General features: G+C 69.9%; 48 protein-coding genes and 1 pseudogene. 31 read left to right on the forward strand and 18 right to left on the reverse strand.

Going from position 1 to position 57,671, the window contains the following annotated elements; genetic code table 11:
- Nucleotides 1-118: 118 nt before the first annotated feature.
- A complete protein-coding gene (locus CHB84_RS04000; RefSeq protein WP_089300130.1) occupies nucleotides 119-931 on the reverse strand; it encodes a dienelactone hydrolase family protein in 813 nt (270 codons plus the stop codon).
- 317 nt (nucleotides 932-1,248) lie between these two features.
- On the opposite strand from CHB84_RS04000, the gene CHB84_RS04005 reads away from it, so the two are divergent.
- The 6 genes from CHB84_RS04005 (at nucleotide 1,249) to tsaE (ending at nucleotide 9,505) form a co-directional block, all read left to right on the forward strand.
- Nucleotides 1,249-3,312: a calcineurin-like phosphoesterase C-terminal domain-containing protein gene (locus CHB84_RS04005; protein WP_089300131.1), complete on the forward strand. Its 2,064-nt coding sequence runs from the start codon at nucleotides 1,249-1,251 to the stop codon at nucleotides 3,310-3,312.
- An 87-nt stretch (nucleotides 3,313-3,399) separates the two neighbouring features.
- A complete protein-coding gene (gene glmS / locus CHB84_RS04010; protein WP_089300308.1) occupies nucleotides 3,400-5,262 on the forward strand; it encodes a glutamine--fructose-6-phosphate transaminase (isomerizing) in 1,863 nt (620 codons plus the stop codon).
- A 9-nt stretch (nucleotides 5,263-5,271) separates the two neighbouring features.
- Complete coding sequence (locus tag CHB84_RS04015; protein ID WP_089300132.1) at nucleotides 5,272-6,732, forward strand: NAD(P)H-hydrate dehydratase; 1,461 nt, start codon at nucleotides 5,272-5,274, stop codon at nucleotides 6,730-6,732.
- Nucleotides 6,733-6,762: 30 nt separating this feature from the next.
- On the forward strand, nucleotides 6,763-7,884 hold the full coding sequence (alr, locus tag CHB84_RS04020) for an alanine racemase (RefSeq protein WP_089300133.1): 1,122 nt from the start codon (nucleotides 6,763-6,765) through the stop codon (nucleotides 7,882-7,884).
- Nucleotides 7,881-9,044, forward strand: a complete 1,164-nt coding sequence (locus CHB84_RS04025; RefSeq protein WP_245818543.1) for an alpha/beta fold hydrolase — start codon at nucleotides 7,881-7,883, stop codon at nucleotides 9,042-9,044. Before alr ends, CHB84_RS04025 begins: the two co-directional genes overlap by 4 nt.
- Nucleotides 9,029-9,505 (forward strand): tRNA (adenosine(37)-N6)-threonylcarbamoyltransferase complex ATPase subunit type 1 TsaE, encoded by a 477-nt coding sequence (gene tsaE, locus CHB84_RS04030; protein WP_089300134.1) that lies wholly within the window; start codon nucleotides 9,029-9,031, stop codon nucleotides 9,503-9,505. The genes CHB84_RS04025 and tsaE overlap by 16 nt, the downstream gene beginning before the upstream one ends.
- Before the next feature lie 84 nt (nucleotides 9,506-9,589).
- Here tsaE and CHB84_RS04035 read toward each other — a convergent pair whose 3' ends face one another.
- Nucleotides 9,590-11,104: an aldehyde dehydrogenase family protein gene (locus tag CHB84_RS04035; protein ID WP_089300135.1), complete on the reverse strand. Its 1,515-nt coding sequence runs from the start codon at nucleotides 11,102-11,104 to the stop codon at nucleotides 9,590-9,592.
- Entirely contained in the window at nucleotides 11,101-11,988 is an 888-nt protein-coding gene (locus tag CHB84_RS04040) for an SDR family oxidoreductase (protein ID WP_089300136.1), read from the reverse strand. The genes CHB84_RS04035 and CHB84_RS04040 overlap by 4 nt, the downstream gene beginning before the upstream one ends.
- Before the next feature lie 169 nt (nucleotides 11,989-12,157).
- Between CHB84_RS04040 and CHB84_RS04045 the strand changes: the two genes are divergently transcribed.
- Nucleotides 12,158-13,429, forward strand: coding sequence for a PucR family transcriptional regulator (locus tag CHB84_RS04045; RefSeq protein WP_176439771.1), 1,272 nt, complete (start codon nucleotides 12,158-12,160; stop codon nucleotides 13,427-13,429).
- A 49-nt stretch (nucleotides 13,430-13,478) separates the two neighbouring features.
- Here CHB84_RS04045 and CHB84_RS04050 read toward each other — a convergent pair whose 3' ends face one another.
- Nucleotides 13,479-14,927 (reverse strand): acyl-CoA synthetase, encoded by a 1,449-nt coding sequence (locus CHB84_RS04050; protein ID WP_089300138.1) that lies wholly within the window; start codon nucleotides 14,925-14,927, stop codon nucleotides 13,479-13,481.
- An 86-nt stretch (nucleotides 14,928-15,013) separates the two neighbouring features.
- On the opposite strand from CHB84_RS04050, the gene tsaB reads away from it, so the two are divergent.
- From tsaB to tsaD, 3 genes are read left to right on the forward strand one after another with little or no spacing between them, the layout of a single operon-like run.
- Complete coding sequence (gene tsaB / locus CHB84_RS04055; protein ID WP_089300139.1) at nucleotides 15,014-15,682, forward strand: tRNA (adenosine(37)-N6)-threonylcarbamoyltransferase complex dimerization subunit type 1 TsaB; 669 nt, start codon at nucleotides 15,014-15,016, stop codon at nucleotides 15,680-15,682.
- A complete protein-coding gene (gene rimI, locus CHB84_RS04060; RefSeq protein ID WP_089300140.1) occupies nucleotides 15,679-16,209 on the forward strand; it encodes a ribosomal protein S18-alanine N-acetyltransferase in 531 nt (176 codons plus the stop codon). The genes tsaB and rimI overlap by 4 nt, the downstream gene beginning before the upstream one ends.
- Entirely contained in the window at nucleotides 16,209-17,255 is a 1,047-nt protein-coding gene (tsaD, locus tag CHB84_RS04065; protein WP_089300141.1) for a tRNA (adenosine(37)-N6)-threonylcarbamoyltransferase complex transferase subunit TsaD, read from the forward strand. Before rimI ends, tsaD begins: the two co-directional genes overlap by 1 nt.
- 142 nt (nucleotides 17,256-17,397) lie before the next feature.
- On the opposite strand, the gene CHB84_RS04070 is transcribed toward tsaD, so the two are convergent.
- From CHB84_RS04070 to CHB84_RS24160, 3 genes and pseudogenes are all read right to left on the reverse strand, one after another.
- Complete coding sequence (locus CHB84_RS04070; RefSeq protein ID WP_089300142.1) at nucleotides 17,398-17,964, reverse strand: M23 family metallopeptidase; 567 nt, start codon at nucleotides 17,962-17,964, stop codon at nucleotides 17,398-17,400.
- 100 nt (nucleotides 17,965-18,064) lie between these two features.
- Entirely contained in the window at nucleotides 18,065-18,448 is a 384-nt protein-coding gene (locus tag CHB84_RS24155; RefSeq protein WP_141134570.1) for a DUF3048 C-terminal domain-containing protein, read from the reverse strand.
- A 104-nt stretch (nucleotides 18,449-18,552) separates the two neighbouring features.
- Nucleotides 18,553-19,104: pseudogene (locus CHB84_RS24160) on the reverse strand (DUF3048 domain-containing protein); the annotation flags it as partial.
- 462 nt (nucleotides 19,105-19,566) lie between these two features.
- Here CHB84_RS24160 and groES point away from each other — a divergent pair.
- The gene (groES, locus tag CHB84_RS04080) at nucleotides 19,567-19,860 is read left to right on the forward strand and encodes a co-chaperone GroES (protein ID WP_089300310.1); all 294 of its coding nucleotides are present in this window, start codon (nucleotides 19,567-19,569) and stop codon (nucleotides 19,858-19,860) included.
- A gap of 193 nt (nucleotides 19,861-20,053) precedes the next feature.
- Entirely contained in the window at nucleotides 20,054-21,658 is a 1,605-nt protein-coding gene (gene groL / locus CHB84_RS04085; RefSeq protein WP_089300144.1) for a chaperonin GroEL, read from the forward strand.
- A 108-nt stretch (nucleotides 21,659-21,766) separates the two neighbouring features.
- On the opposite strand, the gene CHB84_RS04090 is transcribed toward groL, so the two are convergent.
- Nucleotides 21,767-22,078, reverse strand: coding sequence for a WhiB family transcriptional regulator (locus CHB84_RS04090; RefSeq protein WP_089300311.1), 312 nt, complete (start codon nucleotides 22,076-22,078; stop codon nucleotides 21,767-21,769).
- 252 nt (nucleotides 22,079-22,330) lie between these two features.
- On the opposite strand from CHB84_RS04090, the gene CHB84_RS04095 reads away from it, so the two are divergent.
- The 5 genes from CHB84_RS04095 to CHB84_RS04115 all read left to right on the forward strand — a co-directional run bounded on the left by CHB84_RS04095 (nucleotide 22,331) and on the right by CHB84_RS04115 (nucleotide 27,098).
- The gene (locus tag CHB84_RS04095; protein ID WP_089300145.1) at nucleotides 22,331-23,428 is read left to right on the forward strand and encodes a MerR family transcriptional regulator; all 1,098 of its coding nucleotides are present in this window, start codon (nucleotides 22,331-22,333) and stop codon (nucleotides 23,426-23,428) included.
- A gap of 7 nt (nucleotides 23,429-23,435) precedes the next feature.
- Nucleotides 23,436-24,425: a hypothetical protein gene (locus CHB84_RS04100; RefSeq protein ID WP_245818544.1), complete on the forward strand. Its 990-nt coding sequence runs from the start codon at nucleotides 23,436-23,438 to the stop codon at nucleotides 24,423-24,425.
- Between the two features lie 395 nt (nucleotides 24,426-24,820).
- Complete coding sequence (locus tag CHB84_RS04105; protein WP_089300146.1) at nucleotides 24,821-25,417, forward strand: response regulator transcription factor; 597 nt, start codon at nucleotides 24,821-24,823, stop codon at nucleotides 25,415-25,417.
- Nucleotides 25,418-25,622: 205 nt separating this feature from the next.
- Nucleotides 25,623-26,195, forward strand: a complete 573-nt coding sequence (locus CHB84_RS04110) for a sigma-70 family RNA polymerase sigma factor (RefSeq protein WP_089300147.1) — start codon at nucleotides 25,623-25,625, stop codon at nucleotides 26,193-26,195.
- Nucleotides 26,196-27,098: an anti-sigma-D factor RsdA gene (locus CHB84_RS04115; RefSeq protein WP_089300148.1), complete on the forward strand. Its 903-nt coding sequence runs from the start codon at nucleotides 26,196-26,198 to the stop codon at nucleotides 27,096-27,098.
- 86 nt (nucleotides 27,099-27,184) lie between these two features.
- On the opposite strand, the gene CHB84_RS04120 is transcribed toward CHB84_RS04115, so the two are convergent.
- Nucleotides 27,185-27,562, reverse strand: coding sequence for a DUF5319 domain-containing protein (locus CHB84_RS04120; protein ID WP_245818545.1), 378 nt, complete (start codon nucleotides 27,560-27,562; stop codon nucleotides 27,185-27,187).
- Nucleotides 27,563-27,885: 323 nt separating this feature from the next.
- On the opposite strand from CHB84_RS04120, the gene guaB reads away from it, so the two are divergent.
- The 3 genes from guaB to CHB84_RS04135 all read left to right on the forward strand — a co-directional run bounded on the left by guaB (nucleotide 27,886) and on the right by CHB84_RS04135 (nucleotide 32,515).
- Nucleotides 27,886-29,403: an IMP dehydrogenase gene (gene guaB, locus CHB84_RS04125; protein ID WP_089300314.1), complete on the forward strand. Its 1,518-nt coding sequence runs from the start codon at nucleotides 27,886-27,888 to the stop codon at nucleotides 29,401-29,403.
- A gap of 104 nt (nucleotides 29,404-29,507) precedes the next feature.
- Nucleotides 29,508-30,644, forward strand: a complete 1,137-nt coding sequence (locus tag CHB84_RS04130) for a GuaB3 family IMP dehydrogenase-related protein (RefSeq protein WP_089300149.1) — start codon at nucleotides 29,508-29,510, stop codon at nucleotides 30,642-30,644.
- Nucleotides 30,645-30,793: 149 nt separating this feature from the next.
- Nucleotides 30,794-32,515 carry a GMC family oxidoreductase N-terminal domain-containing protein gene (locus CHB84_RS04135; RefSeq protein ID WP_245818546.1) on the forward strand — a complete coding sequence of 574 codons (1,722 nt, stop codon included), beginning with the start codon at nucleotides 30,794-30,796 and terminating at the stop codon, nucleotides 32,513-32,515.
- Between the two features lie 14 nt (nucleotides 32,516-32,529).
- On the opposite strand, the gene CHB84_RS04140 is transcribed toward CHB84_RS04135, so the two are convergent.
- Nucleotides 32,530-33,981 carry an aldehyde dehydrogenase family protein gene (locus tag CHB84_RS04140; RefSeq protein ID WP_089300315.1) on the reverse strand — a complete coding sequence of 484 codons (1,452 nt, stop codon included), beginning with the start codon at nucleotides 33,979-33,981 and terminating at the stop codon, nucleotides 32,530-32,532.
- Between the two features lie 129 nt (nucleotides 33,982-34,110).
- Here CHB84_RS04140 and guaA point away from each other — a divergent pair, with 129 nt between their 5' ends.
- Nucleotides 34,111-35,682: a glutamine-hydrolyzing GMP synthase gene (gene guaA, locus CHB84_RS04145; protein ID WP_089300151.1), complete on the forward strand. Its 1,572-nt coding sequence runs from the start codon at nucleotides 34,111-34,113 to the stop codon at nucleotides 35,680-35,682.
- 91 nt (nucleotides 35,683-35,773) lie between these two features.
- On the opposite strand, the gene CHB84_RS04150 is transcribed toward guaA, so the two are convergent.
- Both CHB84_RS04150 and CHB84_RS04155 read right to left on the reverse strand, forming a co-directional pair.
- A complete protein-coding gene (locus tag CHB84_RS04150; protein WP_089300152.1) occupies nucleotides 35,774-35,986 on the reverse strand; it encodes a hypothetical protein in 213 nt (70 codons plus the stop codon).
- Nucleotides 35,979-37,271, reverse strand: a complete 1,293-nt coding sequence (locus tag CHB84_RS04155) for a PspC domain-containing protein (RefSeq protein WP_089300153.1) — start codon at nucleotides 37,269-37,271, stop codon at nucleotides 35,979-35,981. Before CHB84_RS04155 ends, CHB84_RS04150 begins: the two co-directional genes overlap by 8 nt.
- 103 nt (nucleotides 37,272-37,374) lie before the next feature.
- On the opposite strand from CHB84_RS04155, the gene CHB84_RS04160 reads away from it, so the two are divergent.
- The 4 genes from CHB84_RS04160 to CHB84_RS04175 all read left to right on the forward strand — a co-directional run bounded on the left by CHB84_RS04160 (nucleotide 37,375) and on the right by CHB84_RS04175 (nucleotide 41,873).
- Complete coding sequence (locus tag CHB84_RS04160) at nucleotides 37,375-38,763, forward strand: ATP-binding protein (RefSeq protein ID WP_089300154.1); 1,389 nt, start codon at nucleotides 37,375-37,377, stop codon at nucleotides 38,761-38,763.
- Nucleotides 38,764-38,825: 62 nt separating this feature from the next.
- Complete coding sequence (locus tag CHB84_RS04165) at nucleotides 38,826-39,470, forward strand: response regulator (RefSeq protein ID WP_245818565.1); 645 nt, start codon at nucleotides 38,826-38,828, stop codon at nucleotides 39,468-39,470.
- 313 nt (nucleotides 39,471-39,783) lie between these two features.
- Nucleotides 39,784-41,058 carry a DUF445 domain-containing protein gene (locus tag CHB84_RS04170; RefSeq protein ID WP_089300156.1) on the forward strand — a complete coding sequence of 425 codons (1,275 nt, stop codon included), beginning with the start codon at nucleotides 39,784-39,786 and terminating at the stop codon, nucleotides 41,056-41,058.
- Nucleotides 41,055-41,873 (forward strand): Abi-alpha family protein, encoded by an 819-nt coding sequence (locus CHB84_RS04175; RefSeq protein WP_217898463.1) that lies wholly within the window; start codon nucleotides 41,055-41,057, stop codon nucleotides 41,871-41,873. The genes CHB84_RS04170 and CHB84_RS04175 overlap by 4 nt, the downstream gene beginning before the upstream one ends.
- A gap of 86 nt (nucleotides 41,874-41,959) precedes the next feature.
- Here CHB84_RS04175 and CHB84_RS04180 read toward each other — a convergent pair whose 3' ends face one another.
- The 5 genes from CHB84_RS04180 to CHB84_RS04200 form a co-directional block, all read right to left on the reverse strand.
- Entirely contained in the window at nucleotides 41,960-42,994 is a 1,035-nt protein-coding gene (locus CHB84_RS04180; RefSeq protein ID WP_176439772.1) for a serine/threonine-protein kinase, read from the reverse strand.
- On the reverse strand, nucleotides 42,960-44,609 hold the full coding sequence (locus CHB84_RS22735; RefSeq protein ID WP_245818547.1) for a serine/threonine-protein kinase: 1,650 nt from the start codon (nucleotides 44,607-44,609) through the stop codon (nucleotides 42,960-42,962). The genes CHB84_RS04180 and CHB84_RS22735 overlap by 35 nt, the downstream gene beginning before the upstream one ends.
- 151 nt (nucleotides 44,610-44,760) lie before the next feature.
- Entirely contained in the window at nucleotides 44,761-45,612 is an 852-nt protein-coding gene (locus CHB84_RS04190) for a hypothetical protein (protein WP_089300159.1), read from the reverse strand.
- A 260-nt stretch (nucleotides 45,613-45,872) separates the two neighbouring features.
- Nucleotides 45,873-47,225 (reverse strand): hypothetical protein, encoded by a 1,353-nt coding sequence (locus CHB84_RS04195; RefSeq protein ID WP_089300160.1) that lies wholly within the window; start codon nucleotides 47,223-47,225, stop codon nucleotides 45,873-45,875.
- A 434-nt stretch (nucleotides 47,226-47,659) separates the two neighbouring features.
- Nucleotides 47,660-47,971, reverse strand: coding sequence for a chorismate mutase (locus CHB84_RS04200; RefSeq protein ID WP_089300161.1), 312 nt, complete (start codon nucleotides 47,969-47,971; stop codon nucleotides 47,660-47,662).
- A gap of 317 nt (nucleotides 47,972-48,288) precedes the next feature.
- Between CHB84_RS04200 and pcrA the strand changes: the two genes are divergently transcribed.
- Entirely contained in the window at nucleotides 48,289-50,694 is a 2,406-nt protein-coding gene (gene pcrA, locus CHB84_RS04205; RefSeq protein ID WP_089300162.1) for a DNA helicase PcrA, read from the forward strand.
- 115 nt (nucleotides 50,695-50,809) lie between these two features.
- Nucleotides 50,810-51,088 (forward strand): hypothetical protein, encoded by a 279-nt coding sequence (locus tag CHB84_RS04210; RefSeq protein ID WP_089300163.1) that lies wholly within the window; start codon nucleotides 50,810-50,812, stop codon nucleotides 51,086-51,088.
- A 124-nt stretch (nucleotides 51,089-51,212) separates the two neighbouring features.
- Here CHB84_RS04210 and CHB84_RS04215 read toward each other — a convergent pair whose 3' ends face one another.
- Nucleotides 51,213-51,914, reverse strand: a complete 702-nt coding sequence (locus CHB84_RS04215) for a M23 family metallopeptidase (protein ID WP_089300164.1) — start codon at nucleotides 51,912-51,914, stop codon at nucleotides 51,213-51,215.
- 765 nt (nucleotides 51,915-52,679) lie between these two features.
- Here CHB84_RS04215 and sucC point away from each other — a divergent pair.
- The 4 genes from sucC (at nucleotide 52,680) to CHB84_RS04235 (ending at nucleotide 57,607) form a co-directional block, all read left to right on the forward strand.
- A complete protein-coding gene (gene sucC, locus CHB84_RS04220) occupies nucleotides 52,680-53,858 on the forward strand; it encodes an ADP-forming succinate--CoA ligase subunit beta (RefSeq protein WP_089300165.1) in 1,179 nt (392 codons plus the stop codon).
- Nucleotides 53,859-53,861: 3 nt separating this feature from the next.
- Complete coding sequence (sucD, locus tag CHB84_RS04225) at nucleotides 53,862-54,749, forward strand: succinate--CoA ligase subunit alpha (RefSeq protein ID WP_089300316.1); 888 nt, start codon at nucleotides 53,862-53,864, stop codon at nucleotides 54,747-54,749.
- A gap of 278 nt (nucleotides 54,750-55,027) precedes the next feature.
- Nucleotides 55,028-55,840: a DUF5336 domain-containing protein gene (locus CHB84_RS04230; protein WP_245818548.1), complete on the forward strand. Its 813-nt coding sequence runs from the start codon at nucleotides 55,028-55,030 to the stop codon at nucleotides 55,838-55,840.
- A gap of 177 nt (nucleotides 55,841-56,017) precedes the next feature.
- A complete protein-coding gene (locus tag CHB84_RS04235; RefSeq protein ID WP_089300166.1) occupies nucleotides 56,018-57,607 on the forward strand; it encodes a cell division protein PerM in 1,590 nt (529 codons plus the stop codon).
- Nucleotides 57,608-57,671: the final 64 nt, after the last annotated feature.

The raw sequence follows: 57,671 nt of genomic DNA on the forward strand, positions 1-57,671 counted from the left end.
ACGCCACCCGGCCACTCTACGACCCCATTTAGTGCGCAAATCAGCCCAGCAACCGAAACAAACCAGCAGGTCAACAGGTCGCACTCGTCAAGACCTGCCGAACGTGGCAAAAGTCAGGTCAGCGTGCCGCTGCGGTGCGCTCGAAGTCGATCTCGGCGTGCTTGACGTCCTCGTCGATCAACGGGAAGTACTCCTTCTCGCCGGTGAGGTGATAGCGGAAGAAGGCAGTGAACAGCCCGCGTACGGTGCGCTGCGTGCGGTGGTGAGGTTTACCGTGAAGCAGCAACCGGCTCCAGTGGAACCCTTCGGTCAAGCCCAGGTGTGTCGACTTGGACAGGGTGCGCATCTGCACGGGACCGCCCCATGCTGTGGCGATGGCTCTGGCGTGTGCCGGGGCCGGAGCGACGAGGTCTTCTTCTGCCGCGAGGTGCAGCCCCGGTATGCGCAACGTTCTCGCCGCCTCGGCGGCCGAGGGCAGGACCTCCGCGGGCGCGAAGGTGGCCACGGCACTGATGGCCGGGTCCCTTTCGGTCGCCGCGAGTACCGCCGCCCCGCCCCCGGTCGAATGACCGGCCACTCCGAGCTTCTGCGGATCGACACTGACGCCGTCGGCGCCCAGCCGAACCGACGTGACGACGTCGAGCGTGGTGCGCAGGTCCGTGGCGAACAACCGGTGCGAGGGTAGCGGCCCGCGCTGTGTCGCCGGAGCCGCGGCCACGATTCCCCAGGACGCGAGGTGCCGGAGCAGACCACGGTACAGCTCGGGCGGCTGCAGCCAGCCATGTCCGAATGCGACGGCGGGAAGGCCGAGACCCTCTCGCGGGGTGTACACGACACCGGGGAGGCCGACGAGGGCCAGGTCACCGCGCAGAACCTCGTAAGGCCCCGGCATCACCAGCCGCTCGAGTAGCGCCTTGGGCTTGCTTGCCATGGTTCCCGAGGGTAGCCGGGGCACGGTTAGCCCGCGAAACGTGACCCGGCGCGTCGGGGCGGGGACGGTTAGCCCGCGAAACGTGCGACCGCGGTTCTGGGGAGGGTAGGCGGGGCGTCACTCGGGGTTGGTTGGGGGATGGGGGCGAATTGTCGCCGTGGCCAGGTCGTGGCTACTCGTGTGCAAGGTCGTGGTCACGCGGGTCGGTTTCACTCGGGTGCGCGGTGCCGAGCGGGGTGGCGTGAGGTGACTGCCCCGGAGGTGCCGGGCGAATTCCGACGTCGACAGGGGAGGGCTGCACGATTAGGCCGCGAAACGTGAAACGGAACCTGGTGCCGCTGTGTCTGGCGCTCGCCGTGGCGGTCGTGGCGGCCGGGGTGATCGTCGGTGAGGACGTCCCCGCGCGGGCGGAGACCAGCGATCTGCCGACCGACCCTCAGCGTCCGGACGAGAGCACGCTCGAGGCCGGTCCGGATCCGGGCTACCGGGCCGAAGTCGAGGTCGTCGAAGGTGCACGCCAGGATCCGGACAGGGACACCATCACCGGCACCGTATTTCACGACACCGGGCGCGACGGGACCTACGAACCGGACACCGACTCCGGGGTCGAAGGCGTGACCGTGTCCAACGGGCGCGACGTCGATGTGACCGGCTCCGACGGCCGGTACGAGCTGCCGGCCCGCGAGGACATGACCGTGTCCGTCACCAAACCCGCCAACTACGCGGTGCCGTTCGACGAGGACCTCATCCCCCAGATGTCGTACAACCACAAACCGGAGGGGTCACCGCAGCTGCGTTTCGGCGGTCTCGAACCGACCGGGCCGGTGCCTAAGGAGGTGAACTTCCCCATGGTGCCGACTCGCGTGAGCGAGGACTTCCAGTGCGCCGTGCTCGGCGATACGCAGCCGTACTCCAACAACGAGGTCGGCTACCTCCGGGACAGCGTGCTCGACGAGCTGCTCGCGCGCGACCTGTTGAGTGCCGAGTGCATGCTGGTCCTCGGCGACGTGCTGGGGGACGACTTGGGCCTGTTCCCCCGTTTCACGGACATGATGAGCGCGGCCGGACTCCCGCAGTACTACGTGCCCGGCAATCACGACATCGACTTCGACGCCACCGACGAGGAGGACTCCAGGGACACGTGGCGCCGCGAGTACGGGCCGGACCACTACTCCTTCGACATCGGCGAGGTGCACTTCGTGGTGCTCGACAACGTGGTCTACCCGTGTGGTGAGCAGGACGTCGAACGTGGCGACCGGGAGTTCTGCGGCGAGGACGCGCCACCGACGTACAACGGCCGTATCGACGACGCGCAGATGGAGTGGCTCGCAGCCGACCTGGCCACGGTTGACGAGGACCGGCTTGTCGTCGTCAACCATCACATCCCGCTGGTGTCGTTCATCGACAACGCCTCGACGCAGCATCAGACGGACAACGCCGCGGAGCTGTACGACCTGCTCGGGGACCGCGAGGTGCTGTCGCTGTCCGGGCATACCCACACGATCGAGCAGCTCGAGCCCGGCGAGTCCTACCAGGGGTGGTCCGGGGCAGTCGGCGTGGACGAGGTGCCGTTCCACCACATCGTCGCCGGAGCGGCCTCCGGCGCGTGGTTCGGCGGCGACCTCGACATCGACGGTGTGCCGATGTCGATCTCCCGGCTCGGTGAGCCACGCGGGTACTATATGATGAGCTTCGCCGGAACGGATTACACGGAACGCTTCCACGCCACGGGCCAACCGGCGGATCGGCAGATGTGGCTGTCGTTCAACACCCCGCAGTTCCGGGACTGGTTCGAACGGCTGCGTAGCTGGACCGGGGCGAACCCGCCGACCGCGGAGCAGGCGCCGCCGGTCAACGTCGGTGACCTTGACGACATGAAGCTGGTCACCCCGCAGGATCTGGATGACGGGGTGTACCTGACGGCGAACGTGTGGAACGGCAGCCGGGACAGCTCGGTCACGGCCACCGTCGGCGGCGGCGAACCGTTCGCGCTGGAGCGTACGCAGGAGGGTGCGGGCGAGGACGTCCGGTACGGCGTGGACTTCGCCGATCCGTTCGCCACGGTGCGCCAGCTGCAGGTGGCGCGTTACGCCTTCGAGAGCACCTCGGGTAACGAGCGCGCCCAGGGATGGGAGCAGTTCCGGGGCGCGCGGCGCGGCCCAGCACCCCCGCAAGGCCTGAGCCCGAACCACATCGCCGAGAAGTCCAGTCACCTGTGGCGGGCCCGGCTGCCGAGTGACCTGCCGCTCGGTACGCACGTGGTAGAGGTGACGTTCGTCGACCGGTACGGCGTCGAGTTCACCGACCGGATCACGGTCGAGGTGCGCGAGGAGCGGCCCGACCGGTTCTGGCGTGACGAGCCCTGGGCAGGCGACGGTTGATTAGCCGAATCGGCGCAGATGCCCCGGAAGGGGACGGTCGAACCGCCCTTCCGGGGGTTGCCGGGCGCACCCGATACCCTGGCAGCCGTGTGCGGAATCGTGGGATACGTCGGACATCGGCAAGCGCTCGACGTCGTGCTGAACGGGCTGCATCGCCTGGAGTACCGCGGGTACGACTCGGCGGGCGTCGCCGTGCTGGACGGGCTGGGCGAGCTGCACGTCGCGCGCAAGGCCGGCAGGATCGCCAACCTGGAGGCGAGCCTGGACAGCACGGGTAGGGACGCTTTCGACGGTACGGCGGCCGTCGGGCATACCAGGTGGGCCACGCACGGGCCGCCTGCCGACCGCAACTCCCACCCGCATACGGATACGTCCGGCCGGGTGGCTGTGGTGCACAACGGCATCATCGAGAACTTCGCGGAGCTGCGTGCGGAGCTGGAGTCCGAGGGCGTCGAGCTGGCCAGCGACACCGACACCGAGTCGGTGGCGCACCTTGTGGCGCGCGCCTACGCGAACGGTGCGACGGCTGGGGACCTCGCTGCCAGTGTGCGCGCGGTGTGCCGCAGGCTGGAAGGCGCGTTCACGCTGGTCGTGACGCACGCCGACGTGCCGGACGAGATCGTCGCGGCGCGGCGTTCGTCACCGTTGGTCGTCGGTGTCGGCGACGGCGAGCACTTCGTCGCCTCGGACGTGGCCGCGTTCATCGACCACACCAGGCAGGCCGTCGAGCTCGGCCAGGACCAGCTCGTCGTCATCGGGCGGGACGGCTACGAGGTCACGGACTTCGCCGGGGAGCAGGCTACGGCGCGCCCCTTCACCGTCGACTGGGACCTCTCGGCCGCCGAGAAGGGCGGCCACGAGTACTTCATGCTCAAGGAGATCGACGAGCAGCCGGAGGCGCTGGCCAACACGCTGCGCGGGCACTTCGCCTCCGGCCGGATCAGCCTGGACGAGCAGCGCATGTCGGATCAGGATCTGCGCGACGTCGACAAGGTGTTCGTGGTGGCATGCGGCTCGGCCTACCACTCGGGACTGGTGGCCAAGTACGCCATCGAGCACTGGTGCAGGCTGCCGGTCGAGGTGGAGCTGGCCAGCGAGTTCCGCTACCGCGATCCGGTGTTGGACAGGGACACGCTCGTCGTGGCCGTATCGCAGTCCGGGGAGACGGCGGACACGCTGGAGGCGGTGCGGCACGCGCGCGGCCAGAAGGCCCGGGTACTCGCGGTGTGCAACACCAACGGGGCGCAGATCCCCCGGGAGTCCGACGCGGTGCTGTACACCCATGCCGGCCCGGAGATCGGTGTGGCCTCGACGAAGGCGTTCCTCGCGCAGGTCGCCGCCAACTACCTCGTCGGTCTGGCGCTGGCCCAGGCACGCGGCACCAAGTACCCGGACGAGGTCGCGCGGGAGTTCGGCGAGCTGGAGAACGCCCCGTCCGCGGTGCAGAAGGTGCTGGCAACGACCGAGCAGGTGATGGACCTGGGACAGCGGATCGCGGACTCCAAGGCGGTGCTGTTCCTCGGCAGGCACGTCGGGTTCCCGGTCGCCCTGGAGGGCGCGCTCAAGCTCAAGGAGCTCGCGTACATGCATGCGGAGGGTTTCGCGGCAGGGGAGCTCAAGCACGGCCCCATCGCGTTGATCGAGGAGGGGCTGCCGGTGGTGGTCGTGATGCCCTCGCCGAAGGGCCGGCCGATGCTGCACTCGAAGCTGGTGTCGAACATCAGCGAGATCCAGGCCCGTGGCGCGCGCACCATCGTGATCGCCGAGGAGGGTGACGAGGTGGTGCGCCCGTATGCCGACGAGCTGATCGAGATCCCGGCCGTTCCGACGTTGCTGCAGCCCATCGTGGCCACCGTCCCGCTGCAGGTGCTGGCGGCGGAGATCGCGCGTAGCCGCGGCTACGACATCGACAAGCCCCGCAACCTCGCCAAGTCCGTCACGGTCGAGTAGGAGGCGCTCATGCGCGGCGTGTGGACGACCGAGCGGGTGCGCGCCGCCGAGGAACGGCTGATGCTGCGCACCAGGCCGGGCGCGCTGATGCAGAGGGCGGCGTTCGGGGTGTCTGTGCAGGCCGCCCGGATGCTGAGCGAGCACGCCGGTCGTGTCGCCGCGAGCAGGGTCGTGCTACTGGTCGGTGGCGGCAACAACGGTGGGGATGCGCTGTGGGCCGGGGCCTACCTGCGCAGGCGGGGTGTGCGGGTGACCGCTGTGCTCCTGGCGCCGGACCGGACCCACGAGGAGGGCCTCGCCGCGCTGCGAAGGGCCGGTGGTCACATCGTGTCCGTCGAGGCGGGCCCGGAGGTGCTGGCCGAGGCCGACCTGGTCGTCGACGGGATCGTGGGACTGTCGGCCCGCGGCGGGCTGCGCGCCGAAGCCGCCGAGCTGGCCGACGTCGTCGACGCGCCGGTGCTGGCTGTGGACCTGCCCAGCGGGACCGACCCGGACACCGGCCAGGTGCACGGTGCTGCCGTACGCGCCGACGTCACGGTCACATTCGGCGCGCACAAGCCCGTGCATGTGCTCAATCCCGCGCGGTGCGGGCATGTGCGCTTCGTCGATATCGGGCTGGCCGGGGAGCTCGGTGAACCCGACCTGCGGGTCGTCGAGGCCGCTGATGCCGCGGCGGTATGGCCGATCCCCGCAGCGCACGACGACAAGTACACCCAAGGCGTGACGGGAGTCGCTGCCGGGTCGAGCGCCTACGCGGGAGCGGCGGTGCTGACCACTGGGGCTGCCGTGCGCTCGACGGCAGGCATGGTGCGGTTCGCGGGGTCGGCGGCGGAGGCGGTCCGCGCGCGGTGGCCCGAAGTGATCGCGACCGGGACGGTGACCGATGTCGGCCGCGTGCAGTCCTGGGTCGTGGGGCCGGGACTCGGGACCGGAACGGATGGCCGCGAGACGGTGCGGGCGGTGCTGTCGGCCGGTGTGCCGGTGTGTGTCGACGCCGACGCCGTCAACCTGCTGGCGGGCACGCCGGAGCTGCTCGACGCGCGGGACCCGGACACTCCGCTGGTGCTGACCCCGCATGCCAGGGAGTTCGAGCGCCTTGTCGGTGCGGAACCGGGCGATGACCGTGTCGCGGCGGCGCGCGCCGCGGCGCGCAGGTTCTCTGCGGTGGTCCTGCTCAAGGGGCACAATACGGTCGTCGCCGATCCGGACGGCCGGGTCCTGGTCACGGTGCCGCGCGGGTCGTGGCTGGCCACGGCCGGTTCGGGTGATGTGCTTTCCGGCATGATCGGCGCGTTGCTCGCCGCGGGGACGCCACCGTGGACGGCGGCCGGTGTCGGCGCGTACGTGCATGCCGAAGCGGCGGCGCTGGCCGCCAGGGGCGCGCCGATCTCGTCATCCGAGGTGCTCGATGCGATTCCCGATGCCGTGCGGTCGGTTCGTGCGATGTCCCCGGCCGGAGAGCGCGTGTAACCGGCGACTGTCCGAGTGCGAGGTTGAAGCGTGTACCCACCCCGTGCCGAGGTCGAGATCGACCTGAGCGCGATCAGCCACAACGTCACGGTGCTCGCGGACGCGGCATCGCGGTCGGGCGCGGCCACGATGGCCGTGGTCAAGGCCGACGGTTACGGGCATGGCGCGGTTCCGGTGGCACGCGCCGCCGTGCGTGGCGGCGCGACCTGGCTTGGCGTGTGCTCGGTCGAGGAGGCTCTCGAGCTGCGCGAGTCCGGTATCAGCACACCCGTGCTGAGCTGGTTGAACAGCATGGACGCGGACTTCGCGGGCGCGCTGCGCGCGGGCGTGGACCTGTCGGTGAGCTCGGCTGCGGAGCTGGGCCGGATCGTCGAGGCCGCAGCCCGTACCGGCATCCGTGCGCGGGTGCACCTCAAGTGCGACACGGGCCTGTGCCGTAACGGGTGCCCGGAGGCGGAGTGGCCCGCGCTGGTGAAGGCGGCAGCGGCGACTCGCGAGGTGGAGGTCGTCGCGGTCTGGTCGCATTTCGCCTGCGCCGACGAACCCGGCCACCCCTCGATCGATGCGCAGGAAGCGCGTTTCGATGCCGCCTACCGGCACGTGCGCCGGGCCGGGCTGGCTCCGTCACGCCATCTGGCGAACTCGGCGGCCACGTTGACCCGGCCGGCGTCCCATTTCGACCTGGTGCGGCCCGGTATCGCGATCTACGGGCTCAACCCGGTTCCCACCGGTGACGACCTGCGTCCTGCGATGACGTTCCGGTCGCACGTCGTCCTTGTCAAGCGCCTGGCTGCGGGGGAGTCGGTGTCCTACGGCCATACCTGGACTGCGCCGAGGGACACGACGGTGGCACTGGTACCGGCCGGTTACGGGGATGGTGTTCCGCGCAGCTTGTCGGGCCGGATGAGCGTGTGGCTGGACGGGGCGCGCCGCCCCGTGGTCGGCAGGGTGTGCATGGATCAGATCGTGGTCGAGTGCGGGGAATGGGAGCCATCTCTCGGTGCGGAGGTCGTGCTTTTCGGGCAGGGTGATGCTGGGGAGCCGACCGCGCGAGAGTGGGCGGATCGGCTGGGGACCATCGACTACGAGATCGTCACCGGTATGTTCCGGCCGCGGGTACGGCGGCGTTACGTGGGCACAGAGGGGTTGTGAGTGTTGTGAATCGACGCCTGCTCGGCGTTGTCGGCGGGCTCGGTGCGGTCGCTACCGGTGCCGCGGCCACCGCGCTCGCGGTTGGCAGCCGCAGGGGGACGCACGGGGACCCGTATGCCGATGAGGCGCTCGGTCGGCTGGCGCCCGACCGCACCACGACCGTTGCCGCCGATGACGGCACGCCGTTGCACGTCGAGGAGATCGAACCACTGGATGGCGGGAAGCCGGACGTCACGCTGATCGGTGTGCACGGCTTCGCGCTGTCCGTTCCGAGCTGGCATTTCCAGCGGCGCGACCTCGCTTCGCTCACCCTCCCGCGGGTGCGCCAGGTGTACTACGACCATCGCAGTCACGGCAGCTCGGGGCGTGCCGATGCCGACACGAGCACGATCGAGCAGCTGGCCAGCGATGTCCATGCGGTACTGCGAGCGGTCGCCCCCAACGGGCCGGTCGTGCTCGCGGGGCACTCGCTCGGCGGCATGACCATCATGGAGCTGGCCCAGCAGCAGCCCGAGCTGTTCGGCGTCGGTGGGGAGCAGGTGAACGGGAGCAAGGCGGGTAAGCACGGCCGGGTGCGTGGTGTGTCGCTGATCGCGACAGCCGCGGGGGAGGTCGCCTCCACGGGGGTGTCGCGCCCGTTGCTGTCCCGGTACAACCCGCTGACACGCGGGGTGAGCGGCCTCGCGGACTGGCAACCCGGTCTGGTGGAGTTCGTCCGTGCGGCGGGCGGACAGCTCACCCGGCAGGCGGTGCGCAGGCTGGCATTCGGATCCGCGGATGTGAGCCCGAGCTTGGTGGACTTCATGTTGCGGATGCTCGGCGAGACGCCGGTGCGCGACCTGGTCAGCTTCATCGGCGCGTTCGGCGAGCACCACCGTTACACTGCGCTCGCCGCCCTGAGCCACACTCGAGTGCAGGTCATCGGGGGCGACGCGGATATGCTCACGCCGTTCTCGCACAGTGAGCGTATCGCCGAGGAAGTGGGAAACGCCGAGTTGATCCGGGTGCACGGCGCGGGCCACATGGTGCATCTGGAGTATCCGGAGGAGGTCAACAGCAGTTTGATCGATCTGCTGCAGCGAAGTTGCGAGGTCGGCAGCGACGAGACCGGCACGGGACGGTCGGTGCGGGAACGGGTGACGGGATGGTTCGGCAGGTGATCGAGCTACTCACGCCGGAGGACACACGGGCGCTCGGCCGGTCGCTGGGTGCCGGGTTGCGGGCGGGCGACCTCGTCCTGCTGTCCGGCCGGCTCGGTGCAGGCAAGACCGTACTGACCCAGGGCATTGCCGAGGGACTCGACGTGTCGGGGCGGGTGAGTTCACCGACGTTCGTGATCGCCCGCTCACATCCGGCGGGCCGGCGGGGTGTGCCGCTCGTGCACGTCGACGCCTACCGCCTCGGTGGTGACCTCGCCCAGCTCGACGACCTGGATCTCGACACGGATCTGGAGGGCGCGGCCCTGGTCGTGGAGTGGGGCGAGGGCGTGGCGGAGATGCTCGCCGACGACTACCTGATGGTCCGTCTCGAGCGGCGCGACGACGAGACGCGTCTGGCCTCCTTCGAACCCCATGGCGCCTGGGACCGGCGTGCCCTGCCGGTGGCAGGCGAGGGCGCCTGACCGGCCGGAATCACGGTCAGCCCGCGAAACGTGACCGCCCGGGTTCCGCCCGGAGATGGCGAGCTCGCGCTCCGCCCCGCGGGATCATGACCGCGGGCGCAACCGCCTGCGCAGGTCACGGGCAGTGAGCAGGCGCGTGAGCCGTCGGACGATCCTGCCCTTGAGCGGCGAGTAGGGGTACCACTGCGGCTCCGCGCGCGGTGCCACACGTGCCGTGACGACAGCCTGGCTGCGCGTGTACTTGCGGATGCCCTGCGCGCCACCCAGCCGGGCGCCGATGCCGGACTGCTTCCAACCCGCCTGGGGCAGGGGGAGGGTGAACAGATTGGCGAACACATCGTTGATGTTGACCGCGCCGGCCTCCAGCCGTTCGGCCACGCGCCTGCCACGCTCGGTGTCGCGGGTCCACACACTGGCGGACAGGCCGTAGGCCGTGTCGTTGGCCAGGCGGACGGCCTCATCGGCGCCGGTGACACGCATGATCGGGATGGTCGGCCCGAAGGTCTCCTCCCGCATGCACGCCATGTCGTGGTCGACGTCGACCAGCACGGTCGGCTCGAAGAACGTGCCAGACCCCACGCGGTTGCCGCCGGTCAGCACGCTCGCCCCGCGTTCGACCGCGTCGGTGACGTGGCGAGTGACGATGTCGAGCTGGTCGGCGTTGGCGAGCGCACCCACATCGGCGCGGTAACTCTGGTCGTCCTCACCGACGCGCAGCTCGCCGACCGCGTCCACCACGCGGCGCACGAACTCGTCGTGCACCTCGGCGTCGACGTAGACGCGCTCCACGGATGTGCACATCTGCCCGGCGTTGCACAGGCCGCCCCAGGCGACGCCGCGTGCCGCCCGGTCGAGGTCGGCGTCGGCGAGCACGATCATGGCGTCCTTGCCACCCAGCTCGAGGCTGTAGGGGATGAGGCGTTCGGCCGCGCGCTTTCCGATGGCTCGCCCGGTGCGGGTCGAGCCGGTGAACTGCACGTAGTCCACGGCATCGACCACGGCGGCTCCTGCCTCGCCCGCCCCGGTCACACAGGTGAACACATCCGGTGCGCCGATCTCGGACCAGCCGGAGGCGACCTCGCTGGTCACCAATGGGGTGTACTCCGAGGGTTTGACCACAACCGCCGCTCCTGCCAGCAGCGCGGGTATCGCGTCGACGAGCGCGAGTGCGAGCGGGAAGTTCCACGGGGTGATCACCCCGACCACGGGGTAGGGCCTGCGGACGAGCCGCTGTCTCTTGGTCAGCGTGAGCGGGCCGTGCGCCGGAGGTGTCTCGGGTGCCAGGAACGACTCGGCGTGCGCGCAGTAGTAGTTGATCAGGTCGGCGACGTACGGTAGCTCGATCGTCGCTTCCGCCCAGGGCTTTCCGGTCTCGGACTGCAGGACCCGCGCGAGCCGGTCCTCGTTGTCGAGTAGCCAGTCGCGGTAGCGCTCGAGCCAGGCCACCCTTCCGGCCACGCCGAGTGCTTCCCAGCTGTGCTGCCGCTCGCGCAGCTCGCCGGCGACGGTGCCGACGTCCTCGGCCGAGCGTTCCGGTACGCGCCCGACAACGCTCCCGTTCGCGGGTGAGTGCACGTCGATGGATGGGGTGGTTGTCATGCGGAACCTCCGGTCAACCGCTGGTGATACCGATCGCGCGCGGTGGGTTCGGCCTGCAGGAACGCGCTGTCCAGCCTGGTCGCCTTCTCGGCGGCGCGCTTGGCGCGCTCGGGTAGCGCGTTGACGGCGCCGAGTACGGCACCGAGCCGGGCGGGAACGGTGACCTTCGGCTTGCCCGTGCCGACCGCGCGCACCACCGCCTCGGCGACGTCCTCCGGGTCGACCGTGGTCAGCCATTCCAGCCAGGACGGGAACCCCGTACCCTCGGACAGCTCGGTCCGCACGACGCCGGGCAGTACCGCGCCGACGTGTACGCCTGCGTCCCGGAACTCGCGGTGCAGTGCCTCGCTGAACCCGACGACGGCGTGCTTGGTCGCGCAGTAGGTAGCCACGCCGGGGACGCCGAGCACCCCCGCCAGGGATGCGATATTGATGATCGAACCATGCCCGCGGGTGGTGAACCTGGCACCCGCCACGCGGCTACCGTCGATCACTCCGCGCAGGTTGATCGACAGCATCCGCTCGGTCATGGACTCGGACTCCTCCAGGAACGCCCCTGTCGGCATGATCCCGGCGTTGTTCACCAGCACATCGACCGTGCCGAGGTCGTGCTCGACCCTGTCCAGGAACGTCGCGACGGAGGTTCGGTCGGTGACATCCAGCGACCAGCTCCGGACCTCGGCACCCTGCATGCCGGCCAGCTCTCGCGCGGTGGTGCCTGCCAGCTCGGCGTCGATGTCGCCGATGGCTACCCGGGCCCCACGCGCCAGGAACGCCTCGGCCGTGGCGCGGCCGATACCGCGGGCGCCCCCGGTGATCGCGACGACAGCGCCCCGGACGTTGTGGTGTGCGGGGCGGTTCGGCGACGAGGATGGTGTCTGCACGGGCGGCGCTCCTTGCTCCTTGATTGTTCTCACTGGCCAGCATGGTCCATGTCTCCGGCGGACGGCTTGGGGTATGTGGCCGAGTTGCACACGAGATGTTGTACTGTGCGGCCAATATCGAGCGCTGCGCAGTACGAGGCACGACGAGAGCAGCAGCCGAGGAGGGACCGTGCAGCAGGCACATCGCGACCGGCACGCCGAGGCGCAGGCGTGGGTGCGGGAGTACGCCTCGGGGATGCTCACGGATCAGACCGTGGACGCGCTCGTGACCAGGTTGAACGATCAGCTCACCGGCGAGCTGCCCGAGCTCGCCGCGGATGCCGGGGTGCGGCGCGATCTCGACGCCAGCACGCGGGACGCGGTGCGTACCTACCTGGACATGATGTCCCGGGGTAGCCGGGACGTGACCGAGGTTCCGGCCGGTGCGCTCGGCCTGGCGCGCACGCTGGCGCAACGGCGTTACGACGCCGGCATGCTGCTGCGCGTGTACCGCGTCGGCCAGCGGGTCTTCTGGGCCGAGGTGATGCGGATCGTGTGGACCGAGCTTTCCGACGCCGACCTGCGGATGGCGGTGCTCGAGTTGCTGTGGGACCGGCTGAGCAGGGGGCTGGAGTACAACATCGACGCGCTGGTGGCGGCGCATGCCGAGGAGGCGGAGCGGCGCCTGCGCGGGTCGCTGGCCCGCAAGGTGGAGACGGTGCACGAGATCCTGCGTGGCGATCACGTCGATATCGACACCGCCAGTACCCGGTTGGGACACAACCTTCGCCGTCACCAGACGGGCCTGGTGTTGTGGGCGACGGACGCCGTTGTCGATCCCGATCCCAGCGGCAGGCTCGAGTCCCTCGCCGGTGCGGTGGCCGATGCGCTCGGGGTCGCGCGCCCGCTGACGGTGCAGTCCAGCGCGCGCGTCGTCTGGGCCTGGCTGGCCAGTGGCCCCTCACCGGACCTCGAGCGCATCCGCGACGAGGCGACGGCGCGACGCGAACCCCACCTGCGGATCGCCGTCGGGGTACCTGCTCCGGGGGTGGCAGGCTTCCGGGACAGCCACCGGGAGGCGGTACGCGCGCAGTCGGTGATGGTGCGCTCGGAATCGGACGAGTCCATGGTGCTCTACCGGGATGTGGAGATCGTCAGCTGCCTGTCCGAGAACACTGCCGCCATGCGCGCACTCGTGGGCAGGGAGCTGGCGGGCCTGGCAGGCAGGGACCGAGGGTCGGCCCGGCTGCGTGCGACGGTGCACGCGTACCTGGCGTCCGGGGCGAGTGCGCGGGCCGCTGCAGGGATGCTCGACGTGCACAAGAACACGGTCCTCTACCGCCTGCGGCAGGCCGAGAACCTGCTCGGCTACCCCGTCGACGAGCGCGGGCTGGCGCTGCGGCTGGCGCTGCTCGTCGAGGCGACCTACGGGCAGGCATGCCTGCCGGAGGGAGAGGGCTGAGCGGAAGGACGGGTGCTGCCCGGCGGTCCCGGGCCCGCACACGGTCGCGTCAGGTGCCCAGTGCCCGCTTGGTCACCTTGCCCAGGTCGTTCCGGGGCAGCGCGTCGAGGAACCGGACCTCGCGGGGCCGTTTGTGCGGCGCTAGGATCCCGGCCACGTGGTTGCTCAGCTCCTCGGCGCCAGGGCACTCGCCTGCCGGCACGACCCACGCGACGATCCGCTCACCCAGATCGGCATCGGGTTCGCCGGTCACCGCTGCCTCGGCGACGCCGGGATGCTCGCCGAGCGCGTTCTCGATCTCGCCGGCACCGATCTTGTAACCGCCGCTCTTGATGAGGTCGGTCGCCTTGCGCCCGACGATGCGGACGTAGCCGTCGCCGTCGACGGTGGCCATGTCGCCGGTGCGGAACCACTCCCTGTCGAAGGCCTCGGCAGTGGCTTCCGGGCGGTGCAGGTACTCCGTGAACAGGTTCGGGCCACGTACCTGGATCTCCCCGATGGTGTTGCCGTCGCGAGCGTCGATCGGCTCCCCATACTCGTCGACGATCCGCAGGGCGACGCCGTCCAGCGGGACGCCGACGGTTCCGGGGCGGTGCGGGCCGTCCACCCGGACGCTGGTGTTCATCAGCGTCTCGGTCATGCCGTATCGCTCGATCACGTGGTGACCGGTCAGGCGGGTGAGGCGGTGGTGCTCGCGTTCGGGCAGTGCGGCGGACCCGGATACCAGCAGGCGGGCGGTGCCGATCGCGCGGGCGAGGCCGGGATCGGACTCGGCGGCATCGGCGAGCCTGGTGTAGTTGGTGGGGACGCCGAACACCACGACCGGCCGGTTGCCCTGCCACGCACGCAACGCGTCGCCGAGGGCATCGGGAGTGAAGCGGCCCAGGTGGTGCACGGTCCCGCCGCGGCGCAGCGGCCCGAGTACACCGAGGATCAGCCCGTGCACGTGGAACAGGGGGAGGCCGTGCAGCACGACGTCCTCGGCGTCCCAGTGCCACGCGTCCGCGAGCGCGTCCAGGGTGCTGCGCACCGCGGCCCTGGGCAGCACGACCCCCTTGGGTGCGCCGGTGGTCCCCGAGGTGTAGACGATCAACGCGGGCGCGTCCGAAGGAGGTTCGGCAGGCTCCCGCCGCACCGTCCCGGTGCCTGCCGTCGCACCGACGTCGACGCGCACGAGGTCGCCGAGCGGTTCCGGGACGGCGGTGTCGGATGCGCACAGCAGCTGGGTCACGGCGCTGTCGCGGAGGATGTGCTCGAGCTCGCGGGATCCGCTTGCCGGGTTGACCGGCACGGCGGGTACTCCTGCCCGCAGCGCGGCCAGGACGGCTACCGCGGTCTCCAGCCGGGGCTCGGCGAGCACGGCGACGGGGCCGCCGGTGTCACCGAGGGTGGCGGCGAGCTCACCGGTGATCGTGGCCAGCTCGGCGTAACTCAGCGCGCGGTCACCGAACCGGACGGCTTCGACGTCGGCACGTTCGGCCAGTCGGGGAAACAGCATGCCACCAGACTGCCGCACACGCGGCACGACCTGCTTCGCAGGGACCGATACCGGTCTCCCTGCGGGTGGCCGTACGCTTGTGAGGTGTGTTGGTTCTCGCGCTCGATACCTCGACCCCCGCGGTCACGGCGGGTGTGGTGGCGCTCGGCAGCGACATCGATGTGCTCGCCTCCCGCGTCACGGTGGACGCCCGTGCCCACGGGGAGCTGATCACCCTGCACCTGCAGGAGGCCGTCGCCGTCGCGGGGATCACCCTGCGTGACGTGCACGCCGTGGTGTGCGGGGCGGGACCGGGACCGTACACCGGGCTGCGCGCCGGGATGGTGAGCGCGGCGGCGTTGGCGCACGGTCTCGATGTGCCCGCCTACCCGGTGTGCAGCCTGGACGCGACGGCGGCCGAGGTCGACTCGCCCGCTCCGTTCCTGGTGGTCTCGGACGCGCGAAGGCGCGAGGTGTACTGGGCGCGGTACGGCACGGACGGGCTGCGCGTGTCGGGTCCGCGGGTGGACGCGCCATCCGAGGTCGACGTCGCGGGGATCCCCTACGCGGCGGGAGACGGTGCCCGGCTGTACGAGGACAGGCTCGGCGACGGCGCGGTGCGACCGATCGAGCCGCGCTACCCCTCCGTGCGGGGACTGGTCGCGTGCGCCGCAGACGCGCTGCGTTCCGGCGCCGCTCCCGACGCGCTGACGCCGCTGTACCTGCGCAAGCCGCACGCGAAGCAGCCGGGCGAGCGGAAGAGGGTGAGCGCATGACGGCGGCACCGGAACCGTCGTGGGCCGAGCCCACGCTCGCGCGGCTGCGCCGCGCCGACGCAGCGCGCTGTGCCGAGATCGAGCAGGAGCTGTTCCTGGCGGACTCCCCGTGGAGCGCGAAGGCTTTCCGCGCCGAGCTCGACTCCGGTGCCTACTACCTGGGTGCCTACGACACCGATGGCGCGCTCATCGGCTACGCGGGGCTCGCGATCGTCGGGCGACGCGGCGAGTACGAGGCCGAGGTACACACGATCGGTGTCGCTGCCGGGGCCCAGGGCCGCGGGGTGGGCCGCGCCCTGCTCGACGGGCTGCTCGCCCGTGCCGACGCGTTCGACGCCGCGGTGTTCCTCGAGGTGCGTACGGACAACGAGGCCGCCATCGCGCTGTACACCAGTGTCGGCTTCCGCACGGTCGGCCTGCGCGAGAGCTACTACCAGCCGTCCGGGGCGGACGCGTACACCATGCGTCGCCCGGCCGCGAGCGAGTCGGGCGGTGCCGCGAGCCGCGGTAGCGAGGGGAGCAGCTGATGTCGCGCATCGTGATGGGGATCGAGACCTCCTGCGACGAGACCGGGGTGGGCATCGTCGAGATCGCGGACGGGCAGGCTCCCCGGTTGCTCGCCGACGAGGTCGCCTCCAGCGTAGAGCAGCACGCGCGGTTCGGCGGCGTCGTTCCGGAGGTGGCCAGCAGGGCACATCTGGAAGCGATGGAGCCGATGGTGCGCCGTGCGTGTGCCACGGCCGGGATGGCGCTCGGAGAGCTGGACGCGATCGCCGTGACAGCCGGTCCGGGACTGGCCGGGGCGCTGCTGGTGGGCGTGGCTGCGGCAAAGGCGTACTCGGCGGCGCTGGACGTTCCGCTGTACGGGGTCAACCACCTTGCAGGCCATGTCGCCGTGGACACCCTCGAACACGGTCCGCTCCCGCGGCCGTGCCTGAGCCTGCTCGTCTCCGGTGGCCATACGCAGCTGCTGCGCGTCGACGACGTCGCTTCGGGGATCACCGAGCTCGGCTCGACCGTCGACGATGCCGCAGGGGAGGCCTATGACAAGGTCGCCAGGGTGTTGGGGTTGCCGTACCCGGGTGGTCCGCCGATCGACAAGGCCGCGCGTGACGGTGATCCGGACGCGATCGCGTTCCCCCGTGGCATGACCGGCCCGTCCGACGCGGCCTTCGACTTCTCGTTCTCCGGGTTGAAAACGGCGGTCGCGCGGTGGGTAGAGGCCGCGGAACGGCGCGGCGAGACGATCCCGGTCGGCGATGTCTGCGCCTCGTTCCAGGAGGCTGTCGCCGACGTGCTGACCGCCAAGGCGGTCTCGGCCGCCCTGCGGACCGGCGTGGACACGCTGGTGATCTCCGGTGGGGTGGCCGCCAACTCTCGCCTGGCCGCCCTGGCACGGCAGCGGTGTGCGGAGGCGGGCGTCGAGCTGCGGGTGCCCCGCCCGAGGCTGTGCACCGACAACGGGGCGATGATCGCCGCGCTCGGTGCTCACGTGGTCGCAGCAGGCGGCAAGCCATCGGGGCTGGACTTCTCACCCGACCCGGCGCTGCCGGTCGATACCGTCACGGTGTGAGCTCGACGGGCCGGTGCCGCGGCCGCTGAGTCCTGCAGGACGCCAGGTGGTCACTGCCGGCCCGCGGTGTACCAGCCTCTGATCCAACCGTGTCGGCCCTCGTGGTCGATGCGGTACCAACCGTTCCGGCTCCCGGTGACCGTCACCCGGGTACGGCGACGTCCCGAGCCTGACCGGTGCTCTTGTCGATGCGCGTGATACCGAAGTGCACGTGCGACCCGCTCATGTTTGCGGTGCCGGTGCGGCCGACGTACCCGAGTACGGTGCCGCCGTCGTAGATGTCGGAGACGAGGTCGCCCGGGCTGACCTGCGGCTCGGTGACAAGGTGCGCGTAGCGGGTCCGGTAGGTGTAGCCGTGGAGGCCACCGTGGTCTATGCGCACGTACCACCCGTTGGCCTGGCTCCAGCCGGTCACCTCGACCCGGCCGGACCGTGCAGGCCGCACCGGCGTGTGGTGCGCGGCCGCGATGTCGGCGGAGCCCTGGTGATGGGCTCCGGTCGCGTACACGCGGGTCGCAGCCACCCAGCCCGAGACCGGCCAGACGAACTCGTTCCCGCTGCCTTCGGGGACGGACGTATGGCGTGCCGGGAAGGTCCGAGCGGTGGATGCCTGGCCGGTCGGTGTGGTCAGCATCGTCGCGAGGACGGCGACCAGCACGGCAAGGACGGCGTACGCGCTCCGGTTGATGCTCCCTCGAGCTCGCTGCACACGCGATCCGTCCGTCGGTGTCGGACACCCCTTACGGCGTCCCTCGTTAGGATGATCTTCTGTTGCTCCGGGTGGCAGTTTCAAGGAACGAGACGAGTGGTTACCCAGACGGAACCGACCTGTTGTCCCGGTCGACCGGCCCTTCAGCCGGCCCGGGTCGGTCCGGCAGGAGAAGGACCCACAGCCGGCCGGCACCGAGTGCGATGCGGTCGCCGCCGTCGCTGGTCAGCTCCATCGGGTCGGTGGCATCGGAGCGTTGCCATGTGCCCTCGTGCAGCCGGCCGTCACGGAGTACCGCGGCCTCGCCTTCGCCGACCGTGCGGGCGAAGGCGACAGCCTGCCCGCGGCGTCGGTGATGCCCAGCCCGGTATCGGTGCTGACGTCGAGCACGACGACCGTCTCGGCCCCCAGTTGCCCGTGCTCGGCAGAGGTGAACGCGTTCCGGTTCCTCGATACGAGCCAGCTGCGCCGGTCGGGGGACCAGGTGAAGTCATAGGTGTCGCTGGGGTACGAGACCCGGTAGCTGCCGGTCGCCTCGCCGCCGGCCGGTGGTGCGCCGGTCGGGAACGGTCGGCGGGTCTGCGGGGCTTCCGGCAGTTGGTTCGGCCGCGCGTACAGGTCGTTCGTGGCCGGTTGGTCGGGGTCCCTGTAGAAGGCGTCCGGTACGGCGTCGGGGGTGGCCGAGACGGCGTCGCCACTGGTGACGAGTGGAAGCAGCGCAGGGGCGGCCCCCGAGTACGCGAGGACCGGATCCTCGAACTGCCCGAGCAGCTCGAGGTCGGTCTGCCGCGCGCTACTCACCGGACCGAGGACATCGGGCCGTTCGCTCCAATGCACGGCGAGCAACATGGTCAGACCCCCTTCGACCGGCTCGACGACCATCGCGCCCGCGGAACCGAGCCCGGTGTGCCGCGTGTCCGCGTCACCGGTGTCGATCTTGGTGACCAGTGCGGGCGGGAACCGCTCGGGCTCCGGGGCCGGTCCCGGGTCGTGTTCGGCGGTCGGGGGCGGCGGCCTCCCCTGGGGCGGTCGTGGACCGTCGTCCCCGCTCCGGACCAGCCACACCGCGCCCGCCACGACGCCGAGCACGGCCGCGACCCCGAGCAGGGCGATCAGTGTCTCAAGGGGGCGGGGCTGCATACCACCTTCCCGTCGAGCTCACACGGTGTCCCGTTCCGCGGCCCACCGCGGGCGCCGTGCAAGGCCGGTGCGGATCCGGTGCCGGAACTGTCGGGAACGAACGCCGTGTAGCGGGACCTCGGAGCAGCTTGCTGCGGGATGGCTGTAGCGTCGGTGCTGGTCGATGCTAGCAGCGGCGCGGCAGTATGCGCGTTGGAATCGCCCCCGCTTGCGCGTCTAGCACTCGCATGGGTAGAGTGCTAACACGACGGCACCAAGCACGCCCCGGCAACCCGCGACGACGGGGTGGTAGGAGTCGTACCCCTGCGAGATGACGGGCATGTGCGCGCCCAGCTTGCTGTTCTCCTGGGCTCGGTCGAGCCCGGATCCGGGCGGCGAGCAAGCCCGCACACGGTTCGGCATCGAGCATGTAACCATCGAAAACCTGCCAACGCTTTCTTTCGACCCGTGGAGGTCAAACCGGTGAGCGTGAACATCAAACCGCTCGAGGACAAGATTGTTGTCCAGGCGAGTGAGGCCGAGGAGACGACGGCCTCTGGTCTCGTCATCCCCGACACAGCCAAGGAGAAGCCCCAGGAGGGCAAGGTCCTGGCCGTAGGCCCGGGCCGCATCGACGAAAAGGGAAACCGGATCCCGCTGGACGTCAAGGAGGGTGACGTCGTCATCCACTCCAAGTACGGCGGGACCGAGGTCAAGTACAACGGTGAGGAGTACTTGATCCTCTCCGCGCGCGACGTGCTGGCTGTCGTCAACTGACGTACGCCAGGCGGCAAACTACCAGCGCAGGCGCCCCGGACCCCGAGTACGCCCGGGGGCCGGGGCGCCTGCTGTTGTCGTGGTCGCGGCGCTGGCAGCCGGAGCCACGACGGCATCGGGGGCAACCGCCACGCACCGGGCGTGGCACGCCCGACAGACGAATGAGTCACCGAAAGGTAAGCAGGCAAGACTTATGCCTAAGCAGATTAACTTTGACGACGAGGCCCGCAAGGCTCTCGAGCGCGGCGTCAATCAGCTCGCCGACGCGGTCAAGGTGACGCTCGGGCCGCGTGGCAGGCACGTCGTGCTGGACCGCAAGTTCGGCGGCCCGGCCATCACGCTGGACGGCGTCACTGTCGCGCGCGACATCGAGCTGGACGACCCGTTCGAGGACCTTGGCGCGCAGCTGGCCAAGAGTGTTGCGACACAGACCAACGACGTAGCCGGGGACGGCACCACCACCGCGACCGTGCTCGCGCAGGCGCTGGTCAAGCACGGCCTGCGTAACGTGGCAGCCGGTGCGAGTCCCGCGGCGCTCGGCGTGGGGATCGAGGCGGCGGCCGAGAAGGTCGTCGAGTTCCTCAAGGACAAGGCGACCCCGGTCAAGGGGCGCGAGAGCATCACCCAGGTCGGGACCGTGACGTCCAGGGACGCCAACATCGGTGCCCTGCTGGGCGAGGCTGTCGAGAAGGTCGGCGAGGACGGCGTGATCACCGTCGAGGAGTCCTCCTCGATGGGCACCGAGCTGGACATCACCGAAGGTGTGCAGTTCGACAAGGGCTACGTCTCTGCGCAGTTCGCCACCAACCCCGAGGAGCAGCGCGCCGTTCTCGAGAACGCGTACGTGCTGCTGACCAGCGAGAAGATCTCGGCGCTCAACGACCTGCTCCCGCTGCTGGAGAAGGTCATCGAGACGAAGAAGCCGCTGCTGATCATCGCCGAGGACATCGAGGGCGAGGCGCTGTCCACGCTGGTGGTCAACTCGCTGCGTAAGACGCTGAGTGCGGTGGCGGTCAAGGCTCCGTTCTTCGGTGACCGGCGCAAGGCGTTCCTCGAGGACTTGGCCGTGGTCACCGGGGCCGAGGTGATCTCGAGCGAGCTGGGACGCAAGCTGTCCGAGACCGGTATCGAGTCGCTCGGCACCGTGCGGCGGGCCGTGATCACCAAGGACGAGACCACGCTGGTCGACGGCGGCGGTTCGTCGGACGACCTGTCCGGCCGGATCGCGCAGATCCGCAAGGAGATCGAGACCAGCGACTCGGACTGGGACAGGGAGAAGCTCCAGGAGCGGCTGGCCAAGCTCGGCGGCGGTGTCGCGGTGATCAAGGTCGGTGCGGCGACCGAGACGGAGCTCAACGAGCGCAAGCACCGGATCGAGGACGCGGTGGCCTCGACGAAGGCCGCTGTGGAGGAGGGCATCCTGCCCGGCGGTGGCTCCTCGCTCGTGCACGCGGCCGCTTCGCTGGACGGCAACCTCGGCTACACCGGCGATGAGGCGACCGGGGTGTCGATCGTGCGCGAAGCGCTGTCGGCACCGCTGTTCTGGATCTGCAGCAACGCAGGCCACGAAGGTGCCGTCGTGGTGTCCAAGGTGCGTGAGGAGAGCTGGGGCCGCGGATTCGACGCGGCATCCGGCGAGATCCTCGACCTGGCCGCGGCAGGCATCGTCGACCCGGTCAAGGTCACCCGCTCGGCGGTGTCCAACGCTGCTTCCATCGCCAAGTCCGTGCTCACCACGGAAGGCTCCGTCGTCGAGAAGCCGGAGGACGACGAGGAGGACGAAGGCCACTCGCACTGAGTGAGGGCCTCCTGGCGCCCGACTCGCGCAGTTGCTCAGGGGCGGCCTCCCGGTATCTCCGTACCGGGAGGCCGCCCCTGAGTGCGTCGGGACCCGGCCGGATGGAAGCTAGTGACCTGCGAGGGCGGGTTCGGGGGCGCGGGAGTTGCGGTTCTTGATGATGTTCTCGCGTTCCGACTCGGACAGCCCGCCCCACACCCCGTACGGTTCGTGGGCCGCGAGGGCGTGCGCACGGCACAGCTGGAGCACCGGACAGCCCTGACAGATCGCCTTGGCGATCGCTTCACGACGTGCTCGAGCCGGGCCGCGTTCCCCGTCCGGATGGAAGAAGAAGGCGCTGTCCATCCCTCTGCATGAACCTTCGAGTTGCCAGTCCCACACGTCCGCGTTGGGGCCGGGAAGCCTCCGTGTGTCTGCCATGGTCGCCGCCTTACGAGTGAAGTAGTACGTGCGGTTGTCGTTGTTGAACTGGTCAGCCTGCTTCTGTCCGCTGTACTGCTCCATTTGGCGCAGTGGACGTAACGTTAGAACCGCGCCAAGAGTTGTTCAAGAGACCATGGTCAATTCAGGCCGGCTTTATCCCCCGACAGCGTGATGCAACGCCTATGATGCGGTTGTCTCCGGTTGCTCGGTCCTGCGTACGCCGGAATATTGATGGGAGTGCCCGCAGACATGCCCGCTGACAGCGCGGACCCCACGCAGTCGCCGGCCGCGGACGGAACCGCCGCCGGCGACCGTGGTGCCGGAGCGGGGTCCGAACCGGGCTCGTCCGAACCGGCGAGATCGGGTGAGCCGACCCTGCCGGTGGCGGCGGTCGCGCGCAGGCTCGGGGTGGCTCCGGCCACCCTGCGGACCTGGGATCGCCGGTACGGTGTCGGGCCGAGCGCGCACACCGACGGCAAACATCGACGCTACGCGCCGGGCGACGTGGCGCGGCTCGAGGTGATGCAGCGCGCGTTGCTCAGCGGCGCGTCGACGGCCGAAGCGGCGAGGTACGCGCGGGACTGCGAGGTGACGATCGACGCTGCCCGGTCGGCCCCGGAGCCTGGGGCCGCAGCGGGTGCCGAGCCGGGCGCCGGGACTGCCGTTGCGGATGACAGGGAGCGCACGAGCCGGCTCGCGCGCAAGCTAAGCGCGGCAGCGTTCGCGCTTGACGCGCGCGCGGTGCACCGGATCCTGGACGAGACGCTGGACGCGGAGGGGCCGCTCGTCGGCTTCGATGAGGTCCTCACCCCGGTACTCGCCGCGATGCGCGGTGGCTGGGAGGGCGCTCGCGCCGGCGTCGAGGCGGAGTACGTGCTCGTCGAGTGCGCGCTGCTGGCGTTCGCCCGCGCGACTTCCTCCGTGGAGCGTCCGAGCAATCACCATCCGGTGCTGCTGGTCTCGGCCCAGCAGGTGCGGCACAACGTCGCGCTGTACGCGCTGGCGGCCGGGCTGTCCGCCCGTAGCGTCGACACGCTCGTGCTCGGTTCTGCTGTGCCGCCCGAGACCTTGGTGACCATCGCGCGCCGCAGCGTCCCCTCGGCGATGGTGGTGTGGGACCAGGGCTCGAGCGGGGTCGGCCGGGACCTCGTGACGAGACTGGCACGGAGCAAGCAACGGAGCAGGGTGTTCACCTGGGGACCGGGCTGGGACGCCGCCGAGCTGCCCGGCACGGTCGAGCATCTCGGCACCGCACAGGAGGTCACGGATCGAGTGACCTACGTGCTGACCGGGTCGCCGGGAGAGCCGCTCGGAGCCGGCCTGCGGGCTTCGGCGGACGAGGGCTGATCACCTCGTGAACCCGGTGCAGCGGCGTGTGTACGAGGCCGCGTTCGGGGGCGACCCGTGCCCGGACGAGGAGGTTGTCGCCGGTGCCGAGTCGGGATCGCCCGAGATGCGATGGCTGTCCGCGGTGATCAACGGGGCACGCGGACGGTACGCGCGCGCGGCGGCGGTGCTGGGTGACCTCGTTCGGGACACGGACCCCGTGGTGAGCTCGCTGGCCGCGAGTACCCATGCGGCACATCGCCGCCAGCTCGGTGGGCACGCGGCCGCTCGCCGGTGGGATGCGCGCGCTCTCGCGCGGATCGTCGCCGGGTGCGGGACGGGCGCGGTCGCACCGGACGTGACCGACCGGTGCGGTGTGAGCGCGCACGCCGCGCTGCTGGATGCTCGGCTCGGTCTGGCCGCGGACGCGCTGGCGATGGCGCGTGGGCGGGAGGCTCGTGTCTTGCTTGCCGGGGCGGAAGCCGCCGCGTCACAGCCGGGGACCGGCTGGCGAGGCAGGGTGCGGTGCGGTTGGGTGCGGGTGGAGGTGGAGCTGGCCACGGGACATCCCTCTGCGGCGTGCGCACCCGCGGAGCGGGCCGCAGAGCTGTCCCGCGAACACGGCGCGGCCCGGCATGCGGTCAAGTCCGACATCGTGCTCGCCTCGGCGCGGATGGCGGCCGCGCGGGGGAATACGGGCTGTCTGGCGCAGGCCGGGGAGCTCGCCGATCGCGCCGTCGACACCGCCGAAGGCTACGGGCTGTTGTCGCTGCTCTGGCCTGCCGCGCTGGTGGCAGCGGAGTGCCGTGCTGCGGGCGCTGCGGGGTTGGGGGATGTGGGTTGTGGTGCTGCGGACGCAGCGGGGTTGGGGGATGTGGGTTGTGGTGCTGCGGACGCAGCGGGATTGAGACATACTGTGCTGAGTACGTTACACAGAGTGCTACGACAGGCCGATCCGGAGGGTAGGGAATGTGCTATCGCCTCGCCGTGGGTCCCGGTGGCCGGTGATGTCCGGTGACCGGGATCCGGCCCGGCTGACGGGTGGAGCCGTAGCGGCGTCGCCCTGCTGCCGGTGGTCCGGGCCGCTCGCGTGGTGACGGGCGCCCGGGAGGTCCCTGGCGCGGCGTTCCGGGTTGGTGCTCGGCTGGTCGCCACGGGGGCACGTGGTCCGCGTGTGTCCGGTGCGCGGACGGGGGCACCGACTCCTGCGGTGCCCTGCTCGCAGGGTGATGACAGGCGGGACGGTTATACCGGACGTGGGTACGGGGACCCCGGAACATCTACCGATGTGAGCACGCGTGCAGACATCTGGGCGAAAGTCGCCGAAAAAAAGCCACCGGATCGTGTCAAGGTTGGGCCAAAAGTGTCCGATAGGGGAAGTGGAACGTCACCCGGCTGCAGGAAGGAATCCCCGTGACGACGGTCTTGATCTGCGATGACCGACGCAGTGTTCGCGAAGGACTGACTCGCGTGATGTCGGCTGTGCCCGGAGTCAGCCGAATCGACTGTGTTGCGCACGGAGAGGAGTTGCTGACGAGATACTCGCGGCAGCCGGTCGATGTGGTGCTCGTCGGCACCCAGCGTGCCGTACCGACCGGCGTCGAGGCGACCAGGCGGTTGGTCTCGGCCAGCCCGCAGGCGAACGTGATCGTGTTCGGAGCTCCCGACGACGCGAGCAGCATCGCCGCGGCGATCGCCGGTGGGGCACGCGGTTACCTTCGCTGGGACGCCTCGCGCCCCGAACTGGTCGCGGCCCTCGCGCACACACTCGCCAGTACCTCGGTGCCGACCCAGCGGCAACCCTCCGACCCGGCGGTGCAACTGACCGACCGGGAGCTTCAGGTGCTACGCGGCATGAGCCAGGGGAAGAGCAACGGCCAGATCGGCCGCGAGCTCTACCTGTCGGAAGACACCGTGAAGACCCACGCGCGACGCCTGTTCCGCAAGCTCGGTGTGCGTGACCGGGCGCAGGCAGTTGCCTACGGTTTCCGTCGCGGCCTCGTCGCCTAGGTCACACTCGCGGGCGCGTGGCCGTGACCGCCGCAATGCGGCTGTCGCGGCCACGGCTTCCCGATTCCACAGCGCTCACCATCGACACCTTCGAGGTCAGTGAACCTCGCAGGGTACCGTAGAGTGGTCACCGGCGGCGCTGACCGACCGAGTCCGTGCCGCAACCCCTGCTCGCCTACACGTAACGCCAGGACCCTTGTCTGCGATGTCGAATGTGGGGGATGGACTCGACGAGTCGGTAACGGCTGCGGTCGAGGGCGATCCTCAAGCGATCGAGCGGCTACTATCCGCTATCCGTCCCCTCGTGGTGCGGTACTGCCGCGCCCGGGTCGGGATGCAGGAACGTTCGTTCGCCTCTGCGGATGACGTCGCTCAGGAGGTGTGTCTGGCAGTGCTGACCGCGTTGCCGAGTTACCAGGATCAGGGGAGGCCGTTCCTGGCCTTCGTATACGGCATCGCGCAGCACAAGGTCGCGGATGCGCATCGGGCGGCCAAGCGAAACCGGATCGACCCGGTTTCGGAGGTCCCGGATGACGTCGAGACCGGTGGCGGACCCGAGCAACGTGCTATGCAGGGCGAGCTGAACGCGCGGATGTCGCAGCTGCTTGACGTGTTGCCCGACAAGCAGCGCGAGATCGTGTTGTTGCGGGTCGTGGTCGGGATGTCCGCGGAGGAGGCCGCCGAAGCTGTGGGGTCGACTCCTGGGGCGGTTCGGGTTGCTCAGCATCGCGCGCTCGCGCGGCTGAGGAAGGCCCTGGCCGCGGAGGAGGTGGTCTGAGTGACCGATCGAGAATGGCAGTACGGTCCGGACGGTCAGGACCCTGAGCCCGATGATCTTGCTCAGATCCAGGCCGATGACGCGTTGCTGGACGCTCTGGGTGGTGCCGATCCGAACAAGGCCGATGAGCTCGGAGAGGCGGAGCTCAACTCCCTACTGCTGTCTTGGCGGCGCGACGTGGACAGCGAGTCGATGCCCGAGCTTGTGGACACCGGAACCGCCGTGACGACTGTTCGGACGGCCGAAATGGCCAGGAAGCACAACTCCGGCGCCCGGAGATGGAAGTACCTGGTTCCGGTGGCGGCAGCGGCGACGGTGCTCGGCATCGCGTTCGCGGGCACCGGTATCGCCGCACGGGACGCGCAGCCGGGGGACGCGCTGTGGGGTGTTACCAAAGTGCTCTACGCGGACAAGGCACGTTCCATCGAGGTCGCCTCGGAGGTTCGGCACGACTTCGAACTGGCCCGGTCCGCGATCTCCAAGGGGGAGCTCAACCAGGCTCGTTCGGCGCTCGACGAGGCGAAGGTCGCACTGGACGCGATCGTGCTCGAGGAGGAGCGCGAGGAGCTGAGCGAGCAGCACGAGGAGCTGATGACGCAGCTCGACGAGGACTCCGACGGCGGCAACGGGTCGACGGACGAGGATGACGGCGACGCGGCCCCGGCTGCGGCCGAGACCTCGGAATCCAGCTCGAGCACGGCCTCGTCGACGGAACAGCGCTCGTCGACCCCGGTTCCGACGACCTCGCCGGAACCGACCGAGAGCAGCGAGCCGACCACGACCTCACCCGCCCCGACCTCGAGCTCCACGTCGTCGACGAGCGAACAGTCGCCGCGGATCGGGACGTCCGAGCCCGACGAGGACGGCGGTGACGGGCAGCAGAGCGAGGACAGCGAGGAGTGACGGAAGCCAGCCGTGCGGGTACGGCTGGCTTCCGTCACCGCCGATGCGCACGGCGCGAGCCGGTGCCGACCCGTGATGAGCTCGGTTCAGTTGGCCGTCGTGACGCCGTCGGCGAATCCCCGGCAGTACTCCCAGCTCACGTAGTCGTGCGGATCCGGGTCGAAAGCAGGCTCGTGCGGTCGCATGCGCTCGTCGGTCAGCAGCTGCTCCAAGCTGGCCCGGAGTAGGTGCCACTCGTGGAAGTGCGCTTGCTCACAATCGACGCAATCGACCACGATTCCCTGGACACCGCGTGGCTCGAGGAGCGCCTGGTAGATGGAGAGATCCGCGAGGTCGGCAAGAAGCTCCGCCCGCTCAGCCTCACTGATCGGTTCGCCTCGGTCGTCGTCCATGGCGTCCAAGCTCTTGGCAGGATCGTTCGGATCGTTGGCGAAGGGATCTGGGGGCAACAAGTTGTGCGGCACGCTAGCACGGTACTAAAAGGGGAAGGAGCGTCGCTCGAACAGGGGGGCCGAAACCGCCCGGCGACCTGTGAGCAACCCGCTGTGGTGGTGGGTCGGGTTGTTCACGGTTGTGGGGTTGTTCGGTGGGGTGTGTCTCGCCGGTGGTCGTCGGTCGTGAGCCGGCTGTGGCCGGCCCCCGCCCGGCGACCTGTGAGCAACCCTCCGGGACGGTGCGTGGGATGACATGCAGATACCATGGGCGTACGAGCGTTTCCGGCCGCGCTCGCGTGTTCGACCAGCACCAGCGGCCTACCGACGAGGGTGAGGAAGGTCAGCCATCCACGATGACCACTGAGACCGCAAGTGTTCTTCCCAGCAAGTTCGCCCAGCTCGGCCTGACCTTCGATGATGTGCTGCTGCTGCCGGCCGAGACCGATGTCCTGCCGAGTGGTGTGGACACCAGCGCGCAGCTGGCACGCAACGTCACATTGCGGATCCCGCTGGTGTCGGCGGCGATGGACACCGTCACCGAGGCACGCATGGCGATCGCGATGGCGCGCCAGGGCGGCCTTGGCGTGCTGCAACGCAACCTGTCCATCGACGACCAGGCGATGCAGGTCGAGATGGTGAAGCGATCCGAGGCCGGCATGGTGACCGACCCGGTCACCTGCTCCCCGGAGGACACGCTCGCGGAAGTGGACGCGCTGTGCGCCCGGTTCCGGATATCCGGTGTCCCGGTGACCGACGCGTCGGGAGCGCTGGTGGGCATCATCACCAACCGGGACATGCGGTTCGAGGCCGACCACTCGCAGCCGGTCAGCGAGGTGATGACCAAAGCCCCGTTGATCACGGCGCAGGTCGGCGTGTCGGCCGACGTCGCGCTCGGGCTGCTGCGCAGGCACAAGGTGGAGAAGCTGCCGATCGTCGACGGGGCGGGCAAGCTGCGTGGGCTGATCACGGTCAAGGACTTCGTCAAGACCGAGAAGTACCCGGACGCGACCAAGGACACCGACGGCCGGCTGCTGTGCGCGGCTGCGGTCGGAGTGGGGGCGCACGGGCGGCAGCGGGCGCTCGCCCTTGCCGATGCCGGGGCCGACGTCCTGATGGTCGACACGGCGCACGGCCATTCACGGGACGTGCTGGATACGGTCGCCACGGTGAAGAAGGAGCTCGGCGACACCGTCGACGTGGTCGGCGGCAACGTGGCGACGCGGGCGGGCGCGCAGGCGATGGTCGATGCCGGTGCCGATGCGGTGAAGGTGGGCGTCGGCCCCGGGTCGATATGCACGACCAGGGTCGTCTCGGGCGTCGGTGTCCCGCAGATCAGCGCGATCTACGAGGCGGACCTGGCCTGCCGGCCTGCAGGGGTGCCGGTGATCGGTGACGGCGGAATCCAACAGTCCGGTGACATCGTCAAGGCCATCGCCGCGGGGGCGTCGACGGTGATGCTGGGCAGCCTGCTCGCCGGCACGGCCGAGTCGCCCGGTGATGTCGTCCTGGTCGGTGGCAAGCAGTTCAAGAGTTACCGTGGCATGGGCTCGCTCGGCGCGATGCGCTCGCGCAGTCAGGACGGCGGTGGCGAGTCCTACTCCCGGGACCGCTACGCGCAGGACGATGTGCTCTCCGAGGACAAGCTGATCCCCGAAGGCGTCGAGGGGCGCACCCCCTATCGCGGCCCGCTCGCCAGCGTCGTACAGCAGCTGGTCGGGGGCGTGCGTTCGGGAATGGGCTACACCGGCGCCCGCACGATCGGGGAGTTGCAGGAGGCGCAGCTGGTGCGGGTCACCGCGGCCGGGCTCAAGGAAAGCCACCCGCACGACGTGACGATGACGGTGGAAGCGCCGAACTACACGACCCGGTAACGCGGACGCCCACCGGGGCGGCAGCCCCACCCCGTCCGTGGCAGCCGGGCGGTGCGGGGAGAATGCTCGCGACGCATGCTCGCGTTCAGGCGAAGGGAATTCACGTGCGGGATCTTGTCGAGATCGGCATGGGGCGCACCGCCCGCAAGGCCTATGACCTCAATGACGTCGAGATCGTGCCGTCCAGGCGGACACGCTCGTCGAAGGTTGTCTCCACCGCGTGGCAGATCGACGCGTACCGTTTCGAGCTACCACTGGTCACCCACCCCTCTGATGCGATCGTATCCCCGTCGAGCGCGGTAGCGATCGGTGAGCTGGGTGGTCTCGGCGTGCTCAACGCCGAGGGCCTGTGGGCCAGGCACGCCGACGCGGAGGGAGCGTTGGCCAGCCTCCTGCGTACCGCGGAGAAGGCGGACGACCCCACGATGCTGATCCGTGAGCTGCAGGATCTGCATGCCGCGCCGGTACGCGGGGAACTCATCGCCGAGGCGATCAAGTCGGTACGGGAGTCCGGGGTCACGGTCGCGGCGCGGGTCAGCCCGCAGCACGCGGCGGAGCTCGCTCCCGACCTGCTGGCTGCCGGTGTCGAGCTGCTGGTCGTGCAGGGCACGATCGTCTCGGCCGAGCACGTCGCCCAGGAGGGCGAGGAGCCACTGAACCTCAAGGAGTTCATCGCCGACCTCGACGTCCCGGTGATCGCGGGCGGGGTCAGCGACTACCGGACCGCGATGCACCTGATGCGCACCGGTGCGGCGGGCGTCATCGTCGGCCAGGGCTACACCCCTGGAGTGACCAGTACCGATCGTGTGCTCGGCATCGGGGTACCGATGGCGACCGCGCTCGTGGACGCGGCGGCGGCTCGCCGGGACTACCTCGACGAGACCGGTGGGCGTTACGTGCACGTCCTCGCCGATGGCGGTATCACCTGCAGCGGCGACATCGCCAAGGCGATCGCCTGCGGCGCGGATGCCGTCATGCTGGGCTCCCCGCTGGCAGCGGCCGCTGAGGCGCCGGGGCGGGGACTGTACTGGACGTCGGCCGCTGCGCACCCCTCGCTGCCACGTTCGCGGGTCGCGTCGGCCACCGATCAGGAAGTCGACCTCAAGACGCTGTTGCTCGGTCCGGCCTCGGACGCGGACGGGACGATCAACCTGTTCGGCGCCCTGCGACGGGCGCTGGCCAAGACCGGTTACTCCGACCTGAAGGAGTTCCAGAAGGTCGAAGTGACCGCGCGTGTGTGACGCTCGGCCGGACCCGCGCCGGGGCGAGGGCGTGCGGCCTGCGGGTCGCCTCCCGACGTTGCTCTGTCGACATCGCGCTCTCCAGTCGAGGTGACTGATGGGTAACCTGGCTATGGATCTCCCCGGTACGCGGGGTTATGCTATTTGCTGTGACTGCGCGTAACACCACGGCAAGTGAGGCCGACTACGACGTCATCGTGGTCGGGTCCGGATTCGGCGGAAGCGTTGCCGCGCTACGGCTGACCGAGAAGGGCTATCGCGTCGCCGTCATCGAGGCGGGCAGGCGGTTCAGCGACGACGAGCTCGCCAGGACGTCCTGGGACCTACCCAAGTACCTGTGGGCGCCTGACCTCGGCTGCTACGGGATCCAGCGCGTCCACATGCTCAAGGACGTGATGATCCTCGCCGGTTCCGGGGTCGGTGGTGGTTCGCTGGTCTATGCCAACACGCTGTACCGGCCCCTGCGTGGCTTCTACACCGACAGCCAGTGGGCCCACATCACGGACTGGGAGACCGAGCTCGCCGCGCACTACGACCAGGCGAGCCGCATGCTCGGTGTCGTCGACTACCCGGGCAACACCCCGCACGACGACGTGATGCGCAAGGTCGCGACGGACATGGGGGTCGCGGACAGCCATCACCCGACACCGGTCGCGGTGTACTTCGGCGAGCCGGGCAAGCGTGTGTCCGACCCGTACTTCGGCGGCGCCGGGCCGGACAGGACCGGCTGCACCGAGTGCGGGCAGTGCATGACCGGTTGCCGGGTCGGGGCGAAGAACTCACTGGTGAAGAACTATCTCTACCTCGCGGAGCAGGCCGGGGCACAGGTCATCCCGATGACCACGGTCACCGCGCTGCGCCCCAAGGGGGACGGGTCCTACGAGGTGGACGTCCGCAAGACGGGCCGGCACACCAGCCGGTTCCGGCACACGCTGACAGCCGGGCAGGTCGTTCTCGCGGCGGGGACCTGGGGAACGCAGCGCCTGCTGCATTCGATGCGCGACTCCGGCGCGATGCCGCGGATCTCCGCGAGGCTCGGTGAGCTGACCCGCACCAACTCCGAGGCCATCCTGGGCGCGGGGAGGCTGTCGGTGGATCCCGACGCCGACTTCAGCCAGGGCGTCGCGATCACCTCGTCGATCCATCCGGACGAGACCACCCATATCGAACCGGTTCGCTACGGCAAGGGCAGCAACGCCATGGGGCTGCTGCAGACCATCGCCACCGACGGGGACTCGCCGGTGCCGCGCTGGAAGCAAGCCCTGCGGTACATGGCGCGCCACCCCATCGAGGCCGCCAGGTTGCTGCGCACCTACCGGTGGAGCGAGCGCACGATGATCCTGCTTGTCATGCAGTGCCTGGACAACTCGATCACGACGTTCACCAAGAAGGGCTGGTTCGGTCGTCGGCGCTACACCTCCAGGCAGGGGCACGGCGTACCCAACCCCACCTTCATCAAGGCGGGGTACGACGCGACGAACCTGGTGGCAGAGCACATCGGTGGCGTGGCAGGTGGCACATGGGGCGAGCTGTTCAACATCCCGCTCACCGCGCACTTCATCGGTGGCTGCACGATCGGCTCCACCGCTGACGAGGGCGTCATCGACCCGTACCACCGGCTGCACGGCTACCCGGGCGTCTCGGTCATGGACGGTTCGGCGATCACGGCGAACCTGGGCGTCAACCCCTCGCTGACGATCACCGCGCAAGCCGAACGCGCGTGCTCGTTCTGGCCCAACCGTGGTGAGCACGACCCGAGGCCGGCGCAGCACGAGGGTTACCGGCGGATCGAGGCCGTTGCGCCGCGGCATCCTGCCGTTCCGGAAGGGGCGCCCGGCGCGCTGCGCCTGCCGGTCACCGAGGCGCGCTGAGCCGGCGGCGCGCCCTACCCGAGTTCCGTGCCCGCCTCGGCGAGGAACACGGTCCGGCGGTCGGCGAGCAGCGCGTCCACCATGGCGCGGACTCCCTCCGCGCCGGCCTCCCCGGCTGTGCCGGCCGCGCACAGCTCGCCGGAGAAGGCGGACACGTCACCGATGGTCACGCTGCGGGCGTCGATCCGTTCGCACGCGTGCAGCGCGCGCCGGGTGTCGCGGGTGAAGACGCCTGCCGCCGAGCCGTCCGGCGTGTGGCCGGCCAGCGCGTACGCCTCGTCTGCGGAGCCTGCCACGCGCACCGCCAGCACGGGCCCGGTCACGGGCCGCTCCCACAGCGCGACCCCGGAATCGACGCCGCTGAGCACGGTGGGTTCCACGACAGCCCCGTCCCGCGTGCCGCCCGCCCGGACCAGCGCCCCTGCCGCGGTGGCTTCGGCGATGGCATCGGTGACACCGCCCGCGGCATCCTCGTCCGGCAGCGGGCCGACGTCCACCGCGTCGTCATAGGGGCTGCCGGTCCGTCGCTGCCGTACCGCCTCGCTCAGCAGCGCGACGAACTCGTCGGCGACGGGCTCCTCGACGATCACTCGCTGGGTCGCGCGTGACGTGACACCACCCGGCGCCGTTCCCGCTGCCGCGACGCGTTCCGCGGCGCGGGCCAGGTCCGGCCAGTCGGACAGCACCACCGCTGTGCCCAGGCCACCACCGTCGTGAGTCACCGGCTTGCGGCCGGCAGCCGCGGCGATCCGGTCACCGGTGGATCCCGCTCCACTGGCCAGCACGACGGGCAGCCGGGGATCCGCGGCCAGCGCTCGGGTGGCCTCGTGCCCGGTCGGGAGCACGGAGAACCAGCCGGTGGGCAGCTCCGCGTCGGCGAGCATCTCACCGAGCAGCAGGGCGGACAGCGGTGCCCGCTGAGCGGGCTTGAGCACGATCGGTGCGCCTGCGGCGAGTGCTGAGGCGGCGTGCCGCACCGCCACCCACAGCGGTGCACCGCTCGAACCGATCCCCAGCACCGGGCCGCGGGGCGCCGGGCGGGTGGTCACCCATGCTGCCGGGCGGTCCTGCGCCGCGGGGTGACGGTGGGCACTGCCGGTGCCGCACGGAGCCGTCTCGGCAGCCGCCTCGCAGAACGCCGCGGCCTGCGCGACCTCGGCCGGGGTGCGGGTGATCGGCGTGCCGCACTCCGCGGTGATCAGCTCGGTGATCTCCTCCTCCCGGTCACGTAGCCGTGTCGCCAGCGTGGCCAGGGCGGCAGACCGGGTACGGGCCGGTGTGCCGCGCATTGTCGCCGCGGCCGCGGACGCGGCCTGCACCGCACGCTCCACCTGCTGATCACCGGGTACGGCGGCGTCGGCGACCGGGCTGCCGTCGTAGGGGTGGGTTACGGTCGCCGTCGTCTCACCCTGCTCGGGTGTGCCCGCGACCCAGCAGGCACGGGGCTCGGGCATGATCGTGTCCATACGCTCACCGTATGTGGTCGCCTCCGCAGGAGCGACGGTGGACGGGTGCATCCCTGACCTCCCCGCGCATCCGCACGAGCCCACCTGGGAAGATGAGGACACGGTCCACCAGCCACCGGGAGGAACGCCGTGCCTAGCCCTGTCGGGCCGGATTCGACCGGCCCCGTTCTGGTTATCGACTTCGGTGCGCAGTACGCCCAGCTGATCGCGCGCCGCGTGCGTGAGGCACAGGTGTACTCCGAAGTGGTGCCGCACACCCTGTCCGCGAGCGAGATCCTGAGCAAGCGCCCTGCCGCGGTCGTACTCTCCGGCGGCCCGGCCAGCGTGTACGCCGAACAGGCCCCGGACGTGGCCCCGGAGCTGCTCGATGCCGGCGTTCCGGTCTTCGGGATCTGCTACGGCTTCCAGCTGCTCGCCCGGGCGTTCGGCGGCACGGTGGAGCGCACCGGAACGCGGGAGTACGGCAGGACCGACCTCGATGTGACGGGTACCGGCGGCAAGCTGCACGAGGACATGCCCGGCAGGCATCCGGTGTGGATGAGTCACGGGGACAGCGTGACCGCCGCGCCCGAAGGCGCGACCGTGACAGCGCGTACGGACGGGTCCCCGGTGGCGGCGTTCGAGGACGTCGAGCGCCGCATCGCGGGCGTGCAGTATCACCCCGAGGTCGCGCACTCGCCGCACGGCCAGGAGGTGCTGCGGCGGTTCCTGCACGAGATCGCCGGACTGCGCCCGTCATGGACCACTGCCTCGATCGTGGAGGAACAGGTCGCCGCGATCGCCGAGCGGGTCGGTGAGGGCCGCGCGATCTGCGGGCTGTCCGGCGGGGTCGACTCCGCGGTCGCGGCCGCCCTTGTGCACCGCGCCATCGGTGACCGGCTCACCTGCGTGTTCGTCGACCACGGGCTGCTGAGAGCCGGGGAGCGAGCCCAGGTCGAACACGACTTCGTCGCAGCGACCGGGGTGCGGCTCGTGACGATCGATGCGCGGGAGGAGTTCCTCGGCGCGCTGGCCGGGGTGACCGACCCGGAAGCCAAACGCAAGATCATTGGTGGCGAGTTCATCCGGGTGTTCGAGAAGGCCGAGCGTGACCTCGCCGCGCAGGGTGACTACCGGTACCTCGTACAGGGGACGCTGTATCCGGATGTCGTCGAGTCCGGCGGCGGTGCCGGGACGGCCAATATCAAGAGTCACCACAACGTCGGCGGTCTGCCGGAGGATCTCGACTTCGAGCTGGTCGAGCCGCTGCGCCTGCTGTTCAAGGACGAGGTTCGCCGGGTCGGCCTCGAGCTGGGGCTTCCGGAGACGATCGTCTACCGCCAACCGTTCCCGGGGCCGGGCCTTGCCATCAGGGTGGTCGGTGAGGTCACCGGTGATCGGCTGGACACGCTCCGCGCCGCCGACGCGATCGCGCGTGAGGAGCTGTCCCTTGCCGGGTTGGACCGGGACATCTGGCAGTGCCCTGTGGTGTTGCTCGCCGACGTGCGCAGCGTCGGTGTGCAGGGGGACGGCCGCACCTACGGTCATCCGGTCGTGCTGCGCCCCGTCTCCAGCGAGGACGCGATGACCGCTGACTGGACCAGGCTGCCCTACGAGGTGCTGGAGCGGATCTCGACCAGGGTCACCAACGAGGTGACGGGGGTGACCCGGGTGGCGCTCGACGTGACGTCGAAACCGCCGGGCACCATCGAGTGGGAGTGACCGCTGCTGCCGCGAGTAGGGGGCGAGCCGAAGGACTCCTCGGGTGCCACATATGTACCGAGGGGGTCCCTCGGCTCGCCCCGCACAGCCGTCAGGAGCCGCGGCGCAGGGAGCTGATCAGCAGCACGACGCCGATGGTGATCGCCCCGCCCGACAGTAGCCAGTGCAGGTCCAGGCCGGCAGGCACCATGGCGCCGTCACTGAGCACGTACCCGGCGATCGCCAGCGTCGCGAGGCCGGTGAGCAGCGTGACCACGTCGACGTGGCGGCCGGTCTGCCGGGAGTGCTCGTCGTTCTCAGCCACGCCGGACCTCCACCGTGCCCAACGTGTTGTGCAGGTCGAGGGTGATCAGCCGCCCGGAATCCGGGTCCTGGCTCTCGATGGTGGCTGAGGTCCCGCTGCCGAAGCCGTCCTGGTGATAGCCGAGGCAGTCCACGGTGCCCACGGCGCTGGAGCAGCTGAACCGCACATCGGCGTCCTCCGGCACGGTCACCGTTGTGTTTCCCATGACGTTGCGTACCTCGGTCTCGACCGGATCCGTACCCGACAGGCGCGTCAGGTCGAGCGTGACGTCACCGGCCGCGTTCTCGTAGAGCTGCTGCACCTGTGCGGCCGTGGCCGGTGTCGCGTCGATGTTGCCCCAGCTGCCCCGGTACAGGTCGTGTCCCGGTATCGCGGTCAGCACCAGCCCGGCGACCGCAAGGGGCGCGGCCAGCGCGATCAGGCCGCGGCCCCCGCCGAGCAGCGAGCCCGCCAGCAGGCCGAGCCCGACCACGGCGAGCGCCAGCCCCACGATGTGCTGCGCGGAGAACCACGGGTGGCCCGCCAACCCGAGCGCGGTGCCCGCACCCGCGACGAGCAGGGTGGCTCCCGTGGTGATCAGCCCGACCCGCGTGCGGCTGCGGGGAGCGCCGGTGACGGGCGCGGGCTCGGCCGCGTCCTGCTCGGCGAACTCCCACCCGAACGGCGATCCCCCCAGCGGGTCCCACGACTCAGGCGACCGGGCTGCCCCGGTCGCCGAGCCCTCCGTGCTGTGCGATGCCGCGCCTGCCGCGTATGGGTCGTGCAGGGAGCCGCTCGGTGTCGCCTGGCCGGGGTGCGCGCCGGCGCCGGACCCTGAGGTGGGCGTGACCGGCCGGTTCTCGTGCCCCCTGCTGCGGTGCAGCAGGTACAGCCCCACGGCGAGGAGCACGAACCCGACGAACCCTCCGCCGTGCATGCCCATGCCCAGGGTCCCGCTCGCCACCGGGATGAGGGCGATGCACAGCACGATGGTGAGCGTGTGGGACGTCGAACTACGACCTCGCCCGAGAAGCGACTCGACGGGCGAGACCTCGTCGCCCTCCTCGGGGAAGATCAGCCATCCCACCAGGTACGCCAGGATGCCTGCACCGCCGACGAACGCCGCCACCGCCAGCGCGACGCGCACGACGACGGGATCGATAGCGTAGCGGTTGCCGATCGCCGCGGCCACTCCGGCGCACTTGCGTCCACGTCGCGGCCTGCGCGGTCTGCTCGCCCACAAGTCCCGCAGCGTGGCCTCGATACCATCGGCCGCCGATGACGTCGTGCCTCCTCCAGCGTTCATACCACGATCATCCGCTGTGCGGCGCCTGCCGGCATCAGGGACCATCCCTGAGATTGCTCATGGGGGCGTTCCCTGATGCGCCGGCCGGGTGAACCGTGTGAACATGGACCTTGTGCAGGAACGGGCCCCAGCGCAGGATGCTGAGCGTGAGCTCTCGGCCGCGCCTGCCGAGGTGCCGGAGCGCGCGGGTGCCGAGCCGCGCCCGACCCCGGACGCCCACAGCGCCGAGCTGACCGAGAGCGGGCGTGCTCCGAAGCTGTACCGCAGCCGCAGTGGCCGCGTGATCGCGGGTGTATCGGCAGGCCTCGCGGAGCATCTCGGCGTGCGGGTGCTGTGGGTGCGGATCGCGTTCGCCCTGCTGTGCGTGCTCAGCGGCGCAGGCCTGTTCGCGTACGGGCTGCTGTGGATGTTCGTTCCGCAGGGCGCGAGGAGCGACACCGAGCCCGACGTGTCGGCGACCGAGCGCCAGCAGGCGTTCGGGGTGCTCGCTCTCGCGGTGGGGCTCACGGTCGCGGGCGGCATGCTCTCCGGCGTGTTCAGCGGTTGGATGGCCGGACCGCTCGCGCTGGCCGTGCTCGGTGCCGTCGTGGTGTGGCGGGAAGCCGACGAGTCGCAGCGGTACCGCTGGCGTACCGGCGCCAGGGCCGGCGTGGCGGGCATGGTGCGTGGCCGCGGTGGCTGGACGGCGACGGTACGGATCGTCGCAGGGTCACTCCTGGTGGCGTCGGGGCTCGGCCTGGTACTGCTGCGCGGCGGGAGCTTCGACCAGATGCAGTTCGCGCTGCTGGCGGTACTCGCCACGTTGGTCGGGGTGGCCGTGCTCACGGTGCCGTTCTGGCTGCGCATGGTGCGTGACCTCGGCGAGGAGCGGCGCGCGCGGATCCGTACCCAGGAACGCGCCGAGATCGCCGCGCACCTGCACGACTCGGTGCTGCAGACGCTCGCGCTGATCCAGAAACAGGCCGAGGCGCCGCGCGAGGTGGCCAAGCTCGCGCGCGGGCAGGAGCGGCAACTGCGCAGGTGGCTGTACGGACCGTCGGGCTACGGCTCCGGCGGGCAGGCCGCCGACCCGGCGGAGAGCGCGGAGCAGTACTTCGCGGCGGCGTTGCAGGCGGCGAGCGCCGAGGTGGAGGACAGTTTCGGTGTCGCCGTCGACCAGGTCGTCGTCGGCGACACCGAGCAGGACGGGCAGACCGGCGCGCTGGTGATGGCGGCGCGGGAGGCGATGATGAACGCGGCCAAGCACGCGGGCGTCGCCGAGATCAGCGTCTATGCCGAAGTCGAGCCGGAACAGGTGGCGGTGTTCGTGCGCGATCGGGGGAACGGCTTCGACCCGGAGCGGGTACCGGAGGATCGGCGGGGTCTGATCGAGTCCATCCACGGCAGGATGGAGCGTCACGGTGGCGACAGCACGGTGCGCGCCGCGCCGGGTGCGGGCACCGAGGTCGTGCTCACCATGCCACGGGTGGTGACAACGGAAGGGGCATCGTGACAGGGAACGAGAGCGCGGATGGTGACGCCACCGCCCCCGCGGGCGGTGGCGATACCGGTCCGGTGACGGTCTTCCTCGTGGACGATCACGCGCTGTTCCGGGCGGGCGTGCGCACCGAGCTGGAACAGATCAGCGAGCGGGTTGACGTGGTCGGTGAGGCCGGTTCGGTACGGGAGGCGGTCACCGGCATCGTGCGGACCCGACCCCAGGTCGTGCTGCTCGACGTGCACATGCCCGACGGCGGTGGGGCCGAGGTCCTCCGGCAGCTGCGCCCGGAGCTACCGGAGGTGGTCTTTCTCGCCCTCTCGGTCTCGGATGCGGCCGAGGATGTGATCGCGGTGATACGCGGGGGTGCACGCGGCTACGTCACCAAGACGATCTCGTCCGACGAGCTGGTCAACGCCGTGCTACGAGTCGCAGAGGGGGACGCGGTGTTCTCTCCCCGGTTGGCGGGGTTCGTGCTCGACGCGTTCGCCGACCGTCCGGGCGCGGCACCGGTATCCGATCCGGAGCTGGACGTGCTCACGGTGCGGGAGCGCGAGGTGCTGCGGTTGCTCGCGCGGGGATATGCCTACAAGGAGATCGCCTCGGAGCTGTTCATCTCTGTGAAGACCGTGGAGACGCACGTGTCGAGCGTGTTGCGCAAGACGCAGCTGTCGAATCGCTACGAGCTGTCCCGCTGGGCATCGGATCGCAGGCTGGTGTAGCGCGGCGGGAACCTGCGCGGGCGACGGGTTGTGCCGCGGCTGAGGTGGCCGGTCCGTGACGAGGAGCACCGGCGCTCGTGTCACCTGTGTCATAGCAACTCCGGGTCCTGGTGCGGACAGTGGGGGAGCGGTCATTCCGTGTGACTGATGGCGTAGGTTTGCACCAGCCGTGCGGGAGTCCGGCGCGAGGCAGGTCACGGGCTTGTGCCGGGTGATCCGGCCGAGTGAACAGCCCGACCTACGAACAGCCCGCAGCCCGCTCGTGTATGCGATCCGAGTTCTGCCGGTGCGTTGCCAGGAGGATCACACGCGAATGGAACAGGAACTGCTGCTCCATTTGATCACGATACCGCTGTTCACCGGAGGTATCGGTTATGTGACCAACTGGACCGGCGTCATCATGCTGTTCCGTCCTCTGCGTTTCTACGGTGTTCGTGTCCCCGGCCTGAAGGTGCTTTTCCCGTTCTTGCCCCGGCGCATCCAGATCGTCCCGGCGATCAGCTGTGACGGTCGTTTCGGTTGGCAGGGGATCGTTCCCTCGCGCGCGTCGAAGATGGCGAGTATCGCGGTGGACAAGGGGCTCGCCAAGCTGGGAAGTATATCCGACTTCTATCGCGAGCTGGATCCGGACAGAATCGCTCAACAACTGACCCGGGTAGCCCAGTCCGAGATTCGCGATGTGGTGGAGCGGATCATGGAGAGGGAAGAGCCCGAGCTGTGGGCCGAGGCTCCGCAGCAGGTCAGGAATGCTGTGTATGAGCGCGTTCGGGCGCAGCTCCCGAGTATCGTGCGCGATCTGACGGCCCGGATCGGCGAGAACATCGATCAGTGCATCGACGCCAAACTGATGGTGATGCGCCACCTGGAGCGCCATCCCGAACTGCTGAACGACATGTTCAAAAAGGTCGGCAAGAAGGAGCTGAGGTTCATGCAGAACTTCGGCTTCTACTTCGGGTTCCCGATGGGGTTCGTTCTCGTCGCGGCCGTCGAGATCTGGCCGTACTGGTGGGTTCTTCCCGTCGGTGGCGTCATTATCGGGTACGTCGTGAACTATCTCGGAATCGCGATGATATTCGAGCCCGTGTACCCGAAGAGGTGGGTTCCGTGGCGCCAGGGGCTGTTCATCAGGCGCAAACCCGAGATCGCAGACGTATACGCGAAAATCATCTCGGACAACGTGATAACTATTCAGAACGTGGGGCGGGAGCTGCTGCACGGGGCCCGCTCGGACCGTACGCGGCAGCTGCTGGAGTCCGCGTTGCGTCCTGCGGTGGACCGTGCGATGGGCCCCGTCCGCCTGCCGGTCCGGCTGGCGATGGGCGCGGGGACGTACGAGCGCATCCGTAGCTCGGTGGCTGTCGAGGCCGGCGCGTTCGCGCCCATCGCGTTCGACGATGAGCGATTCAACGTGCAGCAGGCCAACCGGATCTTCCGGTTCGTCGGTGCGCAGATGCGCATGATGAGCCTTGACGACTTCAACGAGCTCATGCGTTCGGCGATCAAACAGGATGAATGGTTGCTGTTCCTGCACGGTGCCGTGCTCGGGTTCGGCGCGGGCCTTCTGCACCTGGCGATATTCGGAGTGTGAGCGTATTGGGAGGACACGACGGCATGCGGCGGTACGGCACGGCCCACGGGTCGAGGAATGCGGATGCGAGCCTGATCGACGCGGCGCCGGGGTTGGCGAAGCTGGCGGCGACGGGGTGCGCGCGGATCGTGACGTGGGCTGTCGACACCACCGTGCAGACAGGCACACGGGCAGTCGTTTCCGCGGTCAACGGGGCGGCGCCGACGCGGCTCGCCCAGGACGCCGCGAGCGAGCTGGTCGTCCGTACCCGCAGGGCGCTGGGGGCGAGCGAGGAAGGGCAGGTCCGGAAGTTGCCGGGCAGGAGCGTGAGCGTGCACTGCTCGGCCGAGGAACTGCGTTCCCGTGGCGCGGAGCTGCTCTACCGTTCGGCGGACGTGCGTTGCACCGAAGGGATGCACCCGGCATACGAGCGGATCCTCGACGAGATCGCGCCGGACGAGGCCAGGATCTTACGCCTGCTGGCCGTGCGGGGGGCGCAGCCGACCGTCGACGTGCGGACGGGACGGCCGTTCGGCGTCGGTTCGGAGCTGGTGGCCGAGCGGATGTCCATGATCGGGCAGGAGTCGGGGTGCCGGTATGTCGAGCGAACCGGCGCTTACCTGAACAACCTGTTCCGGCTCGGGCTGGTGTGGTTCTCCTCGGAGAAGGTCGAGCCCGGTCGCTACCAGGTGGTGGAGGTCCAGCCCGCGGTCATCGAGGCGATGCGGAGGGCAGGCCGATCCGCGAGCACGGTGCACGGAAGCGTGCACCTCACCGCTTTCGGCCTCGACTTCTGCTCGGTCTGCCTCCCGCTGGACGGTCCCGTGCGCAGCTGACGTCACCCGCCCGGAACGCGTCGTACGGAGCGGCCGTGCGCGGTCACAGGCGCCGTGTACCCGCTACACCGAAGGGGCGCTACGTGTCACCGCATCAGCAGTTCGACGACCAGGATCCCGCACAGCGCGGCCGTGCAGAAAGCGAGCACGGTGACGGACACGCGGGCGACGAGCCGGCCTCGTCCCCTGCGTTGCGGTGTGCGTGGTCGCACGGGTGCCGTATCGCGCACCGCGGGTCGTGACGGGGGCGGTGCTGCCGCCGAGCGCTGGGTGAGCGGCGGCTTCGGCGATCGGTCGGGTGCCGACAGCGATGCGGGGTCGGGCGATCGTCCGTGTGCCAGCGCGGTCAGGGCCTCCTCGACCCCGCGCATCGTGGGACGGGCCGCGGGGTCGCGGGTCAGCATGCGTAACAGCACGTCGTGCAGCGTGCCCGTGGGGCGGGCGGTCCCTTCGTGCTCGGGCAGCGGCGTTCCGGTAGTCGCGCGGTGCAGTGTCGCCCCGAGCGAGTACACGTCAGCTGCCGCGGTAGCGGCGAGGGTGTCGCGTACCTCGGGTGCGCGGTACGGCGAGTCCCCGTACGTCAGGCCGACGACGAAGTCGGTGATCTGCACGTCACCGTCCTCGTCGAGCAGTACGGCCGCAGGATCGACGGCACGGTGCACGAGCCCGAGGTCGTGCGCGGCGCGCAGTGCGCAGGCCAGTCGCATGCCGAGGGTGCACACCTGTGCTGCAGGGAAGGGGGAGCCCGCTGTGAGTACGTCGGACATCGTCCTCGAGGGAACGTACTGCGTGATCAGCCAGATATCGTCGTGCTCGGCCACGGCCCCGTAGACGGTGACGGCATACGGATGGCGCAGCTCGCTGGCCAGTTCGGCGTCCCGCAGCGCCAGTGCCTCGGCGCGTTGGGCAGTCTGCCCGGGTTCGTCGTCGGCATGCCCGCGACGGGCACACAGCGGCCTGGCGGCAACGGTGCGATGCAGCCGTTCGTCGCTGGCGAGCCAGACGACGCCCCACTGCCCGCGGCCGAGCGGCTGCTCGAGCCGGTATCGGCCGCCGATCAGAGTGCCCTCGCCCGACACGTAACCCCTAAATCCGACCAGTGGTAGCGGTGTTCTGGTCACCCTCCGCGGCACCGCCGTCGCCGCCGTCATCGGTGCCGTCGTCACCACCGGTGTCGTCGCCGCCGGTCTCGTCGCCACCGGTGTCGCCGCCGTCATCGGTGCCGTCGTCACCACCGGTGTCACCGCCGCCGGTCTCGTCGCCACCGGTGTCGCCGCCGTCATCGGTGCCGTCGTCGCCGCCGGTCTCCTCGCCACCGGTGCCGTCACCACCGGTCTCGCTCGACGTGGGGTGGGTGGTCGTGTCCCTGGATGTGGTGGTGCTGTCCGTGGGGTCGGCGGTGTCGGTGGTGCGCGCGGGCCGAGTGGTCGGCTCGGGTTCCGGTTCCGTGGTCGTCCGTTCCCGTGACGTGGTGCTCGTGCGCTCGGCACTCGTCGTTGGCGTCGTCGTGTCGTCCGTGACCGGCGGTGCCGGTGCCTCGCCGTGTGACTGGTCCTGGTCGCCGAACACCCACACGGTCAGTGCGACGATGAGGCTCACCATGAGCCCGCTCGCGACGAGCGGTTTCCAACCGCGTCCCGATCGGCTGTGCTCTGCGTCGGTGTCGGTGCCCGAGCCTTCGGGGCCGGGTTCCGAGCCCGTCGCGGCCATCGGCGCTACGCGGGTCGCGTCAGGCCCGTCGGCGGCCACGCCGGTGAGGGTTCCTGATGTGCTCGACGGCTCCGCGTCGTCGTAGAGCATGTCGGCGGGGTCCTCGTCGGCCCCGGCGAGTCCGGTAGCGGCGAGTCCGGTAGCGGCGAGTCCGGCAGCGGCGACGCCGGACTCGTGCGTGACGGGGCCGCCCACCGGCGTCTCGCCGCGGGCGACTGCGGCCAGTACCTCCTCTGCCCGCTCGGCGTCGGGTCGTTGCTCCTTCGCCGGATGGAGCAACAGGGCCAGAACGCTGGTCAACGGGCCGGACTGGACAGGGGGGTAGATCTGGCCCGCTGCTACGGCATGCAGCAGGCTGAGGGTGTTCTCGCTGAGACCGAAAGGCGGTTGCCCTTCGCTCGCCGCGTACAGGGTGGAGCCAAGGGAGAACACGTCGGACTCCGGGCCCGGCTCGTTGCCGAGCGCGACCTCGGGGGCGAGGTAGGCGGGGGTGCCCGCGATCAGTCCGGTCTTGGTGACGCTGACATCGTCCTTGGCTTTCGAGATGCCGAAGTCGGTGATCTTCACGACGCCGTCGTCGGTGAGCAATACGTTGCCCGGTTTGATGTCGCGGTGCACGATGCCGACCTGGTGGGCGCTCTTCAGGGCGGAGGCCACTTGCTGGCCGATCCGTGCGACCTCCAGTGGCGGTACCGATCCCCTGTCCTGGATCAGGGTCGCGAGGCTGGTGGACTCCAGGTACTCCATGATCAGGCACGGTTGCCCGTGCTCGTCGGTGACCGCGTCGAAGACGGTGATCGCGTTGGGGTGGTGCAGGCGCGCGGCGATGCGCCCCTCGCGCATCGTGCGCTGCCGCGCCTCCTCCGCTTCCGCGGACTCGAGCCCGGGCTGCAGGAGCAACTGCTTGATGGCGACGACACGCCCCAGCAGCTCGTCGTGACCCTGCCAGACTGCCCCCATCGCACCGGTACCGATTCGCCGGGTGATGCGATAACGGTCGGCGACAAGTTGCCCCTCGTCGCTCACTGCGTCGCCTCTCTCATGGTCGGTATCGGTTGTCTCCCCAGCCCGCGGCGCCACCACCGGATAGCGGTGTGCGTGGCTCACTGCCGTCCCTGCCGATGTGACCGGTTCGTGACAAGGCTATGCGTTCACTCTCCGCACATGAATCTGGCACTCAGGAACCCTGGAGAGGCACGTGCTGGGAGGACAGCAGCCGTACCTCGGTGATGCGGGGCTCGGGTTCGGTCGAGACATGGAGGAGCTGGTCGAGCCGGAGGCGAGCACCGGTCGGGTCCGTCAGTGTCACCAGGGCGCGTATCACGTCGTCCGACTGGATACGTAGCTCGTGTACCTCCAGATCCGACGCGGTTCGCCAGATGTGTGCCCGGGAGGCCCGGGAAGGCTCGATGGAGGCCTCGACGACCTCATCGGTGAGCATCGCGATCGCACCCTCGGGATCTGTCGCAACGCGATCGTAGAAGGTGCGCACGACATCCTCCGCGGACGGCGGGCTATCGGCCGCCGTGGAACCGGCTTCCTGCTCGCGTTGAGATGGTTGCGGTGCACGATCGGTTGCCCGGTCTGTCGCCGAATCGGGTGAGATCGGTTCGGGGTTGCCGGTACTGGGGGAGGCACCGGCCGTGGCATCTCCGAGTGGCGGGGCCGCCGTTGCCAGGAGCGCCCGCATCCCGGTCGCGGTGCCGGCGTCGAGCGTGGCGGTGCGCGCCGGTTCGGGCGACGCGTCGACCAGTGCGGGCGCGGTCGCGATGGCGCCACACAGCAGCGCCGTCGCGACCACGAGCCCGGCGAGCTTCACGGCGCGCGTGATCGTGCCGCCCGGCTGGGCCGTCTCCGGCTGGGCCCCCTCCGGTCTGGAGCCCTCGGTCCCGGTGGCATCGTCCCTGGTCGGGGACGCGGTCGTGGCCAGCACGGTCGGATCGCGCAGCAGTGCATCCAGCTCGCCGTGATCGATCCACGGGTCGTCGTGCAGCTCCGGATCCAGCAGCTCGACGGTCGAGCGCGGCACGGCGCCCGTGCGGCGCTGCGTTCGCCTTCTCCGGGGCACCGTCTCGACCCCCTTGCTCGCTCGCTGCGTAGTGGCGGCGTGTCCGGCTCGTCCTCGGTCGCGCTCGTGATCGAGCGGTCCGTCATCGGATGCGCTGCGTTGCTGGTGGTCCTGTAGCCCAGGAAACAACGTGAGTGCTGCTGCTGCCAGCCGTCATCGGCGAGGGTGCGTCCACGGTCGGCGAGCGGTGCGTGAATCGTCTGTTCGGGTGAACAGCACGCTCAATCCGAGGTGATCTTGTCACCTTCCTCGAACCGCAGGGTGCGCTGCTCCTCCGTGCTCGACCCGTCGTTGTAGACGACCTTGACCGTGTTCACGGTCATGCGTTTGCGCTGGTCGATATGGATGTGCTCGATCTCGAAGTAGGCGATGTGGGAGTACCGTTCGGCGATGCCGTCCGCGCCTTCCTCGTGCAGCTCGCCGCCGGTCTGTTCGTGCGCACGTTCCGGGTTCTCGGTGATCTCGTTCAGGAAGATCTCCGATCGGTCCCCCATGGTCTCGGCGTCCGGAGGGAACGAGTACAGGGGAGCACCGCGGGTCTCGCGTGGTGCCGGGCTCGGTGACGGCTTCTGCGGCGGTCGCGTGGTCGTCGGGGACGCCGATCCGGTGTCCCGGCCGCGCTGCGACGTCCCGGAGCTCCCGGTTCCTGCGGATGCCGAGTCGGCTGCTTCCGGCGTGCGGACACCGGCCAGATCGCTGATGCGCTCGGGGTCGGTCGTGGTGGCCGGACCGCCCTCGGTGGTGGTGGTGTCGGCCCCTGGCTCGTCGGTCGGGCCGGGAAGCCCGTCGTGGTGCAGTTCGGGCTGGTCCCCGCGAAGCCCTGGCCAGCCGTCGTCGGCCAGCTGGTCGGTGGGCTGGCTCACCAGGTGCGAGCCGGCCACGAGCAGCGCGACGACGACTCCGCCGGAGGACATCGTCGCGAACCAGGCGGCCTTGCGCCAGGAGCGCGGTGGGGTGACCGAAGCCGGGACGGTGCCGAGGTCGAACTTGCCGAGGCCGTCCGGGGGCGGCGCCGCGTATACCCGGGCATCGTCCTCCGGTTCGTCCTGCGGGATGAGGGTCACTCGGGTACGTGCCGGACGCTTGTCGTCCACGCCCACCCGTTCGGGGGGCGCCAGGGGTGGTTCGTGCGGCTCGGCGCCGGCCGTCGCGAGATCGCCGCCGTCGCGCTCGGGCGGCTCGACCGGAACCGCAGCCGGCTCGGCAGGGACCGCGGGTGGATCCGGTGCGAGGGCCGCGCCGCCGGAGGAGGTGTCGGTGGGCAGGGTGCCCGCGATGTTTTCCCGTTCCGGCTGCTCGGGAGGTCGCCATGGGGAGTTGTCGGCGGTGGCTGGTGGGAAGGCGGCCGGTGCAGGCGCAAGCGAGCCGGAAACCGAGGTACTCGTCCCCGCCCTGGGTGCGGTGCTGGTCGCCACGCCGGCGGCCGGGGTGCTGTCCGGACCGTCGGGCACCCGGTGGCGGGCTCCGCCCGCGCGCTTGGGCACGGTCGGCGTCCACGTCGTCGACCCGCCGCTACGGCGGTGCCGCCCCGGCAGGGTTGGTTGGTCCTCCGGATCGTTGCTGTCGTGGGTCATGCCGTCGTGACCCTCCCTTGGCTCCCGTCTGACGGCACACCCCAGCATATGCCCTCGAATGGAGCAGTGGTATGCGGCTCGGCCGCGGCGGCGTACCGGTTACCCCGCGCGTGGTACCGCGTGCCGGCGCTGTCCGGGTGCGCCGGCCGCGTACGCAACGACGGGGCCGAGGTACTCACGCGAACCAGGGTAAGCCGATCGGTGTCTCATCACAGCACCGGACCCTGATAAAGGAGAGAGATCACTCCGACGCGCGCCGCCATATGGGTGATACCCGAGGAAACATGTGCTAAGAGAGCTCGCAATGCTTGCGCACTACCGCGCGATGCGGTAGGGGGACTGGGTCGACAGCGGTGCCGATGCCGCCGCTGTCCCGCTTCCCACCGCGAGCGCGATCGCGAGGACGGCTGCACGACCGCCTCGTGCCTGCACGCTTACCGGCCGAGCCGCCCGCGGCCCAGGTTCAGCAGCGCCATCGCGAGCTGGCGCCCTTCCGGTCCGAGTTCCCCGTAGCGGGTGAGTACGTCCATCTCCCTGTTGTAGACGATCCGGGTGCCGCCCGCGGCCATTCGCGCGGCGCCGATCCGGCGGGAGACGTCGACCCTGCGCTTGATCAGCCTGAGAATCTCGTCATCGAGCCAGTCGATCTCGTCTCGGAGTTGGTCGACGTCGGCGGTCTCGGCGGTATCAACGTCGGAGACTGGTTCTTCGTCGTGCTCCGCGCCTTCCGGTGCCCGTGTTGTCATGTGATCCTCCGGTCGGTCCGGATGTCGCCAGTCCCCTGAGACAACGAAAGCCCCAGGGTCTGCTGACTCCGGGGCTTGCTGTGATTGCTGGCTGTGCACTACGCGATCACGGGAGCCGGAGTCCGGATCCCGTAGAAAAATCGAGTCACGTGGTGCATACAGCTATCGTGACACACTGTGGCGCCTCGCGTCGAACGGGCCGTGTGCGCAGCGCGGTCCACGGCGCCCGGCAACGACCGCTCCGGCGCTGTGCCGCAATCCGCCCGGGGCACTCTGCCCGCTCGGATGTCCGTGCGTACCGGTAGCGTGGTGAGGCGATGAGCACCCTGTTCGACCGCCCCGGGGCGTACGCTCCGAGTACGGCTGACCACCCGGACCTGCTGGCCGACCTCAACGATGCGCAACGCGACGCGGTGACCCACACCGGTGGTCCCCTGCTCGTCGTCGCCGGAGCCGGATCCGGCAAGACCCGGGTGCTGACCAGGCGAATCGCGTACCTCCTCGCGGAGCGGGGCGTGCACCAGGGCCAGATCATGGCGATCACCTTCACCAACAAAGCAGCGGCCGAGATGCGTGATCGTGTCGGTGAGCTGGTCGGGGTGCGCTCCAACACGATGTGGGTGTCGACCTTCCATTCGATGTGCGTGCGCTTGCTGCGGCGGGAGGCGAGGACGGCCGGGCTCGGGTCGAACTTCTCCATCTACGACGCCGACGACTCGAAGCGCCTGCTCACCCTGGTGGCCCGCGATCTGGACCTCAACACCAAGAGGTACACGCCGCGTACGCTTGCCGGCCAGATATCCAACCTGAAGAACGAGCTGGTCGACCACGAGGATGCGGCATCGAAGGCGAGTAACGAGCTCGAGCGCAAGGTTGCCGAGGTGTATGCCGAGTACCAGCGCAGGCTCCAGCTCGCCAACGCGCTCGACTTCGACGACCTCATCATGCGCACGGTGCATCTGCTGCAGGCGTTTCCCGAGGTCACCGAGTACTACCGGCGGCGATTCCGGCACGTGCTCGTCGACGAGTACCAGGACACCAACCACGCGCAGTACACCCTGGTGCGGGAGCTGGTGGGCACCGGAACGAGCCCGTCCGGGGTCGAGCCGGCCGAGCTGTGCGTCGTGGGCGACGCCGACCAGTCGATCTACGCGTTCCGCGGGGCCACGATCCGTAATATCGAGGAGTTCGAGCGGGACTTCCCCCAGGCGCGCACGATCATGCTCGAGCAGAACTACCGCTCGACCCAGACGATTCTGTCCGCAGCCAACGCGGTGATCTCCCGTAACCCCAACCGCAGGGACAAGCGACTGTGGAGCGATCTCGGGGCGGGCGACAGTATCGTCGGCTATGTCGCCGACAGCGAGCACGACGAGGCGGCCTTCGTCGCAGGCGAGATCGACGCGCTGGCCGACAGCGGCGAGGCCGACTACTCGGATGTCGCGGTGTTCTACCGGACCAACAACCAGTCCCGCGTGTTCGAGGAGATCTTCATCCGGCTCGGGCTGCCGTACCGGGTCGTGGGGGGTGTGCGGTTCTACGAACGCAGGGAGGTGCGTGACGCGCTCGCCTACCTGCGGGTGCTCGCCAACCCGGAGGACACCGTCAGCCTGCGTCGCATCCTCAATGTCCCCAAGCGCGGCATCGGGGAGCGCGCCGAGGCCGCCGTCGCACACCATGCCGAGCGCGAGCGCCTCTCGTTCTCGGCAGCGCTGCGTGCCGCGGCCGACGGGCGGATCGCTGATCTCAACCCCCGTGCACAGCGGAACATCGCGGCTTTCGTCGCGCTGCTCGACGAGCTGGGCGAACGTGTCGAGCGCGGTGACGACGTCGCCGATGTGCTCGAGGCGGTGTTGGAGCGTACCGGCTACCGGGACGGCCTTGCCGAGTCGGACGATCCGCAGGACGCGACCCGGCTGGACAACCTCACGGAGCTGGTGACCGTAGCGCGGGAGTTCACCGAGAGCGCCGCGCCCGCCGAGGACGCGGGGGCCGGTGACGAACTCGACGAGGAACCGGCGCTCCCTGCGGGGTCGCTTGCCGCGTTCCTGGAGCGGGTTTCGCTTGTCGCCGACGCCGACTCGCTTCCGGCTCCGGACGGTGGCGATGCCGAGGACACCGGGCAGGCCGCCGACAGCGGGATGGTCACGCTGATGACGGTGCACACCGCCAAAGGGCTGGAATATCCTGTCGTCTTCGGCACAGGCATGGAGGACGGGATCTTCCCGCATATGCGCGCCCTGGGCGAGGAGGCCGAGCTCGCCGAGGAGCGCAGGCTCGCCTATGTCGCCGTCACCCGCGCCCAGCGCCGCCTCTACCTCTCCCGCGCGCTCACCAGGACGGCCTGGGGCCAGCCGATGAGCAACCCCGCATCGCGGTTTCTCACCGAGATCCCGAGCGAGCTGGTCGAGTGGCGACGCTCGGCCCCGTCCGCTGACTCGTTCGGCGGTTCCGGTGCGCCACGCGCCGCGACCACCTGGGCGGGCTCCGGTCAGGGGAGTGGCAAGGCGGGTCCGGTTCGCGGGACCGCGAGCACGGGCTGGAAGGACGCTGTCCCGATGAAGCTCGATGTCGGAGACAGGGTCAGCCACGACAAGTACGGGCTGGGCACCGTGGTGGCGACGGAGGGGACGGGGCCGCGCGCGACCGCGACGATCGACTTCGGCGCATCGGGGCAGCTCAAGCTGATGCTCATCGGCAGCGTGCCGATGACCAAACTCTGAACCGACACGCCCGGAAGCGCACCCTCGTGCGGCAACGCGCAGATGCATGGTACAAGTGTGTCGAACGAATGTTCGATCGACAGAGTCGAGGCGGTGCCGACATGGGGGGTGCGAGATGGATGAGTGGTTCCCGCTGTTCGCGGCCGCAGTGTGGCGGTACCTGGACGCGGCCGCCCGTCGGGCGGGTTCGGATCCTTCCGCGGCAGCGGTGGACGTGCGTACGCTCGCTGCCGCGTGGCGCACCCTGCTGCGCGTTCACGGCGGGATCCAGCACGGTGGTTCCTGCGCGCGGTGCGTGCGTAGGCGCAGGCGCGGCGGCGGGCGCGTCGAGGCGTGCTCGGTCTGGCAGGTGGCGATCGGCTACTTCGTGCGGCGGCCACCGGGCGACCGCTGACCATGCGGAGCGGTCGCGGCCCCCTGTGGTGCGCCCGGGACATTCTCCGCCTGGCGGCCGGCTCGTCCGGACATGTTGCTTCCGGGTACTGCCCGCCGACCGAGCGGGATGCGGGTCAACGCTGTCAGTAGTGGATCCCGTGCTGGGCCAGCCATGTCAGCGGATCGAGCTTGGCACCGCCGTCCCCCTGCCACACCTCGAAATGCAGGTGCGGTCCGGTCGACTGGCCGCGGTTGCCGACCTCGGCGATCTGCTGGCCGGCCTCGACTCGCTCGCCGGGCGCTACCGAGTAGCTGTTCATGTGGCCGTAGACGCTGACATGGCCGTCGTCGTGCTGAATGCGTACCCACAGGCCGAACCCGCTGGCCGGACCGGCTTCGATCACAGTGCCATCGGCTGCCGCGTGGACCGGGGCACCGATCGGGGCCGCGACGTCGATCCCGTTGTGGCTGCTTCCCCATCGGGCACCGAAGGCGGAGGTGAGCGTGCCCTCGGCCGGCTTGACGACCGAGGGGCGGGCGGCCTCCTCCGCAGCTCGGCGTGCCTCTTCACGCTCGCGCTCCAGACGCTCCTGGGTGACCTCGTGGCTGGCCGCGAGCTGTTCCGCCTCGTTGCTGGCATCACTGTCGGTGTCGGCGGGCAAGACCTCGGGAGCGACCACGGGTGCGCCACCACCCATGCCCAGAGATCGCTCGCCTTCCTCCGCGTCATGGGAGTTGGCCAGTGGAGTCACACCACTGTCCGTCCCGTTGGAGGTGGTGTTGTCGATGGTCTGGCCGGCGGTGGCAGCGGCGAACGCGCCCGCGGCGACGGCGGCGACGACCATGCGACCGCGCATGGCCGAGGAAGGAGCCGGTACTCGATGTGTGCCGCGCTCACGCGTGGCGCCATCACGGACAGCCGCCGCGATGGCCGAGGAAGGTGCACGACCGCCGGGGGAGCGGTGTCTAGCCAAGACTGGGGCCTTCCGTTGCTCGGGGTTGCCGGTCCGTTCAAGACCCGGGCGGGGGACCCGGCGAGCGGTGTCGGGGGGTACCGCTCAATGACTCCGCGCGAGGCCGCACGGTGCCTGTCCTGTCTGTGACCGGACTGTAATGGGGACTGGAGGACAGTAACGAAGAGGTACCAGTATCCGCAAGATCCATCACGCGTGTCTTTGCCGTATCCCGCCTCCGGCGGTTCCGTGACGCATCGCATTACCCAAGGTAGACGGAGCGCTACTCCGATGGATGTGACTTGCGTTACGGAATCGTGTCACGCGTGGTAGAGGCGGTTGCCTCCACGCGGCGCGCTCTATGTCGTCTCAGCAGCGTCGACAGTGTGCCTTTCCCGGGTGGCCGTGCCGCGACAGGTCGGGCTACTCGGCGGTAGCTCGTGATCGCGGCCACGCTCACGCTACCGCGGTGACCGAGTTCACCGCAGGCGGGCTGCGTGTCGAGCGGCGAGGTCGCTAGGGTCGTCACATCCGATATTTCGCAGCAGCGAACTGGAGTGACCCGAACGAGCGGTAGTCACCGGTGCACAGCGAGCGCGGATGACCCGGCTCGGGAACAAGCCCCACAACAGTGGCGTGTCGTCAGGAGACTGGAGAGTGGACCTCTACGAGTACCAGGCGAAGGATCTCTTCGCTGAGCATGGAGTGCCGGTGTTGGCCGGTGAGGTGGCTGATAGTGCGGAGGCTGCGGCTGCGGTTGCGCGGCGTCTGGGTGGCCCGGTGGTGGTCAAGGCGCAGGTCAAGACTGGGGGGCGTGGTAAGGCCGGTGGTGTGAAGCTGGCGGAGTCTCCGGAGGAGGCTGCGGCTGCGGCCGAGGCGATTTTGGGTCTGGATATCAAGGGGCATGTGGCTCGGCGGGTGTTGGTGACGGAGGCGTCACAGATCGCGGCGGAGTATTACGTGTCGTTTTTGGTGGATCGGGCGAATCGCACGTTTTTGGCGATGGCCTCGGCCGAGGGGGGTGTGGAGATCGAGCAGCTGGCCGTTGAGCGGCCGGAGGCGTTGGCGAAGGTGGCGGTCGATCCGTTGGTGGGGGTGGATCGGGCGCAGGCTGTGGAGATTCTGCGGCGGGGTGGGTTCCCGGCGGAGGTGATCGAGCAGGCCGCGGATGTGGTGGTGCGGCTGTGGGAGGCGTTCGTGGCTGAGGATGCGACGTTGGTGGAGGTGAATCCGCTGGTGTCGGATCCGGAGGGTCGTGTGTTGGCGTTGGATGGCAAGGTCGCGGTGGATGCCAGCGCGGCGTTTCGCCAGCCGGGGCATGCTGCGTTCGCCGATGTGGAGGCGACGGATCCGTTGGAGGCGATGGCTGCCGAGCGGGATCTCAACTATGTGAAGTTGGATGGGCAGGTCGGCATCATCGGTAATGGTGCGGGTCTGGTGATGTCGACGTTGGATGTGGTCGCCTATGCCGGGGCGCGGTATGGGGGTGTGCAGCCGGCGAACTTCCTGGATATCGGTGGGGGTGCCTCGGCCGATGTGATGGCGGCCGGGTTGGAGGTGATCCTGGCCGATGCGGATGTGGCGAGTGTGTTCGTCAATGTCTTCGGTGGGATCACCGCGTGTGATGCGGTGGCCAACGGGATCGTGCAGGCGTTCGAGCTGTTGTCGCAGCGGGGGGAGGCGGTGGACAAGCCGCTGGTGGTGCGGCTGGATGGCAACAATGCCGCCGAGGGGCGCCGCATTCTGGAGCAGGCGGGGCTGCCGCGGCTGGTCCAGGTCGACACGATGGATGGTGCGGCCGACCGGGTCGCCGAGCTCGCGAAAGCGGGGGTGTGAGTGATGGCTATCTTCCTCGACAACAGTTCCCGGATCATTGTGCAGGGCATCACCGGTTCGGAAGGGCACAAGCACGCCCGGCGGATGCTGGCGGCCGGGGCGAACATCGTCGGTGGGGTCAATGCCCGCAAGGCCGGCCAGTCGGTGGATCTGGACGGGCAGTCCCGGCCGGTGTTCGGCTCGGTGGCCGAGGCGATGGCCGAGACGGGGGCGAATGTCACGGTGCTGTTCGTGCCGCCGGCGTTTGCCAAGGACGCGGTGATCGAGGCGGTCGATGCCGGGATCGAGCTGGCGGTGGTCATCACCGAGGGCATCCCCGTGCACGATGCGGCCGCGTTCTGGGCCTATGCCTGCTCGGCCGGTAACACCACCCGTATCGTGGGGCCGAACTGTCCCGGTGTGATCAGCCCGGGCCGGTCCAACGCCGGCATCATCCCGGCCGATATCACCGAGTCCGGCCGCATCGGGGTGGTGTCCAAGTCGGGCACGCTGACCTACCAGCTGATGTACGAGCTGCGCGATATCGGCATCTCCACCGCCGTGGGTATCGGCGGGGACCCGATCATCGGCACCACCCACATCGACGCCATCGCCGCCTTCCAGGACGATCCCGACACCGACGTGATCGTGATGATCGGCGAGATCGGCGGCGACGCCGAGGAACGCGCCGCCGACTACATCGCCAGCCACGTCACCAAACCCGTCGTGGGCTACGTCGCCGGGTTCACCGCCCCCGAAGGCAAGACCATGGGACACGCCGGCGCGATCATCTCCGGCTCGGCCGGCACCGCCGACGCCAAGAAACACGCCCTGGAAACCGCAGGCGTCCGCGTCGGCAAGACCCCCAGCGAAGCAGCCGAACTCGCCCGCGAACTCTACAAACAACTCTGAACGGTTCGTAGGGATCGACACGGCGAGCGGGGCCGGGCACAGTGATGTGTGCCCGGCCCCGCTGGTATGCCGGGGAACCGGACCGGGCCCGCGTCCGTCGCACCGCGTGGCGTGGGCTAGCGTCCGTCCTGTCGGCTGCAGGTGCAGCCTGTTACCGGAGCTGAGGGAGCGCCGTGCGGCGGGTGGACGGCGCGCTCCCGCTGGGGCGAGCGGCCCGGTGCGCGGGTTCGTCCACCGGTGCATGGCCCGACCCGTGACGACGACACAGGAGCGAAGACATGACGATGCCGAGCAGCGGGTTCCCGGCGCAGGGCCCCCAGCAGGCACAGCAGGCCTACCGGCCGCAGCCGAACCCGCAGGCACAGGGCACCCAGTTCCTCCCGTCGGTGCCCGGGCACGGATCCGGTGGCACCGGCCGCCCCGCCCCACCGCTCGGGTTGATCCTCGCGCTGGTCGTCACCGCCCTCGGTGTCGGCAGCTACTTCGTCAGCTTCGCTGATGTCGTGCCCGCTTCCAGCCCCAAGGTGATGTTCTTGCTGGTCGGCGGTCTTCTCGCTGCGTTGCACGCACTTCCCGGCGGGCCGAGGAGCCTGCCGTTCGCCGCGTTGCTGAGCGTGACGGGATTCCTCCTGGCGCTGAGCGCGATGATCGACGCGGCATCGGTGGCCGGGCCGCTCGTGGTGTTGCTGATCATGGCGCTCCTGCAGATGGCGGCAGCGGTGGTCGCGTTGCTGCTCGAGTACGGGGTGCTCCCGCCGCCGAGCCAGCAACCGGCTCCACCGCAACCCGGCCAGTACGTGCAACCGGGGTCACAGAGCCCGTACGGGCAGCAGATGCCACCCCAGCAGCAGACCCAACAGCAGCCCCAGCACGGGGCGTTCGGCACACCTGCCCCGCAAGGGGCGCAGTCCCCGGCGCACGGGTACCCGCAGCCGGGCCAGTTCGCCGGACCGGCCGCCGGCCAGCAGGAGCAGGTCCCGTCGCCGCAGCCGACACAGTATGCACCGCACCAGGGCCAGTTCCACCAACACTCCGCCACGCAGGCGCAGAGCGGCTCCGAGTACGCCGAAGGGGAGCAGCGCGCCGACTGACGGCGCCGGGGGCGGCCGGTACGGCGCGGTCGCCACCGTTGCTAGCCCGGGAGGGTGGGGATGCCCACAAGGTCCCGTTGCCGGCGGCGTGCCGCGGCTACTGAGGGGCGATCCGGTGCGATCGTGGTGGCAGCGTTTCTGTCGGGCCGCACGATGTGAGGGACGGGTGTAGCGACTGTGGTTGCCAGGCTGCGCGTTCTTCTCGTCGCGGCAACGCTTCCCCTGGTTGCCGGTTACGTTGCGGTGGCAGCGGTGCTCGCCGGGATCGCGGCGACGGCCGCGCAGGCGGACGCCTCCGTGCCAGGGGTGCTGCGCGCGGCGGGGCCCGGATGGCTGGCCGTGTACCAGGTCCCGGTCTCCATCGACGGTCACGAGCTCGGCGTCCTGCCGCTGGCGGCGACTGCGGCGATCTTCGCGCTCGTGGCCAAGGTGGCGCACGGTGCCGTCGGGCGGTTGGGGGCGACGGATCCGCCGTACCCGCTCATGGTCATCGCGGTGATCTCCACCGCGCACGGCCTGGCAGGGGGCGGGCTCGGGTTGCTGGTCCGCCCGGAGTCGGTGACCGTGGAGACGGGTGCCGCGGTCGTGGTCCCCGCGTTGCTCGCCGGACTCGCCGCGACGGTGGGTGCCGCGCGGCGGGTCGACCCGCGTGACCATGTCCGGGCCCACATCGATGAGGCGGCTGTGCGCGGATTGCGTGCCGGGCTGCTCGGTATCGCCGGACTGGTGGCTGCCGGCATGCTGGTCCTGCTGGTCTCGGCCGCGTTGTCGGTGGGAACCGCGCGGGACACGTTCGCCGAGTACGCTCCAGGGGCGGGTAGTGGGCTCGGCATGCTGCTGCTGTCCGCCGTCTACCTGCCCAATGCCGCGCTGTCCGGGCTGGCCTTCGTGACCGGACCGGGATTCTCGATCGGCCCGGTATCGGTGAGCCCGTTCGGGCTCACCGGGGGCGCGCTACCCGGGATGCCGCTGTTGGCCGCCGTTCCGGAACAGTACGCAGCGTGGTGGCCCGCGCTGCTCGCGCTCCCGGCCTGCGCGGGGGTTCTCGTCGGATGGGTGCTGCGCCGCTCGGACCCGCAGCCGGTGGTTCGGCTGCGCAGCGTGACCGTCGCCGGTGTGTGTACCGCCTTCGGCTGTCTCGTGTTGACCTCGATGGCCGGTGGTCAGCTCGGTGATGGCGGCATCGGTGCCATGGAGATCCCTGCCGCCCTGGTCTCGCTCGCCGCGTTCGGGTGGATCGCCGTTCCCGCGGGGGTCGTCAGCTGGCTCGCGGGCCCGCGAGCGGTCGCTGCCGCAGGACCAAGCGTGCCGGCTACCGCCGAGGCGGGTGTGGAGGACAGCGAGGAGGATGCCGCTGCCGGGGACGACGCTGCCGGGGACGACGACGGTGCGGATGACACCGCGGAGGACGGCGAGGGCGCGGACGATGTCGAGGAGGTCGACGGGGCAGGCGAGCCCGACGGCGCGGAGCAGCCCGCCGCGCCTGCCGACCCCGCAGAGGAGCAGGGGGTCGGCGACGAGGACTGCGACGGTGGGCATCGGGATCCCGAGGCCCCCGGGGAAGACGCCGGGGAAGACCGCAGTCACGACCCCGAGCAGAGCGCAGGGGAGCAGGGGGACACCGATGCAGGCGGATCCGTCCCCGCTGCGGACGGCGCGGACACCGAGGACGGCGCGGAGACCGCAGCAGGCGAGGACAGCGGCGCGAGTGTCGCTGACGTGGGCGAGCGCACCGCGGATGCCGCTGAGCGGACCTCTGGCGGGTGATGCCCTGGCTCGGGTGCATCCCAGATCACCCCATGATGTCCCTCGCGCGGGGCGGCTGTGGGGT

Source organism: Haloechinothrix alba, from assembly GCF_900188115.1.
GTDB classification, from domain to species: Bacteria; Actinomycetota; Actinomycetes; order Mycobacteriales; family Pseudonocardiaceae; genus Haloechinothrix; species Haloechinothrix alba.

Excerpts from the sequence above, each read along its gene's own strand:
- CHB84_RS04000 (WP_089300130.1), bottom strand. The coding sequence starts at position 931 with ATGGCAAGCAAGCCCAAGGCGCTACTCGAGCGGCTGGTGATGCCGGGG.
- CHB84_RS04015 (WP_089300132.1), top strand. The coding sequence starts at position 5,272 with ATGCGCGGCGTGTGGACGACCGAGCGGGTGCGCGCCGCCGAGGAACGG.
- tsaE (WP_089300134.1), top strand. The coding sequence starts at position 9,029 with ATGGTTCGGCAGGTGATCGAGCTACTCACGCCGGAGGACACACGGGCG.
- CHB84_RS04035 (WP_089300135.1), bottom strand. The coding sequence starts at position 11,104 with ATGACAACCACCCCATCCATCGACGTGCACTCACCCGCGAACGGGAGC.
- CHB84_RS04050 (WP_089300138.1), bottom strand. The coding sequence starts at position 14,927 with ATGCTGTTTCCCCGACTGGCCGAACGTGCCGACGTCGAAGCCGTCCGG.
- rimI (WP_089300140.1), top strand. The coding sequence starts at position 15,679 with ATGACGGCGGCACCGGAACCGTCGTGGGCCGAGCCCACGCTCGCGCGG.
- tsaD (WP_089300141.1), top strand. The coding sequence starts at position 16,209 with ATGTCGCGCATCGTGATGGGGATCGAGACCTCCTGCGACGAGACCGGG.
- groL (WP_089300144.1), top strand. The coding sequence starts at position 20,054 with ATGCCTAAGCAGATTAACTTTGACGACGAGGCCCGCAAGGCTCTCGAG.
- CHB84_RS04090 (WP_089300311.1), bottom strand. The coding sequence starts at position 22,078 with ATGGCAGACACACGGAGGCTTCCCGGCCCCAACGCGGACGTGTGGGAC.
- CHB84_RS04095 (WP_089300145.1), top strand. The coding sequence starts at position 22,331 with ATGCCCGCTGACAGCGCGGACCCCACGCAGTCGCCGGCCGCGGACGGA.
- CHB84_RS04110 (WP_089300147.1), top strand. The coding sequence starts at position 25,623 with ATGTCGAATGTGGGGGATGGACTCGACGAGTCGGTAACGGCTGCGGTC.
- guaB (WP_089300314.1), top strand. The coding sequence starts at position 27,886 with ATGACCACTGAGACCGCAAGTGTTCTTCCCAGCAAGTTCGCCCAGCTC.
- CHB84_RS04140 (WP_089300315.1), bottom strand. The coding sequence starts at position 33,981 with ATGGACACGATCATGCCCGAGCCCCGTGCCTGCTGGGTCGCGGGCACA.
- CHB84_RS04155 (WP_089300153.1), bottom strand. The coding sequence starts at position 37,271 with ATGAACGCTGGAGGAGGCACGACGTCATCGGCGGCCGATGGTATCGAG.
- CHB84_RS04160 (WP_089300154.1), top strand. The coding sequence starts at position 37,375 with ATGGACCTTGTGCAGGAACGGGCCCCAGCGCAGGATGCTGAGCGTGAG.
- CHB84_RS04170 (WP_089300156.1), top strand. The coding sequence starts at position 39,784 with ATGGAACAGGAACTGCTGCTCCATTTGATCACGATACCGCTGTTCACC.
- CHB84_RS04195 (WP_089300160.1), bottom strand. The coding sequence starts at position 47,225 with ATGACCCACGACAGCAACGATCCGGAGGACCAACCAACCCTGCCGGGG.
- CHB84_RS04200 (WP_089300161.1), bottom strand. The coding sequence starts at position 47,971 with ATGACAACACGGGCACCGGAAGGCGCGGAGCACGACGAAGAACCAGTC.
- pcrA (WP_089300162.1), top strand. The coding sequence starts at position 48,289 with ATGAGCACCCTGTTCGACCGCCCCGGGGCGTACGCTCCGAGTACGGCT.
- CHB84_RS04210 (WP_089300163.1), top strand. The coding sequence starts at position 50,810 with ATGGATGAGTGGTTCCCGCTGTTCGCGGCCGCAGTGTGGCGGTACCTG.
- CHB84_RS04215 (WP_089300164.1), bottom strand. The coding sequence starts at position 51,914 with ATGGTCGTCGCCGCCGTCGCCGCGGGCGCGTTCGCCGCTGCCACCGCC.
- sucD (WP_089300316.1), top strand. The coding sequence starts at position 53,862 with ATGGCTATCTTCCTCGACAACAGTTCCCGGATCATTGTGCAGGGCATC.
- CHB84_RS04230 (WP_245818548.1), top strand. The coding sequence starts at position 55,028 with ATGACGATGCCGAGCAGCGGGTTCCCGGCGCAGGGCCCCCAGCAGGCA.